This window comes from Pseudomonas synxantha, assembly GCF_900105675.1.
Classification (GTDB): domain Bacteria; phylum Pseudomonadota; class Gammaproteobacteria; order Pseudomonadales; family Pseudomonadaceae; genus Aquipseudomonas; species Aquipseudomonas synxantha.
In genome coordinates, this window is record NZ_LT629786.1 from 2,666,106 (window position 1) to 2,723,776 (window position 57,671).

Here is a 57,671-nt window from a genome sequence, read left to right on the forward strand (position 1 = left end):
CTTTCACGTCTACGGACCGACCCCCTGCCCGGTGGAGGCTTGTTTACCGACCTCGACAAGGACCTGACCATGAGCATTGAATTCATCGGCTATATCGGCGGCCACCACGCCTCGGAAATCCACCCGCGCAGCGGCCCGACCCTGCAACCGGACTACGTCGAAAGCGTCGCCCGCGCCCATGAAACGGCGGGCTTCGACCGCGCCCTGATAGCCTTCCACTCCAACAGCCCGGACAGCACGCTGATCGCCGCCCATGCGGCCAGCGTCACCACCAGGCTGCAATTTTTAATCGCCCACCGCCCGGGTTTTGCCCAGCCCACATTGGCTGCACGCCAGTTCGCCACGCTGGATGTGTTCAACGGTGGGCGTACTGCCGTGCACATCATCACCGGCGGCGATGACAACGAACTGCGTGCCGATGGCAGCCATATCGGCAAGGACGAACGCTATGCGCGCACCGACGAGTACCTGAGCGTGGTGCGTCAGGAGTGGACCAGCGAGCAGCCCTTCGACTTCACCGGCACTTACTACCAAGTGCAAGGCGCGCACTCCACAGTGAAGTCGCCGCAACAGCCGCATATCCCGCTGTATTTCGGCGGTTCGTCAGCGGCGGCGATTGCCGTGGCCGGCAAGCATGCGGATGTGTATGCGCTGTGGGGCGAAACCTATGAGCAGGTGCGCGAAGTGGTGACCCAGGTGCGCGCCGAAGCGGCCAAGCATGGGCGTACGATTCGCTTCAGCCTGTCGTTGCGGCCGATCCTCGCCGACACCGAGGAACTGGCGTGGCAACGTGCCGAGCAGATTCTGCAGCAGGCCACGGCGCTGGCCGAGAAGAATGGCTTTGTGCGCCGCGAGCCGCCGAATGAAGGCTCGCGACGGTTGCTGGCGGCGGCGGCTCAGGGGTCGCGGTTGGATAAGCGTTTGTGGACCGGGATTGCCGGGTTGCTCGGGGCGCAGGGCAATTCCACGTCGTTGGTGGGCACTGCTGAGCAAGTCGCAGAGGCGCTGTTGGATTACTACGACCTGGGAATTACCACCTTCCTGATTCGTGGGTTCGACCCGCTCAATGATGCGATTGACTATGGCAAGAAGTTGATTCCCCTCACCCGCCAGCTGGTTGCCGAGCGGGAACAGGCCCAGCAAGTGGCTTAAGCACACAGCAAGTCAAAAAATGTGGGAGGGGGCTTGCTCCCGATAGCGGTGGGTCAGTCATAGATATAGAGACTGACCCACCGCCATCGGGAGCAAGCCCCCTCCCACATTTGATTTGCCGCGCATTCAGGATCAGTTCTTGTAGTCGGTATCAGTCCGCTCCAACTGCCGCACCAGCGCATTCCAATGCCGCGCCACTCCGGGCCCTTGCCCATTGCTGAACACCTTGGCCTGCTCCTCGACCTTGGCCACCACCTCTGCCGGCGGGAAGATCAATTCGGCATTCCCCGCCGCCTGCGCGGCGATCTGTATGTTGCAGGCGCGCTCCAGGCTTTGCAGTTGCTGGAAGGCGTGCTCGACGCTGACGCCCGCCGTCAACAAGCCATGGTTGCGCAGAATCATCACGCTCTTGTCGCCCAGGTCTGCCACCAGCCGCTCACGCTCATCCAGGTCCAGGGCCACGCCCTCGTAACCGTGGTAGGCCACGCGCCCGGAGAACGCAATGGAGTGCTGGGAAATCGGCAGCAAGCCGTCCTTCTGCGCCGACACCGCAATACCATCGCGGGTATGGGTGTGCAGCACCGCTTGCAGGTCATGGCGCGCACCGTGGATGGCGCTGTGGATCACGTGGCCGGCGTAGTTGATCCCCAGGCCAGTGGGGTCGTCGACGATGGTGCCATCGAGGTCGACCTTGACCAGGTTGGAGGCGCTGATTTCATCGAACAACAACCCGAAGGCGTTGATCAGGAAATGCTCGTCGGGCCCCGGTACACGGGCCGAGAAGTGCGTATAGATATGGTCGGTCCACTTGTACAAGGCCGCCAGGCGGTAGGCGGCGGCCAGTTTGACGCGCACCTCCCACTCCTCTGGCGTGACGCGCTGGCGGACGGTATTGGAAACACTGGAAAGCGAGGTGACGCTGCTCATGGCAAAACTTCCTGGATGGCCTTAAGGACTCAAGGCCAGCCTAGGGGAAGCAAAAAAATAATAAAAAGCACATTTTAATCTAAGCTAATTATTATTTTTTTTCATATCACGCGACGTTGCGGATCTTGTGCAGGGAGTCTGCCACCCACTGGCCAAACGCATCCACCGGCCCCTGCAGATTGCCAAGGAAGTGCGGGTAGATCAGCCACAGGTCCATCACCGGCTTGAAGTCCTTGAGCGGCATCACTGCCAGCTGCTCGCGATGGGCACTGCGCTCCAATAACGGGCGCGGTACCAGGCCAAGGCCGAGGCCGTCGGCCACCAAACCTAATTGCAGTTCGGTGCCGAAGGTTTCCAGGTTCACTCGCAGCGCCAGGCCCTGGTCAGACAAGGTGCGTTGCAAGCCGGCTCGGAAGCCGCAGCCATCCGGGTTGAGAATCCAGCCGTTCTGGTACACATCCGCCAGCTTGCACGGCTTTTTCGGCAACTGCGCCTTGGCGCAGACCACCACCAGCTCCATCTTGCCGATGGACTCACCGACGATGTTGTCCGGGAAGATCTTGCCCGCCGGGAACAACGCCACCGCCGCATCCAGCTCGCCGCGTTCGATCTTGCCGACCAATTGGCTGCCCCAGCCGGTGGCGACCTGGGCGCGCAGGTCGGTGTATTCAGTGCGCAGGTGCTTGAGCGCGTCCAGCAACACCACGTCGCCGATGGTCTGCGGTACACCCAGGCGCAACACGCCGGTGGGCGGCGCATCGGTAGCTACCAGTTCGCGCAGGGCGTCCATCTCGCGCAGGATCAGCCGGCATTGTTCATAGACGCGGGTGCCGATCAGCGTCGGCTTGAGGGGCTTGGTGTTGCGGTCGAACAGCTCCACGCCCAGGGCCTGCTCGAAGTTCTGCACACGCCGGGTAATGGCCGGCTGGGTCAGTTGCAACGACTCGGCGGCATGGCTGATGGACTGGCAACGAATCACTTCGACAAAGGCATCGATATCGTCAATTTTCATTTGGGCCGCACATAGAGATCAGTCATTAAGATGTGCGTGAAGCATAGTTGCCGCCAACCAGTCTGGATAGCCCACGCTGTGATCGATAACGTCTAACGCTATTCACACCTGTTCTAAATTACCTTCGGCTATAAGCTAATCATTAAAAAATAGCATATTAACTGCAAACATTATGCTTATATAAACCCATCAACCCAGCCGATGGAATGGTCATGACCCAGGCCCGACACCCCGAGAGACTCAGAGCCTTCATAGGCGCCCTGGCGGAACTGATCGAAGCCAACCCGCGCGAAGGCGACCTGCTGCACCGTGGCGGCAAGCTGCTGGCGCAACTGGTCAGCCATGATGACTGGCTCCCTGACGAATTCGCCCAGCCTGACCCCGAGCGCTACCAGCAGTTTTTGCTGCATGCCGATTCGCGCCAACGTTTCAGCCTTGTCAGCTTCGTGTGGGGGCCGGGGCAACGCACACCGATTCATGACCATCGGGTATGGGGGCTGATCGGCATGTTGCGCGGCTCGGAATTTTCCCAGGGGTTTGCCCGTGCCCCCGATGGCAGCCTGATGGCTGAAGGCAAACCGATCCAGCTATTGCCGGGTCAAGTCGAAGCAGTGTCGCCCAGGATTGGCGATATTCATCAGGTCAGCAATGCCCACGCCGATCAGGTGTCCATCAGCATCCATGTGTACGGCGCCAATATCGGTGCGGTGCGCCGTGCGGTGTATCAGCCTGACGGCAGCGAAAAACTGTTTATCTCTGGTTATTCCAACGCCTATCTCCCGAATATCTGGGACTTGTCCAAAGAAAAGAGCCCTGCCCTATGACCAACGTATCGACCCGCCGCTATGCGCAGATTCGCCAGGCCTTGTTGGACCGTGAAGAAGTCGCGCTGATCGACGTGCGCGAGGAAGCGCCGTTTGCCGAGGCCCACCCGCTGTTCGCCGCGAATATCCCGCTGTCCAAGCTGGAACTGGAGGTGTACTCGCGTATTCCACGCCGCGATACCCAAGTCACCCTGTATGACAACGGTGAAGGGCTGGCCAGCCGCGCCGCCGAACGCCTGGTTGCGTTGGGCTACACCCAGGTCAGCCTGCTTGAAGGCGGGCTGGAGGGTTGGCGCCGGGCCGGCGGCGAGCTGTTTATCGACGTCAACGTACCCAGCAAGGCCTTTGGCGAACTGGTCGAGAGCCAGCGCCACACACCGTCCCTGGCCGCCGAAGACGTGCAGGACCTGCTCGACAGCCAGGCCGATGTGGTGGTGCTCGACGCCCGCCGCTTCGACGAATACCAGACCATGAGCATCCCCACCGGCATCAGCGTGCCAGGCGCCGAACTGGTACTGCGCGCCCGCGAACTGGCACCCGACCCGGCCACGCGCATTATCGTCAACTGCGCCGGGCGCACCCGCAGCATTATCGGCACCCAGTCGCTGATCAATGCCGGCGTTCCCAACCCCGTGTCAGCCCTGCGCAACGGCACGATCGGCTGGACATTGGCCGGGCAAACACTGGCCCATGGCCAAGCCCGCCGCTTCGCGCCAACGCCAGAGGAACACCGCCAGCGCGCCGCCGAGGCTGCGCGCCGCGTCGCCGACAAGGCCCGGGTCGGTCGCGCCATTCTCAACGATCTTCACCGCTGGCAGCAGGATGCGACGCGCACCACCTACCTGTTCGATGTGCGCACCCCGGAAGAATTCGAAATCGGCCATTTGCCCGGCGCACGCTCCACGCCCGGCGGCCAATTGGTGCAGGAAACCGATCACGTTGCCAGCGTACGCGGGGCGCGCCTGGTGCTGGTGGACGACGACGGCGTGCGCGCCAATATGTCTGCGTCCTGGCTGGCCCAGTTGGGTTGGCAGGTGCATGTACTGGATGATCTGCAAGCGGCGCATTTCAGCGAACATGGCGCTTGGGTCGCACCGGTGCCTGCGCCGCCCCAGGCCGAACTGATCAGCGCGCCTACCCTCGCCGACTGGCTGGGCCATGGCGACACCATGGTGCTGGACTTCACTGCCAGCGCCAACTATGTCAAACGCCATATTCCCGGGGCCTGGTGGATCCTTCGCGGGCAACTGCCCCAGGCCCTGGCCAATGTGCCGCCTGCGCAACGCTACGTATTGACCTGCGGCAGCAGCCAGCTGGCGCGCCTGGCGGTGGCCGAAGTCGAGACCCTGACTGGCAAGCAGGTGTTTCTGCTACAGGACGGCACCGCCGGCTGGATCGCCGCGCAACTGCCTCTGGAAGAAGGCGAAACCCACCTGGCCTCGCCGCGTATCGACCGTTACCGCCGCCCCTATGAAGGCACCGATAACCCGCGGGAGGCCATGCAGGCGTACCTGGACTGGGAGTTCGGCCTGGTCGCGCAATTGGCCCGCGACGGCACCCATGGTTTCTATGTGATCTGAGCCACCGCTGCACCGTTCCCACGGACATCCGACCCCTTCTCCAGGCGGAGGTATCTCCTTTTATCCAACGCCTGGAGTTTGCCCCATGCTGTACGCCACCCCATTCAAACGCCTGCTGCTGGGCGCCGCATTGGCCCTCGGCCTGTCCACCGCCCAGGCCGCCGACCTGCAACCGCTGCGCGTAGCCAACCAGAAGTCCACGATCAAGGCACTGCTGGACGCTTCTGGCGAAAGCCAAAACGTTCCCTATGAGATCAAGTGGTCGGAATTCCCCTCGGCCTCGCCCCTGGGCGAAGCGCTGAACGCCGGCGCCGTGGATGTCGGCGCCCTGGGCGATGCTCCCTATGTGTTTGCCTTGGGCGCGGGCGCATCGATCAAAGTGATCAGCATCATCCATGCCGAAGGACGTAACACCACCGCACTGCTGGTGCCCAAGGACTCGCCGATCAAGACTGCGGCGGATCTCAAGGGCAAGAAAATCGTCACCGGCCGCGGCTCCATCGGGCACTACCTGGCAATCAGGGCCCTGAACGATGCCGGCTTGAGCACCCAGGATGTGCACTTCATTTTCCTGCTGCCCGCCGAGTCACGGCTGGTGCTGGACAACGGCACTGCGGATGCCTGGGCAACATGGGACCCCTACACCACCGTGGTCACCTCACAGAGCAACGCCCGCGTGCTGGTCAGCGGCAAGAACCTGTTGAGCAATCACCTCTATTTCGCCGCCACCGGCCAGGCGATCGCCGACAAACGCGTGCAACTGGACGACTTTGTCGCACGGGTTGACCGCGCCTACGCCTGGGCCAACACCCACCCCGATGAATATGCCGCCGCCCAGGCCAGGATCACGGGCTTGCCATTGGCCGTGCACGTCGAAGTGGCCAAGGACACCCACCTGTCACCGGTCGCGATTGACGACAGCGTGGTCCGCGGCCTGCAAACCACCGCCGACACCTATGTCAAAGAAGGCCTGCTGCCCACGCATATCGACGTCTCCCAGGGCTTCGATCCAAGTTTCAACACCAAGCGTGCGCCCCAGCTGTAGTGCCAGCCCCGCTCAAAGCGCTGGCCTGGACACTGCCCCTCCCACTTTGACCGAGTACCTGCTGATGACTCACTCATCTCTACGGGCTGTGGACGTCGTCGATTTCGACACCACGCTCGAACGCCTCAGCGCCGAACTGGCCAGCACCGCCCACATCTATGACGAAAGCGGCGCCTTCCCCCACGCCAACTTCAAGCTGTTGCACCAACATGGCCTGCTCGCCCTCACCGTGCCCAAGGCCCTCGGCGGCGGCGGTGCCAGCCTGGCCCAGGCGCGCAAGGCCATCAGCGCGATAGCCAAGGGCGAACCGTCCACGGCGCTGATCCTGGTGATGCAGTACCTGCAACACAGTCGCCTGCAAGACAGCCAGGCCTGGCCCGCACACCTGCGTGTCAAAGTCGCTGAGGATGCAGTGCGCAACGGCGCGCTGATCAACGCCCTGCGTGTCGAACCGGACCTGGGCACCCCGGCCCGTGGTGGTCTACCGGCCACCACCGCGGTGCGCGGCGCCGACGGCTGGCGTATCAGCGGGCGCAAGCTCTACTCCACCGGCAGCCATGGCTTGAGCTGGTTCAGCGTGTGGGCGCGCAGCGATGATGCCGACCCGCTGGTGGGCGCCTGGCTGGTGCCCAAGGACAGCCCCGGCGTGAGCATAATCGACACCTGGGATCATCTGGGCATGCGCGCCACCTGCAGCCATGAGGTGGTACTCGACAACGTGCTGGTGCCGCTGGACCACGCCGTCAGCACCAGCCCCTGGAGCGCACCGCAGCCGGAGCTCGACGGTGACGGCTTGCTGTGGATGTCGGTGCTGCTGTCGTCGGTGTACGACGCCGTGGCCCAGGCGGCGCGGGACTGGCTGGTGAACTGGCTGGAGGAACGCAAGCCATCCAACCTCGGCGCGGCGCTGTCCAGCTTGCCGCGTTTCCAGGAGACCGTCGGCCATATCGACACCCTGCTATTCGCCAACCGCAGCCTGCTCGACGCCGCCGCCGAGGTGCATACCCCGGCCGCTAACGCTGCACAGTTGAAGTACCTGATCACCCATAACGCCATTCGCGCCGTGGAACTGGCCATCGAGGCATCCGGCAACCCCGGCCTGTCACGCCACAGCCCGCTGCAACGACATTATCGCGACGTGCTGTGCAGCCGCGTACACACCCCGCAGAACGACGCGGTGTTGCAAGGCGTCGGCAAAGCCGTGTTCACCCAACGCCAGAAGGAACGCACATGAGCCAGGTGATTATTGCCAGTCAGTTGGACGAAGACTTCAACCAGGTGATCCGCGAGCGCCTGACACCGCTGCACCCCGAGGCCCAGGTGCTCGGCGTGCCGGTCGGCGTGCCCAGCGACCTGCCGCCCCAGGCCAATATCCTGTTGCTGCGTCCGATCAACGTACGCGGCTACACCGCGCCCGACACACCGCCGCCGGGCTGGCCCTATGGCGCGCAATGGGTGCACCTGGTGTCGTCGGGTATCGACTTTTACCCACAATGGCTGTTCAACGGCCCACCCGTGACCACGTCCCGGGGCAGCGCCGCCGACAACCTCGCCGAGTTCGCCCTGGCCGCAATCTTTGCCGCGTCCAAGCACTTGCCGGATATCTGGGTGAAGGACGCCCAGTGGCATTTCACTGCCCTGCGCCCGCTCAAGGGCACCACCCTGGGCATTCTTGGCTTTGGTGCGATTGGTGAAAGCCTGGCGCAAAAGGCCCTGACCCTGGGCATCAAGGTGGTCGCGCTGCGTCAGAGCCAGGCACCCTTCAGTGCCGGTGTTGAAGCGGCCACGGACATCCACGACCTGTTCGCCCGCGCCGACCACCTGGTGGTGGCGGCACCGCTGACCGAAGCCACGCGCCATATCATCAACCGTGACGTGCTGGCCAGCGCCAAGCCTGGGCTGCACCTGATCAACATTGCGCGTGGAGGGTTGCTCGATCAGGAGGCATTGCTGGAGGCGCTGGATAACGGCCAGGTCGGCCTGGCCTCGCTTGACGTGACCGAGCCGGAACCCTTGCCGGATGGGCACCCGTTGTACAGCCATCCACGAGTGCGGTTGTCACCGCATACGTCGGCGATTTCGACCAACAGCAAGGATGAAATTGCCGATGCATTTTTGGCGAATCTGGAGCGGTATATCGACGGCCTTACTTTGGCGAATCTGGCGAATCCATAACGCCAAACACAGATCAAAATGTGGGAGGGGCGGTGCGACGATTCGACTTGCTCCCGATAGCGGTAGGTCAGCCGTAGATATAGAGACTGACACACCGCTATCGGGAGCAAGTCGAATCGTCGCACCGCCCCTCCCACATTGGTTCTTTGTTGACGGGCAATACTCATTTGATGCGGTAATGGAAGGTGTTGCGTACTGCCGGCACGGCCACGGGCTTGCCGTCGACGACTCTGGGCTGGTAGCGAAAGGTATTCGCCGCCGCCAATGAAGGCCGGATAAACAGTGGGTGGCAGCCGTCCAGTACCTTGGGATTCTCCACGCGGCCCTGAATGTTGACGCTGTACTCCAAGGTGCAATCGCCTTCAATATTCTTGTCCAGGGCGCGCTCGGGATAGTCCGGCGCGGCCTTGCTCAGAGGCTGATATTGGCGGCTGTCGAAGGCTGGCGCAGGTACGGCAGCGCGGGCTTTTTCAGCGGCCAGGCGTTGCTGATCGAGGCGTTGTTGTTCGAGCTCACGGTTGCGTTGTTCGGTGGCGAGCCGCTCCTGCTGTTGCTCGGCTTTCTTTTCCTCGACGCGTTTACGCGCCAAGGCGGCTTTCTCAAGTTTTTGCACCTGGACCTGCGGGTCGACCCTGGGCTTTGCCGGCACAGGCTCAGGCTCAGGGGGTGCGGAGGTAGCCACCAGCGGTTCGGGCGCGGGCGCAGCTGGCAACATGACCAACTGCGTGCGCATCACCCGAGGCGCATCCACCACAGGCTTTTGCGTCGACCAGCCCATCATCAACGCGGCCAGCACGCCCACATGCAGCGCCACCGCCAGGCCGGCGGCGAGGCTGTTTCTCCAAACTCCCGAAGCATCCCTGGGCGCCATCGCCGGCGTGGGATTGTGCATGATCATCGCCGTCATTGCGGGGCCTCGGTTACCAGTCCCAGGTTGCCGACACCGCTCTTTTGCAACACCGCCATGGCCGCGACCACCCGGCCATAACCGGCGTTGTCGTCAGCGCGGATATACACCTGGGTATCGCTGCGCGCCGCCACCACCTGCATGACCTTGGCGCCCATTTCGTCGAGGCTTACGGCGCTATCGGTCTGGTGCTGGGTATCGACTTTGCCACCGAGGTTCCAGTAGTAGCCACCGTCGGCCTTTACCGACAGCGTGAGGATCTGCTGGCGGGTGTCGGTGGCCAGCGCCTCGGCGGCGACCTTGGGCAGTTCGATCTTCACGCCCTGGGTCAGCATCGGCGCGGTGACCATGAAGATCACCAGCAGCACCAACATCACGTCGATATACGGCACCACGTTCATTTCGGCCTTGGGCCCGTGCTTGCGTTGCGGCCTGACTAACATGGGAATTGCTCCTTTCAGGCGGCCACGGCCAGGTTGCTCGACGTGCCGCGCAGGGAGCGGTGCAGGCGCACTTGCAGTTCATTGCCAAACGCGTAGTAGCGGGTGAGCAGTGTCTGGCCGCGGGCCGCGAAGCGGTTATAGGCGATCACTGCGGGGATGGCCGCAAACAGGCCGATGGCCGTGGCAATCAAGGCTTCGGCGATGCCCGGCGCTACGGTGGACAACGTGGCCTGTTGCACCTGAGACAGGCCGATAAAGGAATTCATGATGCCCCACACCGTGCCGAACAGGCCGATGTAAGGGCTGACCGATCCCACGGTGGCGAGAAATTGCAGGCCCTTTTCCAGCTCGATTTCCTGTTCGGTGATCGCTACCTGCAAGGCGCGCTCCACGCCTTCGAGCACGGCCGGGTCATGATTGTGCAGGTGCTGGTACTCCTGGACCCCGGCGATAAAGATCGGCGCCATGCCGCCCTCGCCCGCCTGCTGGATCTCACGGGACAGCGCCAGCAAATCCGGTGCGGCACGAAAACGCGGCACGAAACCGTTCAACTGCCGTTCCAGGCGGCGCAGCACACTGCCGCGCTGGATTATCAGGTACCAACTGAGCAAGGACGCCAACAGCAAGGTCAGCATGACCGCCTTGACCAACAGGCTGGCGTCGCTGATCAACCCCCAGATCGTCATATGTTCCATCGTCGCGTGCATGGTCAAACTCCTATTCGATTGAAAATGAATGACTGCCTGATGACAGGCTCAAGGCAACTTCAAGGCGCGGGCCACCTCGGCCCAGGGCACGAACTTGAAGTTCTGGGTTTGCTCGGGCATGCGCTTGCGCCCGTCCTGCACCACCAGCATGCCCTGGCTCCACGGCCCGCCGAGGTTGACGGCCGTAACCTCAAGGCCGTCGGTTTCGGAGGCACCATCGATGCCGGCGGCGGCATTCAAGCCAACGCGCAGGGCACCGTGCACGGCAAACGGCGGTTCGGCGTCCACCACCAGATAGCTGTCATTGCCCTGGCTGGAGATCACCAGGTAGTCACGTTGATCGCTCTGGTACAGCGCCAGACCCTCGACATCGGCATGCAGCTGCGGGCCGACCTTGATCACGCTGGTCAACGTCGCCGGCTGATCGGCGCGTGCATCCACTGCCCATACACCGACGTCTTCCTCACCGATAAACAGGCGCTGGCGCTGGTCATCGGCCACGCAGCCTTCGGGTTGGCTGTCGAGCTTGAACTGGCGCACCAGCTCGCCTTGCACACGCCCATCCGGCGCGCTGAGACGGTATTGCAGGAAGGTGCCGTCCTTGCCGTTGGCAATCGCGTAGATCTCGCCGCTGGCAGGCTGGAACAGGCAGATGCCATAGATGTCCTTGAGCGGCGTGGTCACTTCCCCGGCTTCACGCAGCTCGCCGCTCTGACGGTCGATGCTGAACAGGCTCAGGCTGTTGCGGTCGCGGTTGCTCGCCACGGCCAGGTCGACCGTTTGCGCGCCGAGCTTGAAGTTGGGGCGTACATCGACGTTATTCAGGCGACCCACCGCCAGCTCCTGCAACAGCTTGCCGTCAAGGTCGTAGGCAAGCAGGCCCTGTTTTTTGTTGGTGCCGAGCACGCGGCTGCTGGCCGGTGTCTGGGGGTGAATCCAGATCGCCGGGTCATCCGCCGCATCGCCTTGACGGCCGACCGGGTCGCTCTGGCGCAAGGCTGCGACCTCCGGCAACACTGGGGCGACTACAACGGGCTTGGCCTGCCAGTCGAGCCTGGCCTGATAAAGCTTGCCGCTGTCGTCATCGCGCACCAACAACTGGCGACCATTGATCGCCAGTTGCTGCGGCTCTTTCAGACCCGCCAGGCTCAAGCTCGATTGCTCCGCCCAGCGCTCGCCGGTTTGCTGGAACAAGTGCAACTGGGCGGTCTTCGGGTCCAGCGCAACCATGCCACCCGGCACCAGCGCCATGGCCCCGGCTTCGCGCTTGGGGTTGTCGAACAGCGCCACAGGCGTGCGTTTCACATCAGCTTCGGGATGCGCAGGGTAGGCCCACCAGCCGACATTCTCTTCATTGACCACCAACTGCTGGGTGGCATCGTCCACCTGGCAGAACTGCGCCGACGGCGGCAGCGGCAAACCGCGTACCCGCTGGGGTTCGGTGAGCAGGGTCGAGCCGTTGCCTACCAGCCATTGCTCGCCCTTGCCCTCTTCACCCACCAGGAAGACGAACAGGTTGGCCGCCGAATCGCGATAAAGGCACAGGCCATTCACCGAGTAGTCACGGGTTGGCAGGTACATGGGCTTGCCCCAGTTTTTGCTGGCTGTGTCCAGGCTGATCAGCAACGCCTGTTGGCGGTCGTTGTCGAGGCTGGCGACCAGTACTTGTGCACCGGCAGGCCTGGTGTCGAGGCTGGTAAAGTTGCCTTTGAAGCGCGCCAGTTCGGCGCCCTGGCTGTCGAGCAGTTGTAGCCCGTCGCGGGTACCGGCGGCCAGGCGCTCGGTGGCGTTGGGCAAGAAGGCCACGGCTTCGGCATTCAAGCTCGGCGCCCAAGGCGACAGGGCCAGGTCGGTGGCAAAGGCATTGGCGCTGGTGACCAGCGCGATCAACAGGTACAGCTTGGAAATTCTCATGAACAGGCAAAATCCTTCGAATACGATAAAGATCCAATGTGGGAGGGGGCTTGCTCCCGATGGCAGTGGTTCAGTGAATACAATGGAGGCTGACACACCGCTATCGGGAGCAAGCCCCCTCCCACATTGGAATCCAGGTGTGGTTTAGAAATGGGTAAAGGTCAGGCCAACCTTGTAGGTCGGGCCGTACTCTTCGTACTGGCCGTTGTAGCTGCGGTGGCCGGTGTAGACGAAGTACGATTCATCAGTGAGGTTCTGGGCCTCGAAGCTGACTTGCAGGTTCTTGGTCACCGAGTAGCGCGCACTGAAGTCGACGAAGGTCTGCGCGTCGACGTGCAGGTCATGGGCCTTGTCGTTGATCGAGGCCAGTTCATACAGATAGGCCGATTTATAGTTGGCCGACAGGCGCAGGCTGAGCTTGTCGTCTTCCCAGCCAAGCATCAGGTTGCCGACCGTGTCCGACTGATTGGGCAGGCTGATACTGCGCTTGCGGTTGCGCCCGCTGGCGCTGTCGAAACCCTCGATATCCGCGCTGGAGCGGCTGAAGGTGCTGTTGGCACCGACCAGCAAGCCATTCCACGGTGCTGGCAGCCAGTCGAACTTCTGTGAGTAGGCCAGCTCCAGACCGTAGAGTTTGGCGCTGTCGCCGTTGGCGTAGGTGTGGGCCTCGGAGAAGTTGGCCCAGGCACCCGTGCCGGCCACGTCGGTGTTATAGACGAAGTTCTGGATATCCTTGTAGAACACGAACGCCGATACGGTGCCGGCGCGGCCCATGAAGTGTTCGATGCCCAAGTCCAGGTTGCTCGACTCCAGGGGCTTGAGGTCCGGGTTACCGAAGGTGGCTTCGTCATCGTCGATCACGAAACCCGGCGCCAGCTGGCCGAATGTTGGGCGCACCACGGATTGGGTCCAGGCAGCGCGCACCTGGGTGTTCTTATCTATCTGATAGCGTGCGTGCAGGCCCGGCAACCAATGGTGATAACGCCGCTTGGTTTCGGTATCGCTGAACTGGCCGTCGGTGGCGCCGGTGCCCTTGGCTTCGAATTCGGTGCCCTCGTAGCGCATCCCGGCGATGAAGCGCCAGTCATCGATATCGATGGTGTTCATCAGGTAGCCGGCGTTGATATCTTCGCGGATGGTGAAGTCGTTGACCCTGGATTCGGTGGGGTCGTAGAAATCATCCCGATTGAGGCCGCCAATCAGCTGGCGGATATTACCCGCGCTGATGCCTGGGCCATATCGGCCGAGACGGTAGTCGACGCTGCCCTTCTGGAACTGCGCGAGGTTGAGCTGTTCATCGCTGAAGCCTTGCTGATCCAAGTCCTTGTAGACCCAGGCCTCCAAGTCGTTGTCCTTGTTGCGGCGGCTGACCTTGCCACCGAACTTGAACTGAGACGCATAGCCACTCAGGTCATAGTCACGGGCCAGGTCCAGGCGCAGGTTTTTCTCGGTGTCCTTTGTGTACTGTTTCTCCCAGTCGACCTTGTCGAGGCTGAAGTTACTGGCGTCGTAGAAGCCGTTGGCGATGATCGGGCGAGGTTTGTCCTTGTCGTAGAAACCGCTGTTGGCAAAGTCGCCGCCGTCGAAGGTGGCGCCCGCAATGTGCGCCGGGCTGTCTTCGCTGGACTGGCTGTAGCCGGCCTGGCCGCTGAGGGTCCACAGGCCCAGCATGCGCTCGCCGCCGAACACGTAGGACTGGATCTGCTGGGTTTCCTCACGGTTTTTCAGCTTGCGCTTGCCCTCGGCATCGCCCAGCTCGCCAGGCGCTTGCGGGTCGGCAAATTCAAGGCTGGCGGCGTTGCGGGTTTCGGTGTCCTTGTAGCGGCTGTAGAGGGTACGCAGGTAATAGCTGCTCAGGTCGTCGGGCTTGTAGTCGAAGTTCAAGCCGCCACCTGCGCGTTCGCGGCTGATGTCGTAGTCGCGCTGTTCGAACTCGTTGAGCCTGGCGCCGTCGGTGAAATCCCAGGCGCCACCGGTTTCGACGTTGTCTGAGCCAAAGTCGCGCTTTTGCCAGCTCAGCGCTGCGGCCACGCCGAAGTTGTCGATGCCGTCGCCGAGGCTGAAGCGATTACTGGCGGCACCGGAGAATTTCGGGCTGGTTTGGCCGGTATTCTTGTCGTAGCTGGCTTCGGTGCTACCGGTATAGAACAAGCCCTTGTGATCGAACGCCGACAGGCTCTTCACATCCACGGTGCCACCGAGAGAGTTGGCGTCCATGTCCGGGGTCAGGGTCTTGATCACCGACAGCGACTGCACCAACTCCGAGGGCAGCACATCGAGGGCCACGGCGCGGCGTTCGCTCTCCGGCGCGGGCACCAGGGTGCCGTTGATGGTGACGCTGTTGAGGTCCGGGCCCAGGCCGCGCACGCTGACAAAACGCCCTTCGCCCTGGTCGCGCTCCACGCTGATGCCCGGTAGGCGCTGCACCGCTTCGGCGACGTTTTCATCCGGTAACTGGGCTACACCGTCGGCATGTACCACGCTCCTGATGCTGTCGGAAGAACGTTGTTCCTTGAGGGCGCTGTCCATGGCAGCGGCCTGGCCGACCACTTCGACATGCTCGGTGGTGGCCGCCTCGGCCGCCGTGAGCCGCTCGCTGGCCATCGCCAGGGCCAAGGCGGTAAGCGTGAAGCTGACGAGCCCGGTGCGCTTGTACATGCAATCCTCCCCAAGAATCCGTTGGCGCCAGGCAAGAGGGCCCGGCAACTGGGAGGGCACGCTAGGGGTGGGGGATGACGGTTCTGTGACAGCATTGAGTGGTCATGCCCGTAAACTGCAGGTTTGCACGATTTTTTGGCTTGGAATGAGCTGATATGACCTCAGCAGTTCTCATGTGGGAGGGGGCTTGCCCCCGATAGCGGTGTGACAGCTACAAATAAGCTGACTGATACACCGTCATCGGGAGCAAGCCCCCTCCCACATGTTTAATCTTTGTTGCCTGTGAGATGAGCTGATTCGACCCTCGCCCACCGTCATCCAACGGTCACATCCATCTGCTGTGCTGGCGCCCATCGCTCATTCGCCCAAGGAATCGCAGCCATGCCTGGCGTGCTCAAGCCCCACCGCTGGAAACTCTCGTTGCTGCTGGTCGCCGCCAATCTCGGGCTGATCCTGCACTTGGCCTGTGGCGAATTGAAAAGCGTCAGTGAATGGGTGTGGCTGGATATTGTCGGCGAAGGCGGTTCCGCTCTGCTCGCTTTGGTGTGGCTGGGACTGGTGCTCAAAAGCCGCCCCGCAGGGCGCGTCACCAACTACTTGGCGCTGGGCCTGTCGTGCATCTTTTTCTCCTGGTGGATCGACAGCCTCGACGAGTTTATCCGCCTGCCCGACAGCATCACCTGGGACCATTGGCTGGAGTCCGGGCCGATGCCGGTGGGCATGGTTCTGCTGACCATCGGCATCTACCACTGGCACCGCGAACAACTGGCGATCAGCGCGCAGATGGAAAAACGCGAGCGGCTGTTCCGTGAGCATCGGCTGTTCGACAAACTCACGCCGCTGGCCGGCGCCGATTACCTCAAGCGCCAGTTGGCTGACAGCCTGCAAGACAGCCGCGACCAGCAACAACCGCTGTCGCTGCTGGCCCTGGACCTGGACAACTTCGCTGCCATCAACCAGGCCTACGGGCATGCCGAGGGCGACGCGGTACTACAAGCCCTCAGCCATTTGCTGCTGCTCAACCTGCGCCGCCAGGACCTGCTGTGCCGCCTGGCCGGCGACCGCTTTGTGGTGCTGCTGCCCAATACCGGTGAACGCCAGGCAAGGGAGCTGGCGCTGGAGTTGCAGCAGGCAGTGCTCGGCCTGGCCCATAAGACCCGGCACCAAGGCGAACGCCTGCAATTGGCCGCGACTACCGCCGTGGTCATGGCCCTTGAAGAACCGCCCCAGGACTTGCTCAAGCGCCTGAACCTGGCGTTGGCCAGGGCCAAGCAACCGCTTGCGAAAAGTGCCTGAGATGGCCGTGAAAACCAGCTGGTATGAAGCCGACAGCCGCTTCATCCCAGGGCATTTCCAACCCGCCGCGCTGATCGACCTGGCCTTGTCCCGCGACATCGACAGCCATCGCCTGCTGCGCGGCACCGGCCTGTTTCACGAGGACATCCTGGCCGGCACCGCGCACCTGAGCCCGCAACAGTTCTTCGGCCTGATCGGCAACAGCCGCAAGTTATTGGACGCCGACGACAGCAGCTTCTTGTTTGGCCAACGTCTGCTGCCGGGCTATTACGGCGCCGCCAGCCACGCCCTTGGCCATGCGCAGAACCTGCACCAGGCCCTGGAGATCCTGATTCAGCAACAGGTGCTGCTCAGCCCGTTGGCCACCCTGCAATTGGAGCTGGATGAGCATCGCGCCTACCTGTACTGGCTGGACAGTTGCGGCGCCGGCGAGCACTGGCGTTTCCTGCTGGAAGCCTGCATGACCTCGCTGGTTGCCATGAGCCAATGGCTGAGCGGCGAGCGCCTGCCATGGGCATGCAGTTTCAGCCATGCCGAGCCGCGCTATATCGAGCAGTACTGGGTGCACCTGGGCGAAGACACGCGCTTCGAACGCCCGCTGGACATGATGAGCATCCCGCGTGAATACCTCACCCGCCCCTGGCCTGGCGCCTCGGTCACGGCCGGTCAGGTTGCGCGTCGGCAGGCCCGCGAGCAGATCGAACAGCTGGGTTTTGCCGGCAGTTTTCTCGACTGTCTCTACGACTACCTGCGCGACCAGGTACGCCAGCCGCCCAGCCTGGAACAGGCGGCCCTGGCCTTCGCCATGAGCCCGGCGACCCTCAAGCGCAAGTTGAACAAGCACGACACCGGTTTTCAACAGCAGGTGGACCGGGTACGCAAGCAGGTAGCGTTGCACCTGTATCAGCTCAAGGGCTACAGCAACGATGAAGTGGCGGCGTACCTGAACTTCAACGATGCGGCGAACTTCCGGCGTTCATTCAAGCGCTGGACCGGCAGCACCCCGAACCTGATCCGCCAGCTGTTCAACAGCCGCTAGCCAGGCGCTCGCGTAAAAACTCCACCAGCGCCTGCACCGGCCGTGAGCTTTGCCGGTGCTGGGGATACACCGCCGACAGGGTCAGGGCTTCGGGGGCGAAGTCGTCCAGCAGTGTCACCAGGCGCCCGTCTTTCAACGCATCCGCGACAATAAAGGTCGGCAGGTAGGTCACCCCCAGCCCGGCAATGGCGGTATCACGCAACAACTCGCCGTTATTCACGCGCATACGCCCACTGACATTCAACCCCTGCAACTTGCCTTTGAAGCGCCATTGCACCTGGCGACCATGGCCGTAGGGCAGGCAGTCGTGCGCGGTCAAGTCCTCGGGTTTCAATGGCGTCCCGCGCAGCGCCAGGTAATCAGGGCTGGCGCAGTACACCCGCTGCACGCTGGCGATACGGCGGGCGATCAGGGTGGAATCTTCCAGGGTGCCGATGCGCAGCACCAGGTCGTAGCCCTCGCCGATCAAGTCTACCGGGCGGTCGCTCAGGTCGACTTCCACCGACACCTGCGGATGACGTTGCAGGAACAACGGCAGCAGGCAGCCCAGGTGAGCCATGGCGAATGACAACGGCGCGCTGAGGCGGATAGTGCCACGCGGTTCGCTGTTCTGGCCGGCGATGCCCTGCTCCACTTGCTCGACTTCACCGAGCAGGCGCAGGGCGGATTCGTAGTAGCTCTGGCCCAGTGGCGTGACATCCAGGCGCCGCGTAGAACGATTGAGCAGGCGCACACCAAGGCGCTCTTCCAGCTGGATCAGGCGACGACTGACGAATTGCTTGGACAGGCCCAGTTGCTCGGCGGCGGCGGTGAAACTGCCGGACTCCATGACCTGGCAGAACAGGCGCATGTCTTCGAAGGGGTTCATTGTCGCTTCTCGGTGGACGATGGACTGATTTATAACGGGTTCAGAGGCACACCACAAACCTAATGTGGGAGGGGGCTTGCTCCCGATGGCGGTGCTTCAGTCAAAAATGCTGTGACTGACACACCGCCATCGGGAGCAAGCCCCCTCCCACAGGGGATTACCTACATCTGGCAGATCTGCTTATTTGGCGGTGAACGCCGAGTAGCTGTTCATCAGGTTGCGGTAGTTGGGGATGCGCGGCGACAGCAGGTTGGCCAGGCCTTCCATGTCGTTGCGCCAGTCAACCTGCAGCTCGCAGGCCACGGAGAACCAGTTGACCAACTGTGCGCCGGCGGCAGTCATACGTGCCCAGGCGGCCTGTTGCACGGTTTCATTGAAGGTGCCGGAGGCGTCGGTGACCACGAAAACCTCGAAGCCTTCGTCGAGAGCGCACAGGGTCGGGAAGGCTACGCACACATCCGTGACCACGCCGGCAATGATGATCTGCTTACGACCGGTCGCCTTGACGGCCTTGACGAAATCTTCGTTGTCCCAGGCATTGATCTGACCGGGGCGGGCGATGTACGGCGCATCCGGAAACAGTGCCTTGAGCTCTGGCACCAGTGGACCGTTAGGACCGCCTTCAAAACTGGTGGTCAGGATGGTCGGCAGGTTGAAGAACTTCGCCACGTCGGCCAGGGCCAGCACGTTGTTCTTGAATTCGTTGGGGGAGAAATCCTGCACCAGCGAGATCAGGCCAGTCTGGTGATCGACCAGCAGGACAACCGCGTCATCTTTGTTCAAGCGCTTATAAGTCATGGGGTAACTCCTTTGGTTTCTGGATTAAAAGGCAAAGCATGAACAGCCAAACGCACCCCAGAACCCCTGGAAATCGCTGACTGGCACGCTGGAAAGACGGGCTTTTTCATGGCTGTGGGCATGCACGCCGCACGGGCCGCTGCACTGGTGGACCTGGGCCTGCAAGGGCGAGGTCGGACGCCAGTGCCCTGGTACCTTGACCACCGGCGACCAGTCCGGCAGCACCGGCACGCGTGGTGGGGCGAAATCTTCGAAGTCACCCGCGCCGTAGACCACCTTGCCGCCGACCACGGTCAGCACCGATTCGATCCACTTGATGGCTTCCTCGTCGACACTGAAGAAGTCCGCCGACAACGCGGCCACATCCGCCAACTGGCCGACCTTGATCTGGCCTTTCTTGCCCTGCTCGGACGAGAACCAGGCGCTGCCGTGGGTAAACAACTCCAACGCGGTGAGGCGTGGCAGACCCTCGGCGTGCAGCTCCAGGCCACCGACGGTGCGGCCGCTGACCATCCAGTACAGCGAGGTCCACGGGTTATAACTGGAGACCCGCGTGGCATCGGTGCCCGCCCCTACCGGCACGCCTTCGGCGAGCATGCGCTTGATCGGCGGCGTGGCTTCGGCGGCCTTGGCACCGTAGCGCTCAACAAAGTATTCACCCTGGAACGCCATGCGGTCCTGGATCGCAATGCCGCCGCCGAGGGCGCGCACGCGCTCAATGTTCTTCGGGGTAATGGTTTCAGCATGGTCGAAAAACCATGGCAAGCCATTGAAGGGAATGTCGCGGTTAACCTTCTCGAACACATCGAGCATGCGTGAGATGGATTCGTCATAGGTGGCATGCAGGCGGAACGGCCAGCGCTGTTCCACCAGGTGGCGTACCACTGGCTCCAGCTCCTGTTCCATGGTCAGCGGCAGGTCCGGGCGCGGTTCGAGGAAGTCTTCGAAATCCGCCGCCGAAAACACCAGCATTTCGCCAGCGCCGTTGTGACGCAGATAGTCATCGCCCTGATGCAGGGTGACGCTGCCGGTCCAGTTCTTGAAGTCGCTGAGTTCTTCCTTGGGCTTCTGGGTGAACAGGTTGTAGGCGATGCGCACCGTCAACTGTTGGTCCTTGGCCAACTGTTCGATCACCGCATAGTCATCGGGATAGTTCTGGAAGCCGCCGCCGGCATCGATGGCGCTGGTCAGGCCCAGACGATTGAGTTCGCGCATGAACTGGCGGGTGGAGTTGACCTGGTATTCCAAGGGCAATTTCGGACCCTTGGCCAAGGTCGAATACAGGATCATCGCGTTAGGTCGTGCCACCAGCATGCCGGTGGGGTTGCCGTGGCTGTCGCGCACGATCTCGCCGCCCGGCGGGTTGGGCGTGTCCTTGGTGTAGCCGGCCACCCGCAACGCCGCACGGTTGAGCAAGGCGCGGTCGTACAGGTGCAGCACAAACACCGGGGTGTCCGGCGCGGCCTGGTTGAGTTCTTCGAGGGTGGGCATGCGTTTTTCGGCGAACTGGAATTCGTTCCAGCCGCCGACCACGCGCACCCATTGCGGCGTAGGAGTACGGTCGGCCTGGTCCTTGAGCATGCGCAAGGCATCGGCCAGGGACGGCACGCCTTCCCAGCGCAGTTCGAGGTTGTAGTTCAGCCCGCCACGGATCAGGTGCAGGTGCGAGTCATTGAGCCCGGGGATCACCGTGCGGCCCTTGAGGTCGATGACCTGGGTGCCGCTGCCGCGCAGGGCCATGGCTTCACCGTCGGTACCCACGGCGACAAAGCGCCCCTCACGAATGGCGACGGCGGTGGCGCGTGGGTTTTCCCGGTCCACGGTGTGGAACTGGCCATTGAACAGAATCAGATCGGCGTTCATAGGGTTTCCTTTACAGAAGGTTGAAGCCAGGGAGCGAACAAGCGGGTGGCCGCCGGCATCAGCAGGTAGACCACCAACAGCACAATGGTCAGGGTGATCAGGAAGGTGGAGACCACATAGTTGGACAGCAACGGGTGCAGGCGCAGGATCGGCCCCCAGATAAACGGCAGGAGCAAGGTTTGCGGCAAAATCACGCACAGGCTGACCACTGCCTGTTTCCAGCGCGGCGGCTGGACAGCGCCCTCGGCCTGGGTCGCGAACCAGAACTCATTGACGGCGCCGATTTCAGTCTGGTCGCCGTCCGCCAGCATCGGCGCGGCTTCGTCGATCAGGGCCTGGCGTTGGGGGGAATCGAGCCACAGCTCCAGGGCATCGGTGGAGCGATAGCGCAGCACACAGGTGAACAGCGCCATACCGTTCTGCCGGCTGCGCACCACATCGACGCCAAGATGGCCGGGGCGTTCGCCAGCGATGCGCACGATACGGCGCAGCCAGGCTTCGTATTCGGTTTCGCATCCGGGCTTGACCCGGTGCTTGACCACCAGCGTGACGACTTCGTCAGGGCTGGTCTTGGGTGTTGGGTCCATGGTTGGGTGACTCCCCCGCAGGATTGAGCGATGGGAGGAGTTTGCCGGGGCCAGGGGTGTGCGGAATTGGATGTATGTGCTGTTTGGGTTTCTTGGAGAACGGGGATGTGGACGGAAGTCAGTGTGCCACCGACATATGCTCCGCAATCCGCCCTCGTAACCAGCGTTCCGCCGGGTCATTGTCATGCACCCCGCTCCACACCATCGACAGCTCCGCTGCGTCAATCGCAAACGGCGGGTCTTCGGCGCGCAAGCGGGTGCCCTCGGTCAAAGCGCAGGCCGCGTAATCCGGCACGGTGGCGATAATCTGCGTGCCCGCCAGCAGTGCGCGCAACCCGCTGAACTGCGGTACAGCCAGCACCACACGGCGCGAGCGGCCGATGCGTGCCAGGTCGAGGTCGATATTGCCGCTCAAGTCCCCTGAAAACGACACCATCGCATGGGGCCTGGTGCAGTAGTCATCCAGGGTCAACGGCGCCACGCCGTCATCGCCGCGCAGTACCTTGCAGGGGATGTCCCGCAGTTTCTTGCGCTTGGCATTGGCCGGCAGTTCGGTGGTGTAGCTGACGCCCACCGAGATTTCACCGCTGGCCAGCAGTGCCGACATCAACAGGTAATTGGCCCGGCGCACCACCACAATGATACCCGGTGCCTCTTCGCGCAGTTGGCTGAGCAACGCCGGAAACAGCCCGAACTCGGCGTCATCGGACAGGCCGATGCGAAACACCGCGCTGCTGCTGGAAGGGTCGAAGTCCTTGGCGCGGCTGACGGCGCCCGAGATGATGTCCATGGCCGGTTGCAGCTCCTTGAGTATCGCCACCGCACGGGGCGTGGGCTCCATGCCGCGGCCGTTGCGCAGCAGCAGTGGGTCGTCGAACAAGTCGCGCAAACGGCCCAATGCGGCGCTCACCGCCGGTTGGCCCATAAAGAGTTTTTCGGCGACCCGGGTCAGGTTTTTTTCAAACATCAAGGCTTCGAAAATCACCAGCAGGTTCATGTCGACGCGGCGCAGGTCGTTGCGGTTCATGGCGGTATCCAAACGTTTTCCAGACGGTCAGGGAAGCATATTCGCAATACCCGCGATTGCATGCCTGTGCTGTCTTTTCTACGCCTGCAACTGGCGAAATTAACAACGATTAACTCGTCAGGCCGGTGCTCCTGCACCAAGAATGCAGGCGTCTACACTGCACTCATCCACCGGGAACGCTCCCATCGACTACGGATATCTGTCATGGCCCGACTCGAGCAATACGCCCCACGTTTGTCCGCCACCGGCGGCCTGTGCCCCCGGCGCGAACGAATAGCCAAGCAACTGATCCTCGCCAACCTCGGCGAAAGCCTGGCTATCGCCGACCTGGCCCAGGCCTGCGCCTTGTCGCGCAGCCACTTTTCCCGCGCATTCAAATGCACCACCGGGCTATCGCCCCAGGAATGGATCCGCCAGCAACGCATCCAGCGTGCCAAGGAGTTGATCACCGGTTCGTCCTTGAGCCTCACGCAAATCAGCCTGGAATGTGGTTTCTGCGACCAGGCGCACTTCTGCCACATGTTCACGCGCAGCGAAGGCGTGAACCCGATGACCTGGCGAAACCACCAGTCGCGCCACAAGCCTTTGGTGATCGCCGCCTAGTGGTCTTCACGCACCTGGAATATGCTGGCCCATCTTCGACTCCGGAACCTGGGCAGCCATGACTGACTTGAGCGACCAGGCCGTGCACTTCGGCCCCTACCGTGTCCACCCGCGCCAGCGCCTGGTGCTGGAAGCCGGCCGCCCGCTGCGCCTGGGGCGGCGGGCCGTGGATATTCTGCTGGTCCTGCTGGAGCACGCCGGCAATGTGGTGAGCAAGCAGGAGCTGATCTCGCGGGTCTGGCCCAAAACCGTGGTGGAAGACGGCAACCTGCGGGTGCACATGGCCGCGTTGCGCAAGGCACTGGGCGATGGCCAGGCCGGGCAGCGCTATATCGTCACGGTCGCTCAGCGCGGCTACAGTTTTGTTGCGCCACTGAGCATTGAACCGATGACGCTACCCACAGGTGGCATGCCCCAGCGCCCGAGCCATAACCTGCCGTTGCGGCGTACGCGAATGATCGGCCGCCAAGCCCTGATCGACGCCCTGGTGCAGCAACTGCCGCAGCAGCGCTTCATTACCTTGACCGGCGCCGGTGGCATCGGCAAGACCACCGTGGCCCTGCGCGTCGCCGAGTTGTTGATCGGGCATTACCGTGACGGCATTCATCTGCTGGACCTGGCGCCACTCAGCGCAGCCTCGATGATCCTGCCCAACCTCGCCGCGCTCCTCGACCTGACACCCGCTGCGAATGCACCGCTGGTCAGCTTCGCCCGTAGCCTGCAGGCACGCCAGATGCTGCTGGTGATCGACAACTGCGAACACTTGCTCGACGACATCGCCCTGATCAGCGAAACCCTATTGCGCCATGCGCCGCACCTGCACATCCTCACCACCAGCCGCGAAGCCCTGCGCGCCGACGGTGAATATGTGCAACGCCTCGAGCCGCTGGCTTGCCCGCCCGCCACCGGCAACCGTGCCCAGGCCCTGGGTTACCCGGCCATGCAATTGCTGGTCGAACGGGCCATGTCCCATCAGGACAGCTTTGCCCTCAGCGAAGCTGACCTGCCCCTGGCGATTGATATCTGCCAGCGCCTGGACGGCATTCCCCTGGCAATTGAACTGGTGGCCGCGCAAATCGAGCGTTTTGGCTTGCAGGGGCTGCTGGTACAGATGGAAGACAATTTCCGCCTGCTGACCCGCGGGCGGCGCAGCGCCCTGCCGCGCCAGCAAACCCTGCGGGCCACCCTCGACTGGAGCTTTGACCTGCTCGGCGAGTGCGAAAAAACCTGCCTGCGCCGCCTTGCGGTTTTTCGCGCAGGCTTCAGCCTGGCCAGCGCCGCAGCGGTGATCGCCGGAGAAACGATCGCCCCCGCCGAAGTGCTGGGCTCCATCACGCAATTGGTGGCCAAGTCTTTGTTGAATGTGGAAGCCGGCGATGACGAGATGGTGTATCGCCTGCTGGATATCACCCGCACCTATGCCCTGGAAAAGCTCAGCCTCGCCGGCGAATTGCCAGCCACTCGAGAGCGCCATGCGGCACGCTGCCTGGCGCTGATGGAACAGGCCCGGACCGACTGGGAACTGCTGGCCACGCAGCCTTGGCTCGACCGCTATGCACCGTTGCGCGAAGACGTGCGCGCCGCACTCGACTGGGGCTTTGCCGAGGATGTCGGGCACTTGCTGGCCATCCGCCTGACGGTCAGCGCAATGCCCCTGTGGCAGGAATTGTCATTGTTGCGTGAGCATGGCGGCTATGTGGACAAGGCACTGGCGCTGATAGGCCAGGTCGATACGCCCTGCACGCAACTGATCCTTCAATTGCAATTGGCCCTGGGCAGCCTCTCCTACCACGCCATGGGCGCTGCGCCCCGCACCATTGCAGCCTTTGTCAGTGCCGAACGCCTAGCCCTGGCACGTCGCGACGTTGCAGGGCAACTGCGGGCGGTCTCCGGGCAAATGGCTGTAAACCTGTGTGCCGGGCGCTATGCCCAAGCACTGCAACAAAGTCTGCAGTTTGATCGCCTCGACCCGCGCACCGAGCCGTTGCTGGAGTTGAGCGCCCAACGACTGCGCGCATTGGCCCAGCATTACACCGGGGACCAGGCGCTCGCCCGACACAATGCCGAGCAAGTGCTGCAGCGCATGAGCCACAGCGGCCATGTGAACCGGTTCGCCCATGGCGTCGGGGTGCAATACGATCAAAGCGTGGCGTCCTTGACCCTGCTGGCGCGGATCCTGTGGTTGCAGGGTTTTCCCGATAGTGCCTGGCGCACCGCCAGCCAGGCGCTGGAGCTGGCCCTGCAGATCAATCATGGCACGTCGATCTGCTACACCCTGGCCCTGGCCGGGGTCGTCATCGCCCGCTACAACGGCGCCGAAGACGATGCGCAAGCCCTGCAAAGGCTACTGCTGGAACAGTCGCACAAGCATTCGGCGCAGTTGTTCCAGACCTGGGCCGGGCATTACGCCGGTATCCTGGTCGACCAGGATTTGCAGGGACTGGGACTGATCGAGGACACCCTGATCACATTCGGCGCCGACGAAGTCAATGAAGCAGCCTTCGAGCGCGCACGCGCAGGCTCTGCGGGCTGGTGCGCGCCTGAAATCCTGCGGGTCTGTGCCGAACAGTGGGTGCAACGGGGCGACAGCCGCGCCGCTGAAGCCCTGTTGCTCGAAACCCTGGGCCTGGCGCACCAGCAAGGTGCCTTGGCCTGGGAACTTCGCTGTGCGACTTCCCTGGCACAACTGTGGCAACAGCAGGGGCGCTTGCAGGCCGCGCGGGACCTGCTGGGTTCAGTCTACGGGCGATTTACCGAAGGCTTCACCACCCGTGATTTAGTCCGCGCAGGCAGCCTGCTCGACCAGTTGCAGGACAAACGGCCGGCCTGAAAAAGCGCCCACACATGGCTCGTAGCCCTGCTGCAAACGCTCGACCTGACGCGGGTCACGCAGTTGCGCCAGGGCATAGCTGCGCACGCAGTTGAGCAGGCGGTAGCGGCGCTGCGGGCCTAGCCCAGGTTCGACGCTCAGCAGCGAGACATTGACCAGGCGCGCCAGCAGATACGCCAGGTCGGCGTGCTCAAGCTCGGTCCCGCTCACCAGCTCGCTCAAGGCAGGCAAGGTCACTGCCATCTTGAACAACCCCAACTGCAGGAACAGCCAGCATTCCGGCAGGCTCAGGCGTTCGTAGCTCCAGTCCAAGGCAGCAGTCAGTGATCGATGGTGTTCCACCGCCGTGCGGCGCCCGCGGGTCAACGTCTGCAGCCCCATGCGCAATTGTCTCTGCACACCGCTGATGCCCAATGCGTCGACTTGGGCCGCTGCCAGTTCGAGGGCCAACGGGATACCGTCCAGGCGCCGGCAAATATCGCGTAGCGCTGCCAGATCCTGATGCCGCAATACAAACCCCCGCTGGCTGGCACAAACCCGAGCGATGAACAGCTGCACCGCGGGACAGGCCATGGCCTGCTCGACACTGCTCAATGCCGAGGGCGACGGCACGGCCAGCCGCGGCACGCGCAGCACCCACTCGCCGGGGGCCAGCAAGGCTTCGCGGCTGCTGACCAGCACGCTGACGCCGGGCGCCCGTTCGCGCAATGCGCGCACCAGCTTGCGACACGCCCCCAACAACAGGTCGGCACCATCGAGTACCAGCAGCAGCTGGCGCGAGGCCAATTGGCGGCACAGCTCATCAAGGCGCTCGCACTGCTGTAGTTGCAATACCGTGGCCAGACTGCTGAGCAGTTCGTGGGGTGCATGCATGCGGGTCAGGTCGACCCACCACGCCCCGTCGCGATAGCGGGGCAATACCCGCTCGGCCAAAGCCAGGGCCAATGTACTTTTGCCAATGCCGGCCATCCCGGTGAGCGTCAACAGCCGCTGCCCGGGCAAGCGTCGCGCCAGCACCCGCACAAGCTCATCGCGGCCACATACTGGGCTGAGCCGCGCCGCCAGGTTGTGCTGTGGCAGTAACGTCGGCGCCGAGCCTTGCACGGGGGCGACGAAACAGTAGCCGCGCTGGGGGTGATTGAGGATCAGGCGTGGCCCGTCGAGCGCCCGGCGCAATGCGGCAATGTGCACGCGCAGGTTATTGTCCTCGACGACGCTGTTGGGCCAGACCCGCTGGATCAAGGTCGCCTTGCTGATGAATTGCCCAGGCGCCTCGAGCAGCACCGCGAGAATATCCAGGGCGCGTCCGCCCAGCGCCACCGGCAGGCCCGCCTTGCTGACCAGGCGCTGTTGCCGATGAAAAGTGTAAGGGCCGAAGCTGATCGCCGCAGAGTTGTGCATGTCCGCTAAAAGCGCTGGAACACCCGTGCTTGAGTGCCTGCGCGTCCTTTTCCATGGGCTCGGCGCTATCTTGCCAGCTGGCGATGACAGGGCAATGCTGGCACGGGGAGCGATACGGACAATCGAGTGCCCTGGACGGACATTGTGTCGTTAACTGAACTGTTGTCGGTATTGGGTAGGGTTCAGGCCAAGCTTCTCACTGAACAGAAAGCGCATATGCCGCACGCTGCCGAAGCCTGCGTGGAACGCCACGGTCTTGAGCGGCAGGTCGGTGGTTTCCAACAAGTGCCGGGCACGGTCGATGCGTGCGCCCTGCAGGAACGCCATGGGCGTCATCTGCACGTCCTTGGCGAACAGTCGCGCAAAATGCCGTGCACTCATGCCGGCCAGTTCGGCCATGGACTCGATGGTAAAGGCTTGCTCCAGATGCGCCAGCACATGGTTCTGAACGCGGGTGATCGCGGTTTCCTGGGGCGCCACGGCAGCGGTCATCGGGCTGAACTGGGCCTGACCGCCCTGGCGTTTCATCACCACCAGCAGCACCTTGGCTACATCCACCGCCACTTGCTTGCCGTGGTCCTGGGCAACTACCGAAAGGGCCAGGTCGATACCGGCGGTGACGCCACCCGAGGTGATCAGGCGCCCGTCCTGCAAGTAAATGCGATCGGTCTCGACAATGGCGTTGGGGAACGCCTTGATCAAGCGCTCGGTGTAATGCCAGTGGGTGGTCACGCGGTGCCCGTCGAGCAAGCCCGCATGCCCGAGCACGAAGGCGCCGGTGCAGATCGAGCCGAAACGCCGGGACCGTGGCGCCGCTGTTTTCAGCCAGGGCAGCAGCGCGGGATGGCATTCGTTATAGGCGCCCGGGCCGCCCGGCACCAGCAGCAGGTCATAGGCGGCATGGTCCTGCTCCAGCAGCAAATCGGTCTGCACCATCACCCCGTTGGAGGCCCGCAGCGGACCGGGCTCAGTGCCAATGGTCAGGATCTGATAGTGGTCGGCTGCCGGCAGGTAGCGGTTGGCAATCGAAAACACTTCCAGCGGCCCGGCCATGTCGAGCAGCAGGAAGTCCGGGAACAGCGCCATGGCCACGGTTTTCATAAGCGGGGAAAGTCCATTGAACAGAAATGCGGCGGGCATTATGGCATGACTTTGAGTGTCAACCAGAGGGAGACAGTTATTCTATTTTCACCTCGTTAATGAATAATTCGATAACCATTAATCTTCTCCTCACCCAAGCGCCCTGCATCTCGCAGCCTGCGCTCACTTGAGGACTGGACCATGCTGACCCTTCGCAAAGCTTCCGAACGCGGCGCCGCCAATCACGGTTGGTTGAAGTCGTTCCACACCTTCTCTTTCGCCAACTACTGGAACCCCAACGAACAGGGTTTTTCCGACCTGCTGGTCATCAACGATGACCGCGTCGCCGCCGGCAAAGGCTTTGGCCAGCACCCGCACCGCGACATGGAGATTTTCTCCTACGTGCTCGAAGGCGCCCTGGAACACAAGGACACCCTGGGCACCGGCTCGGTGATCCGCCCCGGCGATGTGCAGTTGATGAGCGCCGGCAGCGGCGTGGCCCACAGTGAGTTCAACCACAGCCAACGCCTGGGGGTGCACTTCCTGCAAATCTGGATCGTGCCCAACGAGGCCGGCGCCAAGCCGCGCTATCAGCAGGAACACTTCAGTGAAGCGCAGAAGCGCGGGCGCTTGCAGTTGATCATCTCCCCGGACGGCGCCAATGGCTCGCTGAACGTTCGCCAGGATGCACGGGTGTATGCCGGGCTATTCAACGGCGACGAAAGCACACGCCTGGAGCTGGCGCCGGATCGCTACGCCTACGTTCATGTGGCGCGCGGCAGCGTTGAACTCAATGGCCAACGCTTGCAGGAAGGCGACGGTGTGCGGGTGCGTGAAGAGCGCCAGCTTCGCCTGAGCCATGGCGAGGACGCCGAGGTGCTGGTGTTCGACCTGCGCCCCAATGAGCTGCCGCAGATGCCGTGACGCTTGCAGTGATGGTTCGGCAAGGACCATCGCTGGCATCGATAGTCACCATCAGCGCAATGAAGTTCTCTTAAAAAAACCAACGCGTAACATCAAACCCATGCCAAACGGCACCCAACCAAGACACTCGGAGCACACCATCATGAAACGCCAACTCTTGCTTAGCCTCGCTTTCTCGGTACTCGCTGCAAACGCTTTTGCCCACCCGGTAGTCGCCGAAGGCGGCTCGGACCGCCTGATAGAAACCCGCGTTGCCGAAGGTGGCGCGGATCGTTTGCAGGAACGTGGCCTGGCTGAAGGCGGTGCGGATCGCCTGCAGGAACGTGGCCTCGCCGAAGGTGGTGCGGATCGCCTGCAGGAACGTGGCCTCGCTGAAGGTGGTGCGGAGCGCCTGCAGGAACGTGGCCTCGCTGAAGGTGGTGCCGAACGTTTGCTGAGCACCCACGTATAACCCCGCTCTGTTGGCGGGACACCCCAAACCGGCCTGATCAGCCGGTTTTTTTTCGTCTGCGATTTGCATGGATATCGCAAAATCCTGCATCGCCCAACGCCAACCACGATGCGCAGCGAGCCGCTCTTGATCTTGATCTGCTTTTGATCTCAGGCGCCCCGTTAAACCACGCTGGCCGGAATTCGACAGGGATTTGGGGGGTAAACCGGCAGGGATGCCGGTTTAGCCGCCCCGCGCCATGGATGGCGCGTGGCGGCGGCCCCCCAAATCCCTGTCGGATTGCGGGCACACCGAGCCTAAGCGAGGTGCCGAGTGGTGGGGCAAGAGCGTTTGGTTACTTTGCGCTTTTCAAAGTGACCCGCTGTAAAAGCGGAACCAATAGTGGCCGTTACCTAAATAATGGATATGTACTCGGTCTGATCCAACATCCTGGTCAACTGTCAGGCCGCCATCGGGAGCAAGCTCCCTCCCACATTTGGATCGAGACCATCAGTCAGGCACTGGTCGGCTGTCAGGCCGCTATCGGGAGTAAGCCCCCTCCCACATTTGGACCGAGACCATCAGTCAGGCACTGGTCGGCTGTCAGGCCGCTATCGGGAGTAAGCCCCCTCCCACATTTGGACCGAGACCATCAGTCAGGCACTGGTCGGCTGTAAGGCCGCTATCGGGAGCAAGCCCCCTCCCACATTTGGACCGAGAGCATCAGTCAGGCACTGGTCAGCTGTCAGGCCGCTATCGGGAGCAAGCCTCCTCCCACATTTGGACCGAGAGCATCAGTCAGGCACTGGTCGGCTGTGGGCAACCGTCGGCAAGGCCCCCTTGAGAGTAAAAAGAAACCGCAGCAAAACAATGTGCATATTAGAACCCGATTTGCGCTTTTCGCATGTAATAAGTCATTTGCGGACCTACCCTAGCCGATCCCGCACCTTTACAGTGCTGCCATTGATCAACTGTCGAGTAGTTTCATGAATCTCTGGTTTCGATTACTGCACATGCTGTTGCGCCGCCCCTGGCGCAAACCGGTACATGGCCTGGACACCACGGTGGTGCGCATGCGCGTCTGGCCCCTGGATCTGGATCTCAATCGGCATGTCACCAATGGCCGGTATTTCACCCTGGCGGATGTTGCACGCATGGATTTTGTCTTGCGCACGGGCGCCTTCCGTGTGGCGCTGCGTCACAAGGCGGTGCCGATCGTGGGCGATACCTGGGGCAAGTTTCGCCGAGAATTGAAGCTGTTCGAGGTCTTCGACGTGCACACCCGCATGCTCGGCTGGGACCACAAGTGGAGCCTGATGGAGCACCGTTTCGTCAGCAATGGCCGAGTGATTGGCGTGGTGGTGATGCGTGGAGTGTTCCGAAGCGCCAAAGGCACCCTGCCCCCAGCGGAGTTTGTGCGAGAGCTGGGGTTGGACGAAGTCTCACCGCCGATGCCGCAATGGCTGAGTGAATGGGCACGTAGTTGCGATGAGATGAGTGTGCAACTACGGGCAGAAGAACAGCGTTGAAAACACCTAGCCTGCCGATATCAGCTTCTTCAAGTTGGCTTGACCATCCTCGCGGGCAACGTAGAGGAAGCTCTTACCTTCCTGCACTTTGAACAGCACCTTCATGGCAGCCAGCTTCTCAAGGTCCTTGCGTGCGGTGTTTTCCGAAATGTCATAGTCATGGGTGAGTTCCTTGGGCATGAAGATGCGCCCAGGGTGTTGCAGGACTTTCTTCAAGAAATGCCCCTGCCGGTTATTCAAGTCATCCTGCAACCCAAGCGTATTCAGCCAGCTCATCAGTTCCACGGCTTCTTTGCGTTTGCTTTCGAAGTACGCCATGAATTCATTGATGGCACGCTCGATAACCCGTAGTTGATAAATGACGAAATAGGTCAAATCAAAAGCGTCAGTTTCCGTATGGATGTATGAGCGCCCATATTGCATGGGCGCCTCCTTGAGCAGCGTGCTGATGGAGATGTACTCAAAGGGCCAATAGCCGCTTTTGAGCATGAACCAGTAAAACAAACACCGCGCCGTTCGCCCGTTGCCGTCCCTGAAGGGGTGCTCGTAACCAAGCATAAAGTGGAGGATGATAGCTTTCACTACGGGATGGATAAAGTGCCTGCCATCCTGGCCGTCATGTCGGTCATTGGCAAATCGGCAAAGCGCTTCCAGCCTGGCCGGCAGCAGCGTTGCCTGAGGCGGTTGGTGGACGACTTCATCCCCTGCACCTCCCACAAAAATATCGTCAGTGCCCCTGAGCTGCCCCGGATGAGCCTCGTCCTCTTCAATGCCCGCCGTGGCAATGCCGTGAAACTCGCAGATCAGCGCAATAGAGAGGTTATCGTCCTTGCTGTATTTGGCTTGCTTCATCAGGTGATAGTTATTCAGGATCATCCGCTCATCATCATTCTGAGGCGTGCGCTCCTTGGCCAGCATGTCCTTGGCGATCTTGCGCGTGGTCGCGGCGCCTTCCAGCTGGGCGCTGGAGATCGCTTCCTCCATCATCAGTGAGTCGACCAGGTATTGAGTGTTGTCGCGGTATTGGGGAGACGAAGCCTTAGCCCCACCCAACCTGGATGTGACCGATTCCACGGCATGAATCACCGCGTCGCAAAAATCAGTGGTGTACAAGAAAAAAGGCCTGTCGCATTCGCTGCGCAACTCCAAGGTTTTGCTCGCACAGGCCCGTGACATTTTGATTGCTGCCCATGCCGCTTCTTTGTTGATACCCGGCGCGGGATAGCGTCGAAACTCATCCCAGTGCAAATACCGACCTTTCTCGTCAATCGCCTTGAAGGTGCGGGCCAACTCAAAGATTTCCAGACCGTGACGTTTTAACAGCACCTCGAAATCCACTGGCTTTTGGATCTTGGCCATGACTGAAACTCAATTTTCAAAAATTGAGTTGATCGTTACGCCCAGGCGTGAAAGTGTCAATGTTTACTTTGCCACAAATGCGGTGTTATCCGGGCCTTACACCTCGCGCTTGACCTTCAAGTGCCGTGCATACCACGGCCGTTTTGGTACGCGCTTGAACAAACCTTCAAGCAGTTCCTCATCGGCGCCAAAGGTGATGCGCAGGGCCAGCTTCATGATTTCCGGGTCCATTTCCATCGAGCGCCCCTGTTGCAGCCCCGGTGTGGTGCTGCAGCCGTGGGTGTCCGGGCCCAGCCATGGGTCGCCCACCTCCACCCAGCGGCCCGGTGCAAACCAGGCCACGTCGTTGACCTTCATCCGCGTCACCTCGCCAGGGTTGAACCGTTCGTGGGCACGGAACCAGTCTTCGATACGGTCGTCGATCCAGCCATGAAAATGCCAAAACACCGGGTTTACATGGGATGAAAACGGATCGCCGAGAAAGTCGTTTTCCGGCGCGTACCAACGTGGGGCAAAGTCCGCAGGGTCACGGGCGAACGGCACCGGCGCACCGTTGGACGGATCGCGAGGCACTGAGGCCCAGCGCATGTGCAGCCAGTCGTGCAGGCCCAGCTCCATCTCCGAGCCCAGTTGGCCCAGGGTCAACTGGGCCAGGTAACGCGGATCGCGGTATTGGGATTCCCAGACCTGGAAGTTGCTGTGGTAGGTTTCGGCCGCCTTGATGTCGCTGACCCACTGGGTGTAGTCGGCGTCATCCGGTGCCGACCAACAAGGGGGCAGCGCAAAGCCGTCGTGGTTGTCGAAGTACCGCAAAAAACCCAGGCGATCACGCTCCAGCGCCGGTTGCGGTTCGGGGAATTGCGGCCATGAGAGCAAATCCTGCATGGAGCGTGCGGTGCCGAGCATATGGCGGTGCATGAAGAAAAAGTCGATGCCCGAGCCGTTGCGATCTTTGCGTTTGCCTCGGGCGTCGCGCTCCTGGCCCCGGGGCCCGGGTTGCCAGCCGATGCCGCGCAGGGCTTCGCGTTGTTCTTCGGAGAGCTTGTGCCACCGATCACGGCTGGCGTGCCAGAGTTGGTGAAACAGCCGGTGTTCGGGAGACACCAGCCAGGCCAGCAAAGTCGGATTAAGGCCTATGCGCTGGCGGGCTTCGGGAAACAGCTGTTTGTGGGCAATGAAACGGTTGTCGCGCTCGGTCAAGGCCAGGGGGCGCTCAAGGTCGAGAATCTGCCCGCTCAGGGTGCCGCTGCCAGCATTGCCGAAGTCGGCCCAAACTTCATCGAGGGTCATCTTGAACTCATAGGCGGGCACATCGGCCTGCGCATCGCGGTCGATCAAGCGCCAATAGAGCACGGCGCCATCGCCGGTGAGCAGATCGCCCAATACACGGTAGCGCGGCTCGCCGTCGGCGCGCAGGTTCTCGGCGGTGTCCAGGTAACCACGCAGGCCGCGGCCACGGGGGGCTATATCGAGCAGCAGTTCCAAGCCGTCCCGCGGCAAGCCCTTGAGCCCGGCATCGCGGCCTTCCAGGCGCAGGCTCCATACACCGCGCAGGGTGTCCGCCAGATGCTGGCCCTGAATATCGGCAAGGTCGACCGTGGCTTCGCCGGGGGTGATGGGGAACTCTTCCCGCGTCAGCTCGCGATGGGCGTAAAAGGCCGCCGGCACGGCCGCGCCGGTCAGCGCCAGGCCTGCGATGAACCCACGTCGAGAGATTGTCATTGTCTACCTTAGGAAACGGCTTAATCAGAGCTAGAACGTTTGCAGCCCGCTGAAATTTACCGCCGCGCCCCCGCACCTAAATTTCCCCCGTCATCGCTCGTTCTTTCCTGATAGCAAAGGCCTCAACTGACTGAGATGGCAATGACAAAATCACGTTCGAAAAAGGCGCTGTATATCGGCCTGCCGTTGGCCCTGGCTATCGGCGCCGGGTCCGGTTTTCTGATCTGGGACCAGTGGTTCAAGGGCAACGCCGGCTACTCGCTGGAGGTGATCAAGCAAGCCAATGAAATGCAGGATCGCCTGTTGTCGTTTGACAGCCATATCACCGTGCCCCTGGATTTCGGCACGGCGGGTAATGAGGCCGACAAGGATGGCAGCGGCCAGTTCGACCTGGCCAAGGCAGCGCGTGGCAGATTGTCCGGCGCCGCGCTGACGATTTTTGGCTGGCCGGAAATCTGGAGCGGCCCCAACGCTCCCCACAAGCCCACCGACGGCTTTGTCGAAGAGGCCCGCCATGAGCAGGAGGTGCGCTACAAGATCATTTCCGGCATGGTCCGCGACTTTCCCAACCAGGTGGGCATCGCCTACACCCCGGACGATATGCGGCGCCTGCACGGCGAAGGCAAGTTTGCAATTTTCATCAGCATGCTCAACGCCTATCCCCTGGGCAATGATCTGAACCAGCTCGACCTGTGGGCCGCACGCGGCATGCGCATGTTCGGTTTCAGCTACATCGGCAATAACGCCTGGTCCGACTCGTCGCGCCCGTTGCCGTTTTTCAATGATTCGACCGACGCCCTCGAGGGCCTGTCGCCCATCGGCCAACAAGCGGTGCACCGCCTGAATGACCTGGGAGTGATCATCGACGTGTCGCAGATGTCGACCAAGGCCCTGGAGCAAGTCGCGCAATTGAGCCGCACGCCGATGGTGGCGTCCCACTCGGCGCCACGGGCGTCGGTGGATATCCCACGCAACCTCAGCGACAAGGAACTGCAACTGATCAAGAACAGCGGCGGCGTGGTGCAGGTGGTGGGCTTCCCCGCGTACCTGCGCCCCTTGAGCCAACCGACCCAGAACAAGCTCAACGCCCTGCGCGCGCGCTTCGACCTGCCGCCGTTGCCCAACCTGGCCATGGCCTTGATGCCCGGCGACGCAATCATTGCCGCCTGGCCCGAGCAACGCTTCGGCCAATACGCCAGCGCGCTGTACGCCATCCTCGAGGAAGAACCCAAGGCCACCCTCAAGGACCTGGGGGACGCCATCGACTACACCGTGCGCAAGATCGGCATCGATCACGTAGGCATCGCCTCGGACTTCAACGACGGCGGCGGCCTCAAGGGCTGGGAGAACGTCGGCGAAGTGCGCAATGTCACCGCCGAACTGATCCAGCGCGGCTACTCCGAAGCCGATATCGCCAAGCTGTGGGGAGGCAACTTCCTGCGCGTGTGGGACCAGGTACAAAAAGCCGCCAAGCCATTGGCCAACCGCTAATCACCACGAAGTAAGTCCATGACCGACCGCCGTACATTTCTCAAGCAGGCCGGCGTCTTTGCCGCGAGCCTGCCACTGGGCACCGCACTGCTACCCCAGGCAGTGGCAGCCACTACGAACGACCCATGGACGGGACTAAAACAGCTGTTCAACCAGGACCCGGATTACCTGCACCTTTCCAACTTCCTGGTGGCCTCGCACCCCAAGCCGGTGCGCGAGGCCATTGAACGCTACCGCATGCAAATCGACCGCAACCCAGGGCTGGCGATGGACTGGGACCTGCAGGAAACCTGGAAGCGTGAAGGTCAGGTGCGCGAATGGGCCGGCCGCTACCTGAATGCAACCCCTGCACAAATCGCCCTCACCGGCAGCACGTCCGAAGGGCTGGCGATGATTTATGGCGGGATCAAGGTACGACCGGACCAGGAAATCCTTACCACGGTGCATGAGCACTACGCCACGCAGAGCAGCCTGGATTTTCGTGCGCTCAAGCAGGGCACCCGGGTGCGTCGTATCCACCTGTTCGAGAACGCCGCCCAGGTATCCGCCGACGAAGTGCTGGGCAACATCCAACGCAACCTCCGCCCCAATACCCGTGTGCTGGGTATGACCTGGGTGCAATCCGGCAGCGGTGTGAAACTGCCCATCGGCGAGATCGGCCAACTGGTGAACGAACATAACCGCAACCGTGACGACAACGACCGCATCCTCTATGTGGTCGACGGCGTACACGGCTTCGGCGTCGAGAACCTGGATTTCCCGGACATGCATTGCGACTTCTTTATCGCCGGCACCCACAAGTGGATGTTCGGCCCGCGCGGCACCGGCCTGGTGTGCGCCCGTGACGCCGAGAACAAATACGTCACGCCGATGGTGCCGACTTTTTCCGAGGACAAGGACTTCGCCACCAGCATGACGCCAGGTGGTTATCACGCCTTCGAACATCGCTGGGCCGCCGACGAAGCCTTCAAGCTGCACCTGCAGCTGGGCAAAGCACCGGTGCAGGCACGTATCCATGCCCTCAACACCGAACTCAAGGACCAGTTGCTGGCCCACCCGCAGATCGAGCTGGTCACGCCGCGCAGCCCTGAACTGTCGGCGGGTTTCACCTTCTTTCGAGTCAAGGGCCAGAACAGCGACGAGGTGGCGGCCTACCTGATGAAAAACCGCGTGGTGGTGGACGCAGTCGATCGTGACGTCGGCCCGGTGATTCGTACCGCGCCCGGCCTGCTCAACAGCTCGGATGAGCTCCAGCGCTTCGTGACCTTGCTGAGCCAACGGCTATGACCTTTTTTCCCTTTGGACGAGATGCCCACATGACTCCATTCCGACTCAAACCCCTGACCGCACTGGCGCTCACCGCCCTGTGCGGCGCGCTGCTGCCCAACCTGGCCCAGGCCGCCACACCACAACCCGGCAAGGTATTCAAAGACTGCAAGGATTGCCCGGAAATGGTGGTATTGCCTGCCGGCACCTTCACCATGGGCACGCCGGAAGGCGAAGTCGGCCGCGAGCCCGACGAAGGCCCGATGCATGCCGTGACCTTCGCCAAGCCGTTCGCCATGAGCCGTTTCCATATCACCGCCGCTGAATGGGACAGCTACGTGCGCCAGACCGGCGTGAAGATCGCCAACGGCGACGATCGCCCTGGCCGCGAATGCATCGCCAGCAAGCCGCGCTACCCTCAAGGCCCGCGCCAGCCGGCGGTGTGCATGGATATGGACGATATCAAGCAGTACGTGAGCTGGCTGTCGAAGAAGACCGGCCAGCAGTACTACATGGTCAGCGAAGCCCAGCGCGAATACGCCGCTCGTGCCGGCACAACCGGCCCGTTCCCCTTCCCGTTCGACGAGGGCAAGGGCTACAGCATCGCCAAGCACGCCAACACCTACGGCCCGGCAGATGGCTATAGCTATTCGTCGCCGGTCGGCAGCTACCCGCCGAATGCGTTTGGCATGTATGACATGCACGGCAATGTGTACGAGCGGGTGGCTGATTGCGAACATCCGAACTACATCGGCGCACCGACTGATGGCAGTGCGTGGGTGGAGCCCAACTGTGAGGGCTATCAGATTCGTGGCAATGACTGGGGTGAGGCACCGGTGTTTTCGCGCTCGGGCAACCGCAATACCATCTACCCGGATACCCGCGGGGACTGGCTCGGTTTCAGGGTCGTTCGTGACCTCTGATCCAGGCCGCCTTACCCATCAATACAGAACGAACGCGGGAGGGAGTCAACTCCCTCCCGCCTCTTCGACCCCAGCGCCTCAGCGAATCAGAAGGTCCACTTGGCGTTGACCATGGCATTGCGCGGCTCGCCATAGGAGCCCGAGTTGAATGTACCCATGCCATCGTAGTACTTCTGGTCAAACAGGTTGTTGACGTTCAAACCTACGGTCAGGTGCTCATCGACCTTGTACTTGGCCAACAAGCCGACCACCGCAAACGGATCCTGGGTCGCCTTGTAATAAGGGCCTGTATAGTTGATTTGCGAAGACGCGTACATCTCGCTTTGCCAAGTTACGTTACCGCCGACGGTCAACTTGCTCCACGCACCCGGCAAGCGATAAGTCGTGCCGAACTTGAACAGGTTGATCGGCTGGTTGGTCTGGACCCGACCGCCATCCTTGTCATGGGACTCACGGTAGGTATAGCCACCAAACACATTCCAGCCGCTGGCCACTTCACCGGAGATCTCGGTCTCGACGCCACGGGTATTGGTGCCACTGATGGCCTTGTACACCGCGCGGCCGGCAGAATCCACGCCCGCCTGCTCAGGTGTGTTCTTCTGCTCAATGTCGAACACAGCGATGCTGGCATTCAGCGCGCCGTTGAAGAACTCACCCTTGAGACCGATCTCATAGTTGTCGCCCTCAAGCGGAGCCAGTGAGCCGCCCGATCCAGTTTTGTAGAAGGTCTGCGGCAGGAAGATGCTGGTGTAACTGGCGTACGCCGAATAGGTGTCGTTCAGTTCATAGACAACGCCGACATAAGGTGTGACAACCCCGGTTTTCTTGGTCTTGTCGGTGGCCTTGGTGCCCTTGAGGTAATCACTGACCTCGTCTTCCTGGTTCCACCAACTGAGCCGGGTGCCCAGGATGATGGTCAGCGGATCGAACGGCTTCAAACGCAAGGCGCCATACAGGCCGGTCTGCTGCAAGGTGGTGACGGTGCCGCCATCCTTGAAATACTGACGCCGCCCGTACTCATTGCCATTCCAGTTGAAGATATTCGCCGACCCATAATCGCCGTCATCGTTGTGGCTGGCGTAGTTGGGGAAGTTAAGGTGCGTACGCGAGGCACTGGCACCGACCACCAACTCATGCTCGCGCCCACCCAGGTTGAACGGGCCGGACGCATAGGTATCGAGGGTGTCCTGGGTCTGGTAGCTGTCCAGGCGATAAATGAATACGCCTGTGCCCTGCCCTGTCGCCGGGTCAGGGTAGCCACCACTGGCCGATGCGCCCTGGCCTTTACGGTACGAGTATTGATGGCTGTAAGCTGTTTTCAGGCTCCAGTCATTGTCCAGCTTGTGATCCAGCATGGTGGTGAAGTTGTAGCTGGTGTTGTCCATGTAACTGGAGCGCGAGGCCGGGTTGAATGACCGGGAGAAATTGGTTTGCTTGCCGTTACTGAAGAACAGCGGGATATGCCCATAACTGCTGCCATTGGCATCATTGTTCTGATAGTCGAGGCTGGTGCGTAGCGTCGTGCTGTCGTTCAGATCAATATCCAACGCGCCGTACATCACGCGCTTTTCCTGGCCGTACCAGTCGATAAACGAATTCTGTTTCTGGTAGGCCGCCACAAAGCGCCCACGTACATTGCCCGTTTCAGTCAACGGCCCGGAGACATCGACTTCGGAGCGGTAGCGATCCCATGCCCCCGCCTCCCCGGACACGTAGCCCTGGAAGTCCTTGGTCGGACGCTTGCGCACCAGGTTGATGGTGGCGGACGGAGTCCCCGCGCCACTCATCAGACCGGTAGCGCCGCGAATCACTTCGACGCGGTCATAGATAGCCATGTCCGAAATGGCGCCGACGTATTGCTGGGACTCGTTGGCCACTTGCGACGGAATGCCGTCGTACTGGAAGTTCTGGATGGTAAAGCCACGGGAGTTGAAATCGAACCGTTCGCTGTCGCGATGGTTGATGCTGATACCAGGGGTGAAGGCCATCACTTCGTTGAGCGTAGACAGGTGCTGGTCATCCATCAGTTGCCGGGTGACCACACTGACCGACTGTGGGGTTTCACGCAGAGACAATGGCAACTTGGTTGCAGTACTGGTCGCGCCCGTGGTGTAGGAACCGCTGTTTTCGGTCGTTGCCCCGAGCCCCTCGGCACTGATATTGGTCGCCCCCAGCGTCATCACCGCCGAACCACTGGCAGGCGGCATCACCACATAGCTGCCGCTGGCTTCGCGACTGGCCTGCAAGCCACTGCCCGACAACAACCGGGACAGCCCTTCATCCACGCTGAATTGGCCCCTCAGCCCGCGGGTGGTTTGCTGGCTGGCCAGCGCCGGGTCGTAGGAGATCGAGACGCCGGCCGCCGAACCGAACGCCATCAGCGCTTGCGATAATTGACCGGCCGGAATCGCGAAGGCGACCTTGCCCGCCTCGCCCTGGGCGAACGCGGCGCCCGGCATAAACGTAGCAGCCGCCGGCACGACCAGTACAGCCCCCAGCATCATCAGGCGCACGGCCTGCGGCAATTTCTTCAATGCGTAACGCTTGGGCGTAGACAACCAAAGGGGATAAGACATCGACAGCAATCCTTGAGCAATGAGGCGTGTGATTGGCAGAAATAGCGGCGTCTTTGAGCGCCTCTGGTGAATGAGACGGATGGCCTAATGAAAACCAGACTCATTTACCCGTTTTTTTTAACCGCCCCCACCGGAAATGAAACCCGGCCTTATCAGAACTAAAACGCTTGTCGGCAGGAAAAATTTAGGTGCGCCACCAGAATCTTGCGCCAATGCAGCGCCCGCCCTTGCTGATCAGCGCCCACAACGGCGCACCACCTCCAGGTCCGGCGCGATAAAGCTAAATCGCGCCAGAGTCGAAACGTCTCCTACAAAAGCCCGCCGGCGATCAGCTCGATCGACGCAGCCCCCACTCGCCCATAGCACGTAGCCACGTCGCGACCGAGGTAGTTTCATGACTGCAAAACCGCGTAGCGCCCTTCGCGAACTCTTGAGCCTGCTCAAGCCCTATCGCTACACCGTCACCCTCTCGATTCTGTTCGGCATCCTTGGAGGCCTGAGCGTCACCGCGCTGCTGGCCACGGTTAACCAGGGCCTGCACAGCGAATCCGGCCTTACCACTGCGGTGGTGCTGGCCTTTGCCGGCCTGTGCGTACTCGCCTTGCTCAGCAGCATTGCCGCCGACATTGGCAGCAACTTTGTCGGACAAAAAGTCATTGCCCGACTGCGCAAGGATCTGGGTGCGAAGGTATTGTCGGCACCGATCGAGCAGATCGAACGCTATCGCAGCCACCGGCTTATTCCGGTGCTGACCCACGATGTCGACACCATCAGCGATTTCGCCTTCGCCTTCGCCCCGCTGGCCATTTCGATCACGGTGATCCTTGGCTGCCTGGGCTATCTGGCGAGCCTGTCGCTGCCTATTTTCCTCATGACATTGCTGGCCATCGGCATCGGCTCGGCCATCCAGTTCATCGCACAAGGCAAGGGCATCAAAGGCTTCTATGAGGCACGCGACGCGGAAGACAGCCTGCAAAGGCACTACTCGGCCATCGCCGAAGGCGCCAAGGAGTTGAGGATTCACCGCAAGCGCCGCCACGCCATGTTGACCCGCAATATCCAGGCCACCGCCGACCACATCTGCGACACGCACGTACGCTCGATCAATATTTTTGTGATCGCCAAAAGCCTGGGTTCGATGCTGTTCTTTGTGGTCATCGGCCTGGCGCTGACCCTGCAATCGTTCTGGCCGAGCAGCAACCCAGCGATGATGAGCGGCTTCGTGCTGGTGCTGCTCTATATGAAAGGCCCACTGGAAAACTTGATCGCCAACCTGCCGATCATCAGCCGTGCGCAGATCGCCTTCCGCCGCATTGCTGACCTGTCCGAGCGTTTTTCATCGCCCGAGCCCCACCTGCTGCTGGACGCCGATGAGCGCGGCACCCCACCCATGAAGCACCTGGAATTGCGCGACGTGCAATACGCCTTCCCGCCCGTGGCAGGCAGCGAGCCTTTCACCCTGGGCCCGGTCAACCTGAGCATCGAGCCTGGGGAGATCCTGTTCATCGTCGGTGAAAACGGCTGCGGCAAGACCACCCTGATCAAACTGCTGCTGGGGCTGTACACCCCACAGAGTGGCGAAATCCGCCTTAACGGCATGGCCGTCGACGCGCGTGGCCTGGATGATTACCGGCAGATGTTCACCACCATTTTTGCCGACTATTACCTGTTCGACGAACTGGTGCAGAGCGATAAAGCCCTGCCGGAGGATGCCAACCAGTACCTGGAGCGCATGGAGATCGCCCACAAGGTCAGCATTCGTAACGGCGCGTTCACCACCACCGATCTCTCCACCGGGCAGCGCAAGCGCCTGGCCTTGATCAACGCCTGGCTCGACGAACGACCGGTGCTGGTATTCGACGAGTGGGCCGCCGACCAAGACCCGACCTTCCGCCGCGTGTTCTATACCGAGTTGCTGCCGGACCTCAAGCGCCTGGGCAAGACCATCATCGTCATCTCCCACGACGACCGTTACTTCGACGTCGCCGACCAGTTGGTGCGCATGGAGGCCGGGCGCGTCATCAGCGAAAAAGCCGTCGCCTGAACCGCCCCTGCGGCGAGCGCCCTGCCGTTCGCCGCCGGCCATTGAAGTCCCGTGTCACACCTAAATCTCGTCGGCCACGCTTCGTCTTTCTGACAACGCATATTTACGCAGCCGATGGCGACGAGACCCAACATGAACCCACTGAATCAACTCCCCGACGACGACTTGCTGGCCCTGTTGATGGCCGACGACGCCGGCTCAGAGCATTCCATCAAGGCTCAACCCCATCGCAGCCCCACGCCTCTGTCTTTCGCCCAGCAACGCCTGTGGTTCCTGCAGCAGCTGTCGCCCGGCAGCAGCGCCTACAACCTGCCCAACGCGCTGCGCCTGCGCGGCCCCTTGAACACCGCAGCGCTGGACACGGCCCTGCAGCAGGTTATCGCCCGACACGATGTGCTGAAAACTGCGTTCCAGACCCTGGACGACCAACCTCGGCAAGTATTTGACCCGCAAGCCCGGATCCATCTGCACGAAGACGACCTGTCGGGTCTCGCGCCCGACGCCCGGGCCGCTGCCGTCGCCCAGCGTATTGCGGCCGAGGCCGGCACGCCGTTTGACTTGGGCCTGGCCCCGCTGATTCGCGCCACTTTGATCACGCTCGATCACGATGACTACATCCTGCTGCTGAACATGCACCACATCGTCTCGGACGCCTGGTCCAATCCGATCCTGATGCAAGACCTCACCCAGGCTTACCGGCGCGCCTGCCAGGGCCATACCACGCCGTTGGCGCGACCTTCCATTCAGTACGCCGACTACGCCCGCTGGCAGCGCGAGGAATACCCCGGCACGCCCGAACAACTGCGTGCCGCCGAGTATTGGGCCGACTACCTGGGACAGGGGATTCCCACTCTGGACCTGCCGGCCGATTACCCCCGCAGCGCCGAGCAACAGCACCGCGCCGGCAATCTGCACCTGTCATTACCTGCAAACCTGAGCCAACAGTTGCAGGGCTTCTGCCACCAACACGACTTGACGCCGTTTATCGTGCTGCTTGGCGCCTGGCAACTGCTGCTCAGCCGCTACAGCGGCCAGCGGGACTTCACGGTCGGTGTACCGAATGCCGGTCGCAACCAGAGCGAGACCCAGGACCTGGTGGGGTACTTTGTCAGCAGTCAGATCTACCGCGCACAACTCACCGACGACCTGACCGCCGAAGCTTTTCTCCAGGCGCTGCGCCAGCAATCCCGGGCGGCCATGGAACATGCCGACTACCCGATCGAACTGCTCATCGAGCGCTTGCAACTGCAACGCAGCACCCAGGCCAACCCGCTGTTCCAGACCCTGTTCAACTGGCGTGTCAGCCAGGATCAAACGGACACGCTGACGCTGGGCGAATTGACCTTGGCGTTCCTGCCAGTGGCGCAGCATGAAGCCAAATTCGAGCTGTCGATGCACGTGGACTACGCGCCGCAACAGATCACGACGGACATCGAGTACAGCACGGCACTGTTCAGCCCGGCTACGATTGAGCGCCTGGGCCGGCATTGGCTGCGCTTGCTGCAAAGTCTGATTGAGGCGCCACAACAGCGTTTGGCCGAACTGGCCATGCTGGATTTCGCCGAACATCAGCAGATTGTCAGCACGTGGAACACTACCCGTACCGCCTACCCGCTCGAATACAGCGTGCAGCAACTGATCGAGGCCCGGGTGGCCGCCACGCCCGATGCACCGGCGCTGGTGTTCGGTGAGCAACAGCTGAGCTACGACCAGCTCAACCGCCGCGCCAATCAGCTTGCGCATAAGCTGATCGAGCTCGGTGTCGGACCGGATGCGCTGGTGGGCATCGCCGCCGAGCGCAGCCTGGAGATGGTTATCGCCCTGCTCGCCGTGCTCAAGGCCGGTGGCGCCTATGTGCCGCTGGACCCGGAATATCCGCAGGACCGTCTGAGCTACATGATCGAGGACAGCGGCATTGGCCTGCTGTTGACCCAGGCGCATTTGCTCTCGCAATTGCCGATTCCGGCGGCGCTGCCGGTGCTGGCACTGGACCGCCTGGACGTCAGCGGTTATGCCGAGGTCAACCCTGAGATTGCCGTTGACGGCGAAAACCTCGCCTATGTCATCTATACCTCCGGCTCCACCGGCCAACCGAAAGGCGCCGGCAACCGGCACTCGGCCCTGACCAACCGGTTGTGCTGGATGCAACAGGCGTACGCATTGACCGACGCCGACACCGTGCTGCAAAAGACCCCGTTCAGCTTCGACGTGTCGGTGTGGGAATTCTTCTGGCCGCTGATGACCGGTGCACGCCTGGCCGTAGCCGGCCCGGGCGACCATCGCGACCCGGCCGCCCTGGTGAGCTTGATCCAGCGTTACCAGGTCAGCACCCTGCACTTCGTGCCGTCGATGCTGCAGGTATTCTTGCTCGATGAACATGTCGCCCGTTGCACCAGCCTCAAACGCATTGTGTGCAGTGGCGAAGCCCTGCCCGTGGACGCACAGCAACAGGTCTTCGCCAAGCTGCCGACCGCCGGGCTGTTCAACCTCTACGGACCCACCGAAGCCGCCATCGACGTGACCCACTGGACCTGCCGCGAAGAAGGCAAGGCCAGCGTGCCCATCGGCCAGCCGATTGCCAACCTCAGCACCTACATCCTCGACGCCGAGCTGCAACCGGTGCCGCCCGGGGTGATCGGCGAGCTGTACCTGGGCGGCGCCGGCCTGGCCCGCGGTTACCACCGCCGCCCGGCCCTGACCGCCGAGCGCTTCATGACCAGCCCGTTTGGCGACGGCCAACGCCTGTACCGCACTGGCGACCTGGCCAGTTATCGCACCGATGGCGTGATCGAATACCGGGGGCGTATCGACCACCAGGTGAAAATCCGCGGCCTGCGTATCGAGCTGGGGGAAATCGAAACCCGCCTGATGGAACTCGACTGTGTGCGCGAAGCCGTGGTGATCGCCGCCGACGGTCAATTGGTCGCCTATGCCGTACCGACCGAAACCCGCGACACCGATGAACTGCGTAGCGAGATCAAACAGCGCCTGGGCGAACACTTGCCCGACTACATGGTGCCGGCGCAATTGACCTTCCTCGATCAACTGCCCCTGAGCCCCAACGGCAAGCTGGACCGCAAGGCCTTGCCGAAACCGGATGCGAGCCTGTTGCAAAAGACCTATGTGGCGCCGCAAAGCCCGCTGGAGCAGCAGATCGCAGCCATCTGGCAAGACGTGCTCAAACTGGAACGCGTCGGCCTGAACGACGACTTCTTTGCGCTGGGCGGTCATTCCCTGTTGGCCACCCAGGTGATCTCCCGGGTGCGCCATGCCTTGAACACCGATGTGCCCCTGCGCAACCTGTTCGAGTCCAGCACCCTACATACGTTCGTTGCCAGCCTGGCGCAGGAGCCGGCGCGCCATGAGCCGCCATTGGTGCGGGTTGAGCGCGATCAGCCGCTGCCTCTGTCCTATGCCCAGGAACGCCAGTGGTTCCTCTGGCAACTCGATCCCCGCAGCACGGCCTACCACATCCCGGCGGCCCTGCGCCTGCGCGGCCACCTGAACACCCAGGCCCTGCAACGCAGCTTTGACGGCCTGATTGCCCGCCATGAGAGCCTGCGCACCTCGTTCTCCCAGGAGGGTGAACGCACCGTGCAGCGCATCGCCCCCCACGCCCACCTGGCAATGAGTATCGAATCGCGGCCGGAAGCCGACGCGCAGACGATCCGTGCGTGGGTCGAAGACGAAACCCAGCAGCTGTTCGACTTGCAGCACGGCCCGCTGCTGCGGGTCAAGTTGCTGACACTGGCACCTGACGATCACGTGCTGATCATCACTCAGCACCATATCGTCTCCGACGGTTGGTCGATTAACGTGATGATCCAGGAGTTGGTCGCCCTGTATGCGGGGTTCAGCCGGCAACAGGACGTCAGCCTGCCCGAACTGCCCATCCAATACGCTGACTATGGCGTGTGGCAACGTCAATGGATGGACGCTGGGGAACGCGAGCGCCAACTGGCCTACTGGACCGGTCAACTGGGCGATGAGCAAACGGTGCTGGAACTGCCTACCGACCACGTCCGGCCGTCCGAGCAAAGCTACCGAGGTGGGCAACTGGAACTGGTGCTGGACCGCGAGCTGAATCAGGCGCTCAAGCAATTGGCACGTGAGCAAGGCGTGACCTTGTTCATGCTATTGCTGGCGTCGTTCCAGACCCTGTTGCATCGCTACAGCGGGCAAACCGATATCCGTGTCGGCGTGCCGATTGCCAACCGCAACCGCGTGGAAACCGAGGGATTGATCGGATTTTTCGTCAACACCCAGGTACTGCGCGCAACGCTCGACGGCCAGGTGCGGTTTGTCGAGTTGCTGCAACAGGTCAAACAGCATGCCTTGCAGGCCCAGGCTCACCAGGACCTGCCCTTCGAGCAATTGGTCGAAGCGCTGCAGCCGCAACGCAGCCTCAGCCACAGCCCACTGTTCCAGGTGATGTACAACCATGCCAGCATGCAGCCGCAAACCCGCGTCACGCTACCCGGCCTGAGCCTGGAAGTGCTGGAAGGCTCGTTGCCCAGCACTCAGTTCGACCTCTCGCTGGACACCTTCGAGTCCACCGAAACACTGCAGGCAACCCTTACCTACGCCATCGATCTGTTTGAGGCCTCGACCATCCGCCGCCTGGCCGCGCATTGGCAGAACCTGTTGCAGGCGATCGTGCGTGACTCGCAGCAACGCCTCGGTGAACTGGACATGCTGGGCCGCGAAGAACATCACCTGATGCTGCATGACTGGAGCACCGCCACTCTCGATTACCCCAGTGAGCAGCGGGTTCATCAACTGTTCGAAGCCCAGGTGGCGCAGCAACCTTCAGCACCGGCCTTGCTCTTCGAAGACCGTCAACTGACCTATGCCGAACTCAACGCCCGGGCCAACCGCCTGGCCCGGCATCTGGTGCGCCTGGGCGTCGGCCCCGACGTGTTGGTGGGGATCGCCGTGGAGCGCGGCCTGGACATGATCATCGGCCTGCTGGCGGTGCTCAAGGCCGGCGGCGCCTACGTGCCCCTGGACCCGGAATACCCCCAGGACCGCCTGCTGTGCATGATCGAAGACAGCGGCACCCGGCTGATGCTGACCCAGAGTCACTTACGTGAACGCCTGGCGATTCCCGACTATGTCGACCACCTGTGCCTGGACCAGGACCAGGCCTGGGTCGACTTGGACGCCAGCAACCTGAGCAACCGCGCCCATGCCCAGAACCTGGCGTATGTGATGTTCACTTCGGGCTCCACCGGCCGGCCCAAAGGCGTGGGCATCAACCAGCTGTCGCTGACTCGCCATGCCTATGTGGCGCTGGATTTTTTCAACCTCAAGGGCGATGACCGCATCCTGCAGTTTTCCACCTTCAACTTCGACGGCTTCGTCGAGCAGTTGTACCCGGCGCTGATCTGCGGCGCCTCGGTGGTGCTGCGCGGCACCGAGATCTGGGACACCGAGACCTTCTACCGCGAACTGATCAAGCACCAGATCAGTGTGGTCGACCTCACCACCGCCTATTGGAACCTGCTGGCCAAGGATTTCGCCACGGCCGGTCCGCGCGATTATGGGCGCCTCAAGCAAGTCCACGCCGGCGGTGAAGCCATGCCGCCCGAAGGCCTTGCCGCGTGGGCCGAGGCCGGTCTTGGGCACGTCAAGCTGCTCAATACCTATGGCCCCACCGAAGCCACGGTGACGGTTACCGCCCTCGACTGCACCGACTACGTGACCGGCGCCCGCCCCACACCCTTGACCATGCCCATCGGCAAGGTCCTGGCCGGGCGCAGCATCTACCTGCTGGATGACAGCGGTGCCCCGGCACCGATCGGCGTGGTGGGTGAACTGGTGATCGGCGGCGAGTTGTTGGCCCGTGGTTACTTCAACCGCCCGGACCTGACCGCCGAGCGCTTCATGCCCGATCCGTTCAGCCAGAATGGCGGGCGTTTGTACCGTACTGGCGACCTGGCGCGTTACAACGCCTCGGGTGTGATCGAATATGTCGGGCGGATCGACCATCAGGTGAAAATCCGCGGTTTCCGTATCGAGCTGGGGGAAATCGAGGCCCGGTTGCTGGAGCAGGAGCAGGTGCGAGACGCCATCGTCCTCGCGCAGCCGGCGGCCAGTGGCTTGCAGTTGGTAGGTTATGTGGTGCCTCACGCCACCGCGTTGCCGGAAGCTGAGTTGCGCCAGTCGATCAAGGCGGCCTTGGCGGCGGTACTGCCGGACTACATGGTGCCGGGCTTGCTGATGTTCCTCGACGTGCTGCCCCTGAGCCCCAACGGCAAGCTGGACCGCAAGGCCCTGCCAAAACCGGATGCCAGCCAACAGCAAAACCACTACGTGGCGCCGCGAACGGCGCTGGAAATCCAGGTCGCCGGGATCTGGCAAAGTGTGCTCGGCCTTGAGCAGGTGGGCCTCACGGATGACTTTTTCGCCCTCGGCGGCCACTCGTTGCTGGCGACCCAGATCATCTCCAGGGTGCGCCAGGCCCTGAACCTTGACGTGGCCCTGCGCAGCCTGTTCGAACGCAGCGTGCTTGGGGATTTCGTCGCCGGCCTGCACGGCCGCTCCCGTCAGGATGAGCTGCCTCTGGCGCCCATCGCACGCGATCAGGCGCTGCCCCTGTCCTACGCCCAGGAACGCCAGTGGTTCCTCTGGCAACTGGACCCGCACAGCGCCGCCTACCACCTGCCGGCTGCCTTGCGTCTCAAGGGCGCGCTGAATGTCGCGGCGCTGGAGCAAGCCTTCAACCAACTCATCGCCCGCCATGAAACACTGCGCACCACCTTTGTAGTGGACAACGAACACCCCCGGCAAGTCATCGCCGCAAAGGCCCCGCTGGCCCTCGTGGTCGAGACATTGCACGGCACGCCGGACGACGCCACGCTCAAAACTTTTGTTGAACACGAAACCAGACAGTTGTTCGACCTGCAACGCGGCCCGCTGCTGCGGGTCAGGCTGCTGCGCCTGGCGGATGATGACCACGTGCTGGTACTTACCCAGCACCACATCGTTTCCGATGGCTGGTCAGTGCAGTTGATGGTTGAAGAGCTGATCACCCTGTACGGCGCGGCCCAGGCTGGGCAACCTGCCCCACTGCCGACCTTGCCGATCCAGTATGCCGACTATGCCGTATGGCAACGCCAATGGATGGACGCCGGCGAGCGTGAGCGCCAACTGGCCTACTGGACCGCCCAGTTGGCCGGAGAAAACAGCGTACTGGAGTTGCCGACGGATCGCCCGCGCCCGGCGGAACAAAGCTACCGTGGCGCCCACCTGTCACTCACCCTGGCGCCTGGGCTGAGCGACGCGGTGCAGCACATGGCCCCACGCCTCGGTGTCACGCCGTTCATGCTGTTGCTGGCTTCGTTCCAGGTTCTGTTGCACCGCTACAGCGGCCAGCACGATATCCGCGTCGGCGTACCCATCGCCAACCGCAACCGCATCGAGACCGAGGGGCTGATCGGCTTCTTCGTCAACACGCAGATCATGAAAGCCGAGTTCAGCGCGCAATTACGCGTCGAAGAGCTGCTGCAACAGGTCAAGCAACATGCACTGGATGCCCAGGCGCATCAGGACCTGCCGTTCGAACAACTGGTGGAGGCATTGCAACCGGAGCGCAGCCTCAGCCATAACCCGTTGTTCCAGGTGATGTTCAATCACCAGAGTGCCGACAAGCGCAGCAGCACCGATGGCCAATCACTGCCTTCGGCGTTGCAGGTCGAGGGGTTGGACTGGGAAGGCAGTACTTCGCAATTTGACCTGACCCTCAGCACCAGTGAGTCGGCCGAAGGCCTGAGCGCGAGCCTGACCTACGCCACCGACCTGTTCGACGCCGCCACCATCGAGCGCCTCGGTCGGCATTGGCAACAGCTGCTGCGCAGTCTCCTTGAAGATCCACAACAGCGGGTTGCAGACCTGCCGATGCTGGATAGCGGCGAGCAACAACAGATCGTCGACGAGTGGAACAACACCGATATCCAGTACCCGCTCGACCACAGCGTACAGCAGTTGATTGAGGCCCAGGTGGCCGCCACGCCCGAGGCACCAGCGCTGGTGTTCGGTGAGCAACAGCTGAGCTACGACCAGCTCAACCGCCGCGCCAACCAGCTTGCGCATAAGCTGATCGAACTCGGCGTCGGCCCGGATGCGCTGGTGGGCATCGCCGCCGAGCGCAGCCTGGAGATGGTTATCGCCCTGCTGGCCGTGCTCAAGGCCGGTGGCGCCTATGTGCCGCTGGACCCGGAATATCCGCAGGACCGTCTGAGCTACATGATCGAGGACAGCGGCATTGGCCTGCTGTTGACCCAGCAGCATTTGCTCTCGCAATTGCCGATTCCGGAGGCGCTGCCCGCATTGGCGCTGGATCAACTGGATGTGAGCGCCTATGCCGACGTCAATCCTGAGATTGCCGTTGACGGCGAAAACCTCGCTTATGTCATCTACACCTCCGGCTCCACCGGCCAACCAAAAGGCGCCGGCAACCGGCACTCGGCCCTGACCAACCGATTGTGCTGGATGCAGCAGGCGTACGCATTGACCGACGCCGACACCGTGCTGCAAAAGACCCCGTTCAGCTTCGACGTGTCGGTGTGGGAATTCTTCTGGCCGCTGATGACCGGTGCACGCCTGGCCGTAGCCGGCCCGGGCGACCATCGCGACCCGGCTACCCTGGTAAACCTGATCCAGCGCTACCAGGTCAGCACCCTGCACTTCGTGCCGTCGATGCTGCAGGTGTTCTTGCTCGATGAACATGTCGCCCGCTGCACCAGCCTCAAACGCATTGTGTGCAGTGGCGAAGCCTTGCCCGTGGACGCGCAGCAACAAGTCTTCGCCAAGCTGCCGAATGCCGGGCTGTTCAACCTCTACGGCCCTACCGAAGCCGCCATCGACGTGACCCACTGGACCTGCCGCGAAGAAGGCAAGGCCAGCGTGCCCATCGGCCAGCCGATTGCCAACCTCTGCACCTACATCCTCGACGCCGAGCTGCAACCGGTGCCGCCTGGGGTGATCGGCGAGCTGTACCTGGGCGGCGCCGGCCTGGCCCGCGGTTACCACCGCCGCCCGGCCCTGACCGCCGAGCGCTTCATGACCAGCCCGTTTGGGGATGGTCAACGCCTGTACCGTACTGGCGACCTGGCCAGTTATCGCACCGATGGCGTGATCGAATACCGTGGACGTATCGACCACCAGGTGAAAATCCGCGGCCTGCGTATCGAGCTGGGGGAAATCGAAACCCGCCTGATGGAACTGGACTGCGTGCGCGAAGCCGTGGTGATCGCCGCCGACGGTCAATTGGTCGCCTATGCCGTACCGACCGAAACCCGCGACACCGATGAACTGCGCAGCGAGATCAAACAGTGCCTGGGCGAACACTTGCCCGACTACATGGTGCCGGCGCAATTGATCTTCCTCGATCAACTGCCCCTGAGCCCCAACGGCAAGCTGGACCGCAAGGCCTTGCCGAAACCGGATGCGAGCCTGTTGCAAAAAGCTTACGTGGCACCGCAAAGCCCGCTGGAACAGCAGATCGCAGCCATCTGGCAAGACGTGCTCAAACTGGAACGCGTCGGCCTGAACGACAACTTCTTCGAGCTGGGCGGTGACTCGATCATCTCCATCCAGGTGGTCAGCCGCGCTCGTCAGCAAGGCATCGCCTTTACCCCCAAGGAGCTGTTCCAGCACCAGACCGTGCAGGGCCTGGCCAGCGTCGCCCGTAGCGGCGCGACGGCCCAAGTAATCGACCAGGGCCCCGCCACCGGCACCCTGCCGCTGCTGCCGATTCATCAGCTGTTTTTTGCAACGGCGATCCCTGAGCGTCATCACTGGAACCAGTCGGTGCTGCTCAAACCTGCGCAACCGCTAGTGGCCGAGGCGCTGCAACGGGCGTTGTACGCCGTAATCGAGCACCACGATGCCCTGCGCTTGAGTTTTCAACAGCAGCCCGCCGACTGGAGCGCGCATTACCGGCCAATGGGCGACTGGCAGCTGCAACAAGTGGACGCCACCGCCGAGCAGTTGTCGCAGCTGTGCGATCAAGTCCAGGGCAGCCTGGACCTGCAACAGGGCCCATTGATTCGCGCCCTGTTGATTCACCTGGCCGATGGCACTCAACGCCTGTTGCTGGTGATTCACCACCTGGCAGTGGATGGCGTGTCCTGGCGGATTCTTTTCGAAGATCTGCAAAACGCCTATCAACAACTGAGCAGCGGGCAACCGCTGCAGCTGCCAGCCCGTACCAGCTCGGTCAAGGCCTGGGCCGAGCGCTTGCAACAGCGTGCCGACCGCGATCAGGACGAACTCAGCTACTGGCAGACGCAACTGCGCGACGCCGTGGTCGACCTGCCGTGCGAGCGCCCGAACGCCAGCCTGGACAATCGCCATAGCCACACGCTGCACACCCACCTCGACGCCGGGCAGACACGCCAACTGTTGCAGCAGGCACCCAAGGCCTACCGCACACAGATCAACGATTTGCTGCTGACCGCCCTGGCGCGCGTCATCAGCCGCTGGACCGGCACCGGGCATTGCCTGATCGAGCTGGAAGGCCATGGTCGCGAAGACCTGTTCGATGACATCGACCTGACCCGTACGGTGGGTTGGTTCACCAGCCTGTTCCCGGTCAAGCTGTCACCGGCGGCGGGTCTTGGCGATTCGATCAAACAGATCAAGGAACAGTTACGCGCGATCCCCGACAAAGGCCTGGGCTATGGCGCCCTGCGCTACCTGGGCACGCCGCAGGCACAGGCGAGCCTTGCTGCCTTGCCGGCACCACGCATCACGTTCAACTACCTTGGCCAGTTCGACGGCAGCTTCGATGCAGCACAAGGCTCGTGGCTGGCGCCCGCTGCCGAGGGCAGTGGCCGCGAGCACGCGCTGGGGGCACCGCTGGGCAACTGGCTGAGCCTCAATGGCCAGGTGTACGGCGAGGAGCTGACCCTGGGCTGGCAGTTCAGCCGCGAGATGTTCGACGAAGCCACCATTGCCCAACTGGCCGATGACCTCAAGCAGGAGCTGCTGGCCCTGATCGAGCATTGCTGCGACAGCGCGAACCTGGGTGTGACCCCCTCCGACTTCCCGCTGGCGCGCATCAGCCAGGCGCAACTGGACCGCCTGCCGGTGCCATTGTCCCAGGTGGAAGACCTCTACCCGTTGTCGGCGATGCAGCAGGGCATGCTGTTTCACACCCTGGAAGCACCGGAAAGTGCACTGTATGTGAACCAGATGGCCGTCTCGGTCAGCGGCCTGGACGTCGCGCGATTCACTGCGGCCTGGAACGCCGTGATCGAGCGCCATGAAATCCTGCGTACCGGGTTCTGGGCCGACAACCAACTGGCCGAGCCGCTGCAAGTGGTGTATCGCGCTGCGAGCATGCCCGTCGAAACTCTCGACTGGCAGCAGCGCGAGGTCAGCGCGCAAGACCTGCAAGCCCTCGCCAGCCAGGATTGCGCCCGAGGCTTCGAACTCCTGCGTGCACCCCTGACGCGCCTGACCCTGGTACAGCTCGATCCGCAGACCCACTACCTGATCTGGACCAGCCACCACATTCTCATGGACGGCTGGTCCAACTCACGTTTACTCGGTGAAGTCTTCGCGATCTACAACGGCCAGGCCGCACCGGCCAAGCGCGGGCATTACCGCGACTACATCCGCTGGCTGCAAGCGCAGTCCCAGACCGTGCTGGAACAATTCTGGAAAACCAGGCTGCAGGACTTGAGCGGCACCTCGTCCCTGGCCAACAGCTTTTCGCCCAAACCGAGCACCGAGCTGGACGGCCATGCGGCGCTGTATCTGGATTGGGATGCCGTGCAAACCGCTCGACTGCGTGAACAGGCCCAACGCCTGCGCGTCACCCCAAACACGTTTATCCAGGCCACCTGGCTGCTGCTGTTGCAACGCTACACGGGCCAGGACACCGTGTGCTTCGGCGCCACCGTCGCCGGTCGCCCGGCCAGCCTGCCGGGCTCGGAAGACATGCTCGGGCTGTTTATCAACACCCTGCCCATCATCCAGACGCCGCAGCCGCACATGCCCGTCGCCCAATGGCTGCAAGCCTTGCAGGCCTACAACCTGGAGGTGCGCGACCACGAGCATGCGTCCCTGGCGGACGTACAACGTTGGTCGGGCCAGGGTGGCCAGCCGCTGTTTGACAGCATCCTGGTGTTTGAAAACTACCCGGTGGACGAACGCCTGCAGCAAGCCGGGCAAGAGCACCTGAGCTTCGGCGAGGTCAGCAGCCGCGATGTCACCAACTTTGCCATGGACCTGGCAATCAACCTTGGCGACACTCTGAAGATCGAGTTCCTGTACCTGCGCAACCGCTTTACCGAGGCCGCCACCGCGCAAATCCGCCGCAGCTTTGAAACCCTGCTGCTGGAGCTGCTGAACAACAGCCAGGCTAATCTCGGCAGCCTCACGATGCTGGCCGACACCGAGCAGCACTTGTTGCGCCAACGTAACCTGCTGAACCCCGGCACGGCGCCGCGCGCCCACCTGGCCCAGGTAATCGGCCAGCACGCGCAGGAGCGTCCCGACGCGGTCGCGGTGGTCTGCGACGGAATCGAATTGAGCTATGGCGAGCTGGACGCCCGCGCCAACCGCCTGGCGCATTACCTCATCGCCCAGGGTATCGGTGCGGAAATGTTTGTCGGCGTCGCGCTCGAACGCTCGGTGGATGTCATCGTCGCCTTCTATGGTGTCATGAAAACCGGCGCCGCCTACGTGCCGCTGGACATCGACTACCCGCAAGACCGCGTGCAGTGGATCGTCGAAGACTCGGGCATGCGGGTGCTGCTCAGCCAGCACGCGCTGCGCTCGCGTTTCGATGACCTCGGTGGTGCCAACCTGATCGAACTTGATCGCCTGCCACTGGCGGACTGGCCGGCGACTTGCCCGATACAAACGGCACACGACGACAACCTGGCCTACCTGATCTACACCTCGGGCTCCACCGGCAAGCCCAAGGGCGTGGCCGTGGCGCATGGGCAGATCCGCATGCACTGCCAGGCGATTGCCGAGCGTTACAAGATGGACGCCAGCACCCGTGAGTTGCTGTTCATGTCGTTCGCTTTCGACGGTGCCCAGGAGCGCTGGCTGTCTACCCTGCAAAGTGGCGGGCGCCTGGTGGTACGTGGCAATCAACTGTGGACCCCGGAAGAAACCTGGCAGGCCCTGCACGCCCACCACATCAGCATTGCCTGCTTCCCGCCGGCGTATCTGCAGCAGTTGGCCGAGTATGGCGACAGCCAGAACGGCGCGCCGCCGCCCGTGCGCATCTACTGCTTTGGTGGCGATGCGGTGGCCGAGGCCAACTTCGAGCTGGTCAAGCGCGTGCTCAAGCCGCAGTTCCTGACCAACGGATACGGGCCTACCGAAACCGTGGTCACCCCGCTGCTGTGGAAAGTGAGTGCCGATCAAACTTGCGCGGCGGTGTACGCACCGATCGGCACACGCATCGGTGAACGTACCCTGTATGTGCTCGATGAACACCTCAACCCGGTGCCCGACGGCGTGGCGGGCGAGTTGTATATTGGCGGCGAAGGCGTTGCCCGTGGCTACCACCGGCGCCCCGGCCTGAGCGCCGAGCGTTTTGTGGTCGACCCGTTCGCGGCCGACGGCACCCGCCTGTATCGCACCGGCGACCTGGTGCGCCAACGCCCCGACGGCGTGATCGACTACCTCGGCCGTCTGGACAACCAGGTGAAAATCCGCGGTTTCCGGATCGAGCTGGGAGAAATCGAATCACGCTTGCGCGAGTGCCCCGAAGTGCAGGACGCCGTGGTCATCGCCCGCGACACCGGCGGCGGCAAGCAACTGATAGGCTACGTGGTGGCCGAAGCCTCGACCAGCCTGGGCGAACGCCTGCGTACAGTCTTGCAGGGCGAACTGCCTGACTACATGGTGCCGGCACAAATCCTCGTGCTCTCGGCCTTCCCGCTCAACCCCAACGGCAAACTGGACCGCCAGGCCCTGCCCGACCCGGACTTCAAGGGCCGTGCCTTCGTAGCGCCACGCAATCAGTTGGAAGCACAACTGGCGACGATCTGGCAGGACGTGCTGGAACTGGAGAGTGTGGGCGTCACCGACAACTTCTTCGAATTGGGCGGCGACTCGCTGCGCATTCTCAAGGTCCTGTCGAAGGTGCGCAGCCAGCCGGATATCGGCATCGAATTGAAACTGCGCGACATGATCGGCAAGCCGACCATCGCCGAACTGTCCGGCTTTGCCGAGGATGACGCGAGCCTGAACCCGCTGCTGTTGCTCAACAGTGAAACGCCCCAGAGCCCGCCGCTGTTCTGCCTGCATGCCGGTTTTGGCACAGTGTTCGACTACGAGCCCCTGGCCCGCCGCCTGGATGGGCAGCGCAGCGTCTATGGCCTGCAATGCCGGATGTTGCTGGACCGCCAGTGGGAGGATGAATCCCTTGAATCCATGGCCATCGATTACAGCCAATACATCCGCCAGCAACAAGCCAGTGGCCCGTATCACCTGATGGGCTGGTCGCTGGGTGGCACGCTGGCGGTGCTGGTGGCCCAGGAGCTGGAAAGCCAGGGTCAACGGGTGGCGCTCCTGGGCCTGGTCGACAGCTTCATTCCCACGGGCGAAGACGTCGTCAGCGACGATTGGAGCGAAGACTTGCGCGGTTTCCTGGCGGTGCTGTTCGGTCTGCCGGCGCAAAGCCTGCCGACCCTTGAGG

The 57,671-nt window shown here is 62.3% G+C and carries 35 protein-coding genes (1 of these 35 only partly in view); 18 read left to right on the forward strand and 17 right to left on the reverse strand.

Annotated elements, in window-relative coordinates; translation table 11 throughout:
• Positions 1-69 precede the first annotated feature (69 nt).
• Complete coding sequence (locus BLU48_RS12525; RefSeq protein ID WP_057022699.1) at positions 70-1,152, forward strand: LLM class flavin-dependent oxidoreductase; 1,083 nt, start codon at positions 70-72, stop codon at positions 1,150-1,152.
• A 132-nt stretch (positions 1,153-1,284) separates the two neighbouring features.
• On the opposite strand, the gene BLU48_RS12530 is transcribed toward BLU48_RS12525, so the two are convergent.
• Both BLU48_RS12530 and BLU48_RS12535 read right to left on the reverse strand, forming a co-directional pair.
• A complete protein-coding gene (locus tag BLU48_RS12530) occupies positions 1,285-2,079 on the reverse strand; it encodes a class II aldolase/adducin family protein (RefSeq protein WP_057022588.1) in 795 nt (264 codons plus the stop codon).
• 106 nt (positions 2,080-2,185) lie between these two features.
• On the reverse strand, positions 2,186-3,091 hold the full coding sequence (locus BLU48_RS12535) for a LysR family transcriptional regulator (protein WP_046072255.1): 906 nt from the start codon (positions 3,089-3,091) through the stop codon (positions 2,186-2,188).
• 212 nt (positions 3,092-3,303) lie between these two features.
• Between BLU48_RS12535 and BLU48_RS12540 the strand changes: the two genes are divergently transcribed.
• From BLU48_RS12540 to BLU48_RS12560, 5 genes are all read left to right on the forward strand, one after another.
• A complete protein-coding gene (locus tag BLU48_RS12540; RefSeq protein WP_057022589.1) occupies positions 3,304-3,915 on the forward strand; it encodes a cysteine dioxygenase family protein in 612 nt (203 codons plus the stop codon).
• Positions 3,912-5,495 (forward strand): rhodanese-related sulfurtransferase, encoded by a 1,584-nt coding sequence (locus BLU48_RS12545; protein WP_057022590.1) that lies wholly within the window; start codon positions 3,912-3,914, stop codon positions 5,493-5,495. Before BLU48_RS12540 ends, BLU48_RS12545 begins: the two co-directional genes overlap by 4 nt.
• Before the next feature lie 85 nt (positions 5,496-5,580).
• Complete coding sequence (locus BLU48_RS12550) at positions 5,581-6,540, forward strand: ABC transporter substrate-binding protein (RefSeq protein ID WP_057022591.1); 960 nt, start codon at positions 5,581-5,583, stop codon at positions 6,538-6,540.
• A gap of 64 nt (positions 6,541-6,604) precedes the next feature.
• Entirely contained in the window at positions 6,605-7,774 is a 1,170-nt protein-coding gene (locus BLU48_RS12555; protein ID WP_057022700.1) for an acyl-CoA dehydrogenase family protein, read from the forward strand.
• Positions 7,771-8,715 (forward strand): D-isomer specific 2-hydroxyacid dehydrogenase family protein, encoded by a 945-nt coding sequence (locus BLU48_RS12560; RefSeq protein ID WP_057022592.1) that lies wholly within the window; start codon positions 7,771-7,773, stop codon positions 8,713-8,715. The genes BLU48_RS12555 and BLU48_RS12560 overlap by 4 nt, the downstream gene beginning before the upstream one ends.
• Positions 8,716-8,878: 163 nt before the next feature.
• On the opposite strand, the gene BLU48_RS12565 is transcribed toward BLU48_RS12560, so the two are convergent.
• The 5 genes from BLU48_RS12565 to BLU48_RS12585 all read right to left on the reverse strand — a co-directional run bounded on the left by BLU48_RS12565 (position 8,879) and on the right by BLU48_RS12585 (position 15,344).
• A complete protein-coding gene (locus BLU48_RS12565) occupies positions 8,879-9,622 on the reverse strand; it encodes an energy transducer TonB (RefSeq protein ID WP_057022593.1) in 744 nt (247 codons plus the stop codon).
• Positions 9,619-10,065: a protein TolR gene (gene tolR, locus BLU48_RS12570; RefSeq protein WP_057022594.1), complete on the reverse strand. Its 447-nt coding sequence runs from the start codon at positions 10,063-10,065 to the stop codon at positions 9,619-9,621. The genes BLU48_RS12565 and tolR overlap by 4 nt, the downstream gene beginning before the upstream one ends.
• 14 nt (positions 10,066-10,079) lie before the next feature.
• On the reverse strand, positions 10,080-10,772 hold the full coding sequence (gene tolQ, locus BLU48_RS12575; protein WP_057022595.1) for a protein TolQ: 693 nt from the start codon (positions 10,770-10,772) through the stop codon (positions 10,080-10,082).
• A 48-nt stretch (positions 10,773-10,820) separates the two neighbouring features.
• Complete coding sequence (locus tag BLU48_RS12580) at positions 10,821-12,686, reverse strand: phytase (RefSeq protein ID WP_057022596.1); 1,866 nt, start codon at positions 12,684-12,686, stop codon at positions 10,821-10,823.
• Between the two features lie 144 nt (positions 12,687-12,830).
• Positions 12,831-15,344: a TonB-dependent receptor gene (locus BLU48_RS12585; RefSeq protein ID WP_057022597.1), complete on the reverse strand. Its 2,514-nt coding sequence runs from the start codon at positions 15,342-15,344 to the stop codon at positions 12,831-12,833.
• Between the two features lie 381 nt (positions 15,345-15,725).
• Between BLU48_RS12585 and BLU48_RS12590 the strand changes: the two genes are divergently transcribed.
• Together BLU48_RS12590 and BLU48_RS12595 are read left to right on the forward strand one after the other, a co-directional pair.
• Positions 15,726-16,640: a GGDEF domain-containing protein gene (locus BLU48_RS12590; protein ID WP_057022598.1), complete on the forward strand. Its 915-nt coding sequence runs from the start codon at positions 15,726-15,728 to the stop codon at positions 16,638-16,640.
• A gap of 1 nt (position 16,641) precedes the next feature.
• Positions 16,642-17,679 carry an AraC family transcriptional regulator gene (locus tag BLU48_RS12595; protein WP_057022599.1) on the forward strand — a complete coding sequence of 346 codons (1,038 nt, stop codon included), beginning with the start codon at positions 16,642-16,644 and terminating at the stop codon, positions 17,677-17,679.
• Here the strand turns inward: BLU48_RS12595 and BLU48_RS12600 are convergent.
• From BLU48_RS12600 to BLU48_RS12620, 5 genes are all read right to left on the reverse strand, one after another.
• Positions 17,666-18,547 carry a LysR family transcriptional regulator gene (locus tag BLU48_RS12600; RefSeq protein ID WP_046072243.1) on the reverse strand — a complete coding sequence of 294 codons (882 nt, stop codon included), beginning with the start codon at positions 18,545-18,547 and terminating at the stop codon, positions 17,666-17,668. The two genes, BLU48_RS12595 and BLU48_RS12600, sit on opposite strands and share 14 nt — an antisense overlap.
• A 180-nt stretch (positions 18,548-18,727) precedes the next feature.
• Positions 18,728-19,345: an isochorismate family cysteine hydrolase YcaC gene (gene ycaC, locus BLU48_RS12605; protein ID WP_043051487.1), complete on the reverse strand. Its 618-nt coding sequence runs from the start codon at positions 19,343-19,345 to the stop codon at positions 18,728-18,730.
• 24 nt (positions 19,346-19,369) lie between these two features.
• A complete protein-coding gene (locus BLU48_RS12610) occupies positions 19,370-21,208 on the reverse strand; it encodes an amidohydrolase (protein ID WP_057022600.1) in 1,839 nt (612 codons plus the stop codon).
• Complete coding sequence (locus BLU48_RS12615; RefSeq protein WP_057022601.1) at positions 21,205-21,795, reverse strand: antibiotic biosynthesis monooxygenase; 591 nt, start codon at positions 21,793-21,795, stop codon at positions 21,205-21,207. Before BLU48_RS12615 ends, BLU48_RS12610 begins: the two co-directional genes overlap by 4 nt.
• A 118-nt stretch (positions 21,796-21,913) precedes the next feature.
• Entirely contained in the window at positions 21,914-22,822 is a 909-nt protein-coding gene (locus BLU48_RS12620) for a LysR family transcriptional regulator (protein WP_057022602.1), read from the reverse strand.
• Positions 22,823-23,026: 204 nt separating this feature from the next.
• On the opposite strand from BLU48_RS12620, the gene BLU48_RS12625 reads away from it, so the two are divergent.
• Both BLU48_RS12625 and BLU48_RS12630 read left to right on the forward strand, forming a co-directional pair.
• Positions 23,027-23,425, forward strand: coding sequence for a helix-turn-helix domain-containing protein (locus BLU48_RS12625; protein WP_043051491.1), 399 nt, complete (start codon positions 23,027-23,029; stop codon positions 23,423-23,425).
• Between the two features lie 58 nt (positions 23,426-23,483).
• Positions 23,484-26,255 (forward strand): ATP-binding protein, encoded by a 2,772-nt coding sequence (locus BLU48_RS12630; protein ID WP_057022603.1) that lies wholly within the window; start codon positions 23,484-23,486, stop codon positions 26,253-26,255.
• Here BLU48_RS12630 and BLU48_RS12635 read toward each other — a convergent pair.
• Together BLU48_RS12635 and BLU48_RS12640 are read right to left on the reverse strand one after the other, a co-directional pair.
• A complete protein-coding gene (locus BLU48_RS12635; RefSeq protein ID WP_057022604.1) occupies positions 26,202-27,656 on the reverse strand; it encodes a winged helix-turn-helix domain-containing protein in 1,455 nt (484 codons plus the stop codon). The two genes, BLU48_RS12630 and BLU48_RS12635, sit on opposite strands and share 54 nt — an antisense overlap.
• A 150-nt stretch (positions 27,657-27,806) precedes the next feature.
• Positions 27,807-28,757 (reverse strand): GlxA family transcriptional regulator, encoded by a 951-nt coding sequence (locus tag BLU48_RS12640; protein ID WP_057022605.1) that lies wholly within the window; start codon positions 28,755-28,757, stop codon positions 27,807-27,809.
• A 180-nt stretch (positions 28,758-28,937) separates the two neighbouring features.
• Between BLU48_RS12640 and BLU48_RS12645 the strand changes: the two genes are divergently transcribed.
• From BLU48_RS12645 to BLU48_RS12655, 3 genes are all read left to right on the forward strand, one after another.
• Positions 28,938-29,660 (forward strand): pirin family protein, encoded by a 723-nt coding sequence (locus tag BLU48_RS12645; protein WP_057022606.1) that lies wholly within the window; start codon positions 28,938-28,940, stop codon positions 29,658-29,660.
• Positions 29,661-29,802: 142 nt separating this feature from the next.
• Entirely contained in the window at positions 29,803-30,111 is a 309-nt protein-coding gene (locus BLU48_RS12650; RefSeq protein ID WP_082636633.1) for a hypothetical protein, read from the forward strand.
• Positions 30,112-31,076: 965 nt separating this feature from the next.
• Complete coding sequence (locus BLU48_RS12655; RefSeq protein ID WP_057022608.1) at positions 31,077-31,619, forward strand: thioesterase family protein; 543 nt, start codon at positions 31,077-31,079, stop codon at positions 31,617-31,619.
• A gap of 6 nt (positions 31,620-31,625) precedes the next feature.
• On the opposite strand, the gene BLU48_RS12660 is transcribed toward BLU48_RS12655, so the two are convergent.
• Both BLU48_RS12660 and pvdP read right to left on the reverse strand, forming a co-directional pair.
• Positions 31,626-32,978 (reverse strand): Fic family protein, encoded by a 1,353-nt coding sequence (locus BLU48_RS12660; RefSeq protein ID WP_057022609.1) that lies wholly within the window; start codon positions 32,976-32,978, stop codon positions 31,626-31,628.
• 96 nt (positions 32,979-33,074) lie between these two features.
• Positions 33,075-34,700: a pyoverdine maturation tyrosinase PvdP gene (pvdP, locus tag BLU48_RS12665; RefSeq protein WP_057022610.1), complete on the reverse strand. Its 1,626-nt coding sequence runs from the start codon at positions 34,698-34,700 to the stop codon at positions 33,075-33,077.
• Between the two features lie 141 nt (positions 34,701-34,841).
• Here pvdP and pvdM point away from each other — a divergent pair, with 141 nt between their 5' ends.
• From pvdM to pvdO, 3 genes are read left to right on the forward strand one after another with little or no spacing between them, the layout of a single operon-like run.
• Positions 34,842-36,191 (forward strand): pyoverdine-tailoring dipeptidase-like protein PvdM, encoded by a 1,350-nt coding sequence (pvdM, locus tag BLU48_RS12670; RefSeq protein WP_057022611.1) that lies wholly within the window; start codon positions 34,842-34,844, stop codon positions 36,189-36,191.
• An 18-nt stretch (positions 36,192-36,209) separates the two neighbouring features.
• Positions 36,210-37,478, forward strand: a complete 1,269-nt coding sequence (gene pvdN / locus BLU48_RS12675; protein ID WP_057022612.1) for a pyoverdine-tailoring periplasmic protein PvdN — start codon at positions 36,210-36,212, stop codon at positions 37,476-37,478.
• 29 nt (positions 37,479-37,507) lie between these two features.
• The gene (gene pvdO / locus BLU48_RS12680) at positions 37,508-38,380 is read left to right on the forward strand and encodes a dihydropyoverdine dehydrogenase (RefSeq protein ID WP_057022613.1); all 873 of its coding nucleotides are present in this window, start codon (positions 37,508-37,510) and stop codon (positions 38,378-38,380) included.
• Between the two features lie 86 nt (positions 38,381-38,466).
• Here pvdO and BLU48_RS12685 read toward each other — a convergent pair whose 3' ends face one another.
• Complete coding sequence (locus BLU48_RS12685; protein WP_057022614.1) at positions 38,467-40,956, reverse strand: TonB-dependent siderophore receptor; 2,490 nt, start codon at positions 40,954-40,956, stop codon at positions 38,467-38,469.
• 394 nt (positions 40,957-41,350) lie between these two features.
• Between BLU48_RS12685 and BLU48_RS12690 the strand changes: the two genes are divergently transcribed.
• Positions 41,351-43,000 (forward strand): cyclic peptide export ABC transporter, encoded by a 1,650-nt coding sequence (locus tag BLU48_RS12690; RefSeq protein ID WP_057022615.1) that lies wholly within the window; start codon positions 41,351-41,353, stop codon positions 42,998-43,000.
• A 132-nt stretch (positions 43,001-43,132) separates the two neighbouring features.
• Positions 43,133-57,671, forward strand: partial view of a non-ribosomal peptide synthetase gene (locus BLU48_RS12695; protein ID WP_082636634.1) — the 5' portion only. The gene runs 347 nt beyond the window's last position; 14,539 of the gene's 14,886 nt are visible here — the first part of the coding sequence; it begins with the start codon at positions 43,133-43,135; its stop codon lies beyond the right edge, outside the window.

Coding starts and splice junctions, on each gene's coding strand:
- BLU48_RS12525 (WP_057022699.1), top strand. CDS start 70: ATGAGCATTGAATTCATCGGCTATATCGGCGGCCACCACGCCTCGGAA.
- BLU48_RS12530 (WP_057022588.1), bottom strand. CDS start 2,079: ATGAGCAGCGTCACCTCGCTTTCCAGTGTTTCCAATACCGTCCGCCAG.
- BLU48_RS12535 (WP_046072255.1), bottom strand. CDS start 3,091: ATGAAAATTGACGATATCGATGCCTTTGTCGAAGTGATTCGTTGCCAG.
- BLU48_RS12540 (WP_057022589.1), top strand. CDS start 3,304: ATGACCCAGGCCCGACACCCCGAGAGACTCAGAGCCTTCATAGGCGCC.
- BLU48_RS12545 (WP_057022590.1), top strand. CDS start 3,912: ATGACCAACGTATCGACCCGCCGCTATGCGCAGATTCGCCAGGCCTTG.
- BLU48_RS12550 (WP_057022591.1), top strand. CDS start 5,581: ATGCTGTACGCCACCCCATTCAAACGCCTGCTGCTGGGCGCCGCATTG.
- BLU48_RS12555 (WP_057022700.1), top strand. CDS start 6,605: ATGACTCACTCATCTCTACGGGCTGTGGACGTCGTCGATTTCGACACC.
- BLU48_RS12560 (WP_057022592.1), top strand. CDS start 7,771: ATGAGCCAGGTGATTATTGCCAGTCAGTTGGACGAAGACTTCAACCAG.
- BLU48_RS12565 (WP_057022593.1), bottom strand. CDS start 9,622: ATGACGGCGATGATCATGCACAATCCCACGCCGGCGATGGCGCCCAGG.
- tolR (WP_057022594.1), bottom strand. CDS start 10,065: ATGTTAGTCAGGCCGCAACGCAAGCACGGGCCCAAGGCCGAAATGAAC.
- tolQ (WP_057022595.1), bottom strand. CDS start 10,772: ATGCACGCGACGATGGAACATATGACGATCTGGGGGTTGATCAGCGAC.
- BLU48_RS12580 (WP_057022596.1), bottom strand. CDS start 12,686: ATGAGAATTTCCAAGCTGTACCTGTTGATCGCGCTGGTCACCAGCGCC.
- BLU48_RS12585 (WP_057022597.1), bottom strand. CDS start 15,344: ATGTACAAGCGCACCGGGCTCGTCAGCTTCACGCTTACCGCCTTGGCC.
- BLU48_RS12590 (WP_057022598.1), top strand. CDS start 15,726: ATGCCTGGCGTGCTCAAGCCCCACCGCTGGAAACTCTCGTTGCTGCTG.
- BLU48_RS12595 (WP_057022599.1), top strand. CDS start 16,642: ATGGCCGTGAAAACCAGCTGGTATGAAGCCGACAGCCGCTTCATCCCA.
- BLU48_RS12600 (WP_046072243.1), bottom strand. CDS start 18,547: ATGAACCCCTTCGAAGACATGCGCCTGTTCTGCCAGGTCATGGAGTCC.
- ycaC (WP_043051487.1), bottom strand. CDS start 19,345: ATGACTTATAAGCGCTTGAACAAAGATGACGCGGTTGTCCTGCTGGTC.
- BLU48_RS12610 (WP_057022600.1), bottom strand. CDS start 21,208: ATGAACGCCGATCTGATTCTGTTCAATGGCCAGTTCCACACCGTGGAC.
- BLU48_RS12615 (WP_057022601.1), bottom strand. CDS start 21,795: ATGGACCCAACACCCAAGACCAGCCCTGACGAAGTCGTCACGCTGGTG.
- BLU48_RS12620 (WP_057022602.1), bottom strand. CDS start 22,822: ATGAACCGCAACGACCTGCGCCGCGTCGACATGAACCTGCTGGTGATT.
- BLU48_RS12625 (WP_043051491.1), top strand. CDS start 23,027: ATGGCCCGACTCGAGCAATACGCCCCACGTTTGTCCGCCACCGGCGGC.
- BLU48_RS12630 (WP_057022603.1), top strand. CDS start 23,484: ATGACTGACTTGAGCGACCAGGCCGTGCACTTCGGCCCCTACCGTGTC.
- BLU48_RS12635 (WP_057022604.1), bottom strand. CDS start 27,656: ATGCACAACTCTGCGGCGATCAGCTTCGGCCCTTACACTTTTCATCGG.
- BLU48_RS12640 (WP_057022605.1), bottom strand. CDS start 28,757: ATGAAAACCGTGGCCATGGCGCTGTTCCCGGACTTCCTGCTGCTCGAC.
- BLU48_RS12645 (WP_057022606.1), top strand. CDS start 28,938: ATGCTGACCCTTCGCAAAGCTTCCGAACGCGGCGCCGCCAATCACGGT.
- BLU48_RS12650 (WP_082636633.1), top strand. CDS start 29,803: ATGAAACGCCAACTCTTGCTTAGCCTCGCTTTCTCGGTACTCGCTGCA.
- BLU48_RS12655 (WP_057022608.1), top strand. CDS start 31,077: ATGAATCTCTGGTTTCGATTACTGCACATGCTGTTGCGCCGCCCCTGG.
- BLU48_RS12660 (WP_057022609.1), bottom strand. CDS start 32,978: ATGGCCAAGATCCAAAAGCCAGTGGATTTCGAGGTGCTGTTAAAACGT.
- pvdP (WP_057022610.1), bottom strand. CDS start 34,700: ATGACAATCTCTCGACGTGGGTTCATCGCAGGCCTGGCGCTGACCGGC.
- pvdM (WP_057022611.1), top strand. CDS start 34,842: ATGACAAAATCACGTTCGAAAAAGGCGCTGTATATCGGCCTGCCGTTG.
- pvdN (WP_057022612.1), top strand. CDS start 36,210: ATGACCGACCGCCGTACATTTCTCAAGCAGGCCGGCGTCTTTGCCGCG.
- pvdO (WP_057022613.1), top strand. CDS start 37,508: ATGACTCCATTCCGACTCAAACCCCTGACCGCACTGGCGCTCACCGCC.
- BLU48_RS12685 (WP_057022614.1), bottom strand. CDS start 40,956: ATGTCTTATCCCCTTTGGTTGTCTACGCCCAAGCGTTACGCATTGAAG.
- BLU48_RS12690 (WP_057022615.1), top strand. CDS start 41,351: ATGACTGCAAAACCGCGTAGCGCCCTTCGCGAACTCTTGAGCCTGCTC.